At 57.2% G+C, this 57,671-nt stretch carries 15 protein-coding genes and 1 pseudogene (2 of these 16 cut by a window edge); 5 read left to right on the top strand and 11 right to left on the bottom strand.

Annotated features, from left to right (window positions below):
- From GC101_RS16035 to GC101_RS16020, 4 genes are all read left to right on the top strand, one after another.
- On the top strand, positions 1-822 hold the 3' portion of the coding sequence (locus GC101_RS16035; protein ID WP_171718039.1) for a LysR family transcriptional regulator. The gene continues 69 nt to the left of window position 1, outside the view; 822 of the gene's 891 nt are visible here — the last part of the coding sequence; its start codon lies beyond the left edge, outside the window; its stop codon occupies positions 820-822.
- A 254-nt stretch (positions 823-1,076) separates the two neighbouring features.
- Entirely contained in the window at positions 1,077-2,780 is a 1,704-nt protein-coding gene (locus tag GC101_RS16030; RefSeq protein WP_171718086.1) for a methyl-accepting chemotaxis protein, read from the top strand.
- A gap of 88 nt (positions 2,781-2,868) precedes the next feature.
- Complete coding sequence (locus tag GC101_RS16025; RefSeq protein WP_171718038.1) at positions 2,869-3,435, top strand: helix-turn-helix domain-containing protein; 567 nt, start codon at positions 2,869-2,871, stop codon at positions 3,433-3,435.
- A 224-nt stretch (positions 3,436-3,659) separates the two neighbouring features.
- On the top strand, positions 3,660-4,871 hold the full coding sequence (locus GC101_RS16020; protein ID WP_171718037.1) for a CynX/NimT family MFS transporter: 1,212 nt from the start codon (positions 3,660-3,662) through the stop codon (positions 4,869-4,871).
- Between the two features lie 150 nt (positions 4,872-5,021).
- Here the strand turns inward: GC101_RS16020 and GC101_RS16015 are convergent, their stop codons facing one another.
- On the bottom strand, positions 5,022-5,396 hold the full coding sequence (locus GC101_RS16015) for a hypothetical protein (protein ID WP_039306234.1): 375 nt from the start codon (positions 5,394-5,396) through the stop codon (positions 5,022-5,024).
- A 120-nt stretch (positions 5,397-5,516) separates the two neighbouring features.
- Here GC101_RS16015 and GC101_RS16010 point away from each other — a divergent pair, with 120 nt between their 5' ends.
- Positions 5,517-5,867 carry a hypothetical protein gene (locus GC101_RS16010; protein WP_171718036.1) on the top strand — a complete coding sequence of 117 codons (351 nt, stop codon included), beginning with the start codon at positions 5,517-5,519 and terminating at the stop codon, positions 5,865-5,867.
- Positions 5,868-5,881: 14 nt separating this feature from the next.
- Here GC101_RS16010 and GC101_RS16005 read toward each other — a convergent pair whose 3' ends face one another.
- The 10 genes and pseudogenes from GC101_RS16005 to GC101_RS15910 all read right to left on the bottom strand — a co-directional run.
- Positions 5,882-6,370, bottom strand: coding sequence for an LURP-one-related/scramblase family protein (locus GC101_RS16005; protein ID WP_171718035.1), 489 nt, complete (start codon positions 6,368-6,370; stop codon positions 5,882-5,884).
- Between the two features lie 180 nt (positions 6,371-6,550).
- Entirely contained in the window at positions 6,551-7,747 is a 1,197-nt protein-coding gene (locus GC101_RS16000) for an NADH:flavin oxidoreductase (protein ID WP_171718034.1), read from the bottom strand.
- A gap of 16 nt (positions 7,748-7,763) precedes the next feature.
- Positions 7,764-9,443: a thioesterase domain-containing protein gene (locus tag GC101_RS15995; RefSeq protein WP_171718033.1), complete on the bottom strand. Its 1,680-nt coding sequence runs from the start codon at positions 9,441-9,443 to the stop codon at positions 7,764-7,766.
- Positions 9,436-22,767 carry an SDR family NAD(P)-dependent oxidoreductase gene (locus GC101_RS35775; protein ID WP_216626626.1) on the bottom strand — a complete coding sequence of 4,444 codons (13,332 nt, stop codon included), beginning with the start codon at positions 22,765-22,767 and terminating at the stop codon, positions 9,436-9,438. The genes GC101_RS15995 and GC101_RS35775 overlap by 8 nt, the downstream gene beginning before the upstream one ends.
- Positions 22,764-41,138 (bottom strand): SDR family NAD(P)-dependent oxidoreductase, encoded by an 18,375-nt coding sequence (locus tag GC101_RS15945; protein ID WP_171718032.1) that lies wholly within the window; start codon positions 41,136-41,138, stop codon positions 22,764-22,766. Before GC101_RS15945 ends, GC101_RS35775 begins: the two co-directional genes overlap by 4 nt.
- Before the next feature lie 32 nt (positions 41,139-41,170).
- The gene (locus GC101_RS15940; RefSeq protein WP_171718031.1) at positions 41,171-47,944 is read right to left on the bottom strand and encodes a beta-ketoacyl synthase N-terminal-like domain-containing protein; all 6,774 of its coding nucleotides are present in this window, start codon (positions 47,942-47,944) and stop codon (positions 41,171-41,173) included.
- Between the two features lie 13 nt (positions 47,945-47,957).
- Positions 47,958-53,060: pseudogene (locus GC101_RS36150) on the bottom strand (type I polyketide synthase); the annotation flags it as partial.
- Positions 53,061-53,250: 190 nt separating this feature from the next.
- Complete coding sequence (locus GC101_RS15920) at positions 53,251-54,000, bottom strand: polyketide synthase (RefSeq protein WP_171718083.1); 750 nt, start codon at positions 53,998-54,000, stop codon at positions 53,251-53,253.
- 5 nt (positions 54,001-54,005) lie between these two features.
- Complete coding sequence (locus GC101_RS15915) at positions 54,006-55,268, bottom strand: hydroxymethylglutaryl-CoA synthase family protein (RefSeq protein WP_171718030.1); 1,263 nt, start codon at positions 55,266-55,268, stop codon at positions 54,006-54,008.
- 19 nt (positions 55,269-55,287) lie between these two features.
- A protein-coding gene (locus GC101_RS15910; protein ID WP_171718029.1) for an AprA-related methyltransferase crosses the window boundary here: on the bottom strand, positions 55,288-57,671 show its 3' portion. 3,040 nt of this gene lie beyond the right edge of the window; only the last 2,384 of its 5,424 coding nucleotides appear in the window; its start codon lies beyond the right edge, outside the window — the gene reads right to left on this strand; it ends in the stop codon at positions 55,288-55,290.

Below are 57,671 nucleotides of genomic sequence, written 5' to 3'. Positions count from 1 at the left end.
GCAGAGCATCTTCATATCACTCAACCGGCTGTCAGCCATACCATTAAACAGCTGGAGAACTCCCTTGGTGGACAGTTGTTCTTCCGCACTGCTAAAGGAGTCATCTTAACCAAGGAAGGCGAGGTACTGTTTCATTACCTGGAGCAGGCTTTCAATTTCGTAGATATCGGAGAAAAGGCCCTTGCAGAGATGAATAACTTGAACAGCGGAGAAATCGCAATCGGGGCAAGTGACACGTTGTGCAAATATTTCCTGTTACCGTATCTGGAGCAGTTTCATGCCCTGCACCCCCGGATCAGAATCCGGGTCACGAACCGGACGACACCAGAGACAATAACGCTGCTTAAGGAAGGAAAAATCGACTTCGGTATAGTCAGTCTGCCTGCCTCTGACAAACAGGTCGAATTCTACGAGAGCCAACCGATCCAGGACAGTCTTGTCGGGGGAAAGGACTTTCAGAATTTGGCGGCAGAAGGCCCGCTTGCCATCGAAGCCCTCCATCACTATCCTCTGCTGATCCTGGAGCCGGGAAGCAGCACAAGGCGTTATTTGGATCATTATGCCGCTTCATGTGGAGTAACGCTGGAGCCCGAATTCGAGCTGGGAAGCGTGGATCTTCTCGTGCAATTCGCTAGTAGCGGATTTGGTCTTGCTTTTGTCGTGCGGAATTACATCACAGATGAACTGAGTTCGCGTAAGCTTGTTGAAATTCCCTTGAATCCTCCAATACCTGAACGGCGGATCGGGATTGCGACACTGCGGGGAGTCCCACTGTCTTCGGCGACCCGGGCTTTCTTAGAGCTATTACCTAGAATGACCTGAGTGTGGTCAAGCAAATATGTATCCCTCGAATTCTACATGTTACACTATTTCATTCCGCTTTGCTTTTCCTATCCAAATCTTCCACTCCGTGTCTCCCTTTGTTACGCAGGAATTTACATTAATTTTGCATGATTATAATTTTCATATCTTCAATTTATGCTAAAAGCTGTCGATATACATTTGACACCTATTTTTGCGCAGCATATTGAGGAGTGGGAAACATGAAGTACACAGAGAGAAACCTATCGGGGAGAATGAAGTTGACGATTCGCATGAAATTATTGGCCGGGTTTCTGGTTGTGGCTGCACTGCTTGCCTTCGTAAGCACCTATGCCTTAAATCAGATTTATGCAATGTCTGAAACTGCCGATGAAATCGATCAAGAGTGGATGCCAAGCGTCAGCTTACTTGGCATGATGAATGGTGACGTTTCAGATGTGGAGCGGCTGGCTCTTGCCGTCATCGTTGAGACGGATCCGAATGAAATTGTGAAGATGAATGAAGCTTTGGAGCAGCTCCAGGTCAAGATTGAGGAGGAGCGCAAACAGCTGATCACACTCATTGAGGGCAGTGACGAAGCGATGACCATGTATGATACCTTCAGCAACAACTATGACGGCTATCTGGAGAAAATGCCCGCTTTTATCGAATTTGGAATAGCTAACAACTTTGGAGAAGCCAGCAGGCTGCATACAGAGGCTTACCCGTTATGGTACACAGCCAATGATACACTCGCTAAGCTAATTGCCATGGGCAGTGATTTATCAGGACAGGCTACCAAAGATTCACTGTCAGAAGCAAATCGTGCATTTACCATCATTCTGGTGGTAACAATTATATCCTTCCTGATCGCCTTATTCATCGCCTTCTTCATAGCCGGGATGATCTCGAAACCCATTAAGAAAATGAACGCTTCGGCGTTGCTTATAGCGAACGGTGATTTAACCGGAGAAACGATCACACTTAAAAACAAGGATGAGCTCGGTACACTGGCCGCCTCCTTCAATATCATGACAAGTAACTTGCGTGCGATGATTCAATCCGTCTCCATGACTTCCGAGCAGGTAGCCGCTTCATCGGAAGAATTGCTGGCGAGTGCAGAGCAGAATGCGAAAGCCTCCGAGCAAATCTCCGAAACTGTCGAGCAACTGGCTGCAGGGACTTCTGATCAGGTGAAGATGGTGGATAATTCTTCACAGGCAATGAGCGAGATGGCCGATGGTTCAGAGCAGATCGCCCTCCTGGCCCAGAGCGTATCCATATTGGCAGTAGATGCGGCGAATCAATCGGCTGAAGGCAATAAGGTTATCCGGCAGGCAGTGGACCAAATGGGCTCCGTCCGTACTTCCATATCCTCACTGACCGAGCTGGTTACCGGTCTGGGGGAACGCTCTGCTGAGATTGGCAGTATTACCGGGGTAATTAATACTATCGCAAGTCAGACCAATCTGCTCGCATTGAATGCGGCTATCGAGGCTGCGCGTGCAGGGGAACACGGCCGGGGCTTCGCTGTTGTTGCCGGAGAAGTACGTAAACTAGCCGAGGAATCCTCGAAATCCGCGCAGAAAATTACCGATCTGGTCCAGCTGATTCAGAATGATACAAACCATGCAATCCTGGCTGTGAAGGTGAACAGCAATGAAACCGAAGCCGGAATTGAGATTGTTACAGCGGCTGGAGAAGCATTCGAGCATATCTACGAAGCCGTGAACAGGGTCGCTGATGACATTCAGGGAGTATCTGCCGGTTCAGAAGAAATGTCAGCCAGCGCAGATGAAGTGGTCGGATATATAAGCCAGATCTCCAGTATTGCCGGGGAAGCATCCGGCGGGGTTCATAATGTATCTGCTGCAACCGAGGAACAGCTCGCTTCCATGGAAGAGATTGCATCCTCCGCAGAATTCCTCTCCAGGATGGCAGAAGAATTGCAGGGACAGATTAATAAATTCAAAGTCTAGGTAGTCACCCTCAAATACTGCTCGTATGGTAAAGAGTCAGAATAAACAATATACTAGCTATACAGTTATTTGTTGAGGTGAATATCCAATGGATGAAATCGATGAATCAAAACAACTTGTATTACAAATCGGCAGTGCCTTGAAAAGGTACAGAAAAGAAAAAAACATGAGTCTGGAGGATTTAGCGGAATCAACGGGCGTAAGCAAACTTACTCTGGGGAATATCGAACGCGGCGAGACCAATCCGACTCTGGCGATGATATGGAAAATTTCAAAAGGCATCTCTTTACCATTGTTGGCTTTGTTCAAATCAGAGGACCCCGTCAGCTTGTACCGGGCAGGCGAAGGGCTCCGGTTTTCGAATGACAATAAGAATTGGAGCATAGAGCCCGTCTTCAAAAATGCCAGCAACGACATTGAAATGTGCCGGGCTTACTTAAAACCTAATAGTTCGTACCATCCTGAAGGTCATCATGTAAATACAACTGAAATTGCAACAGTAATGACGGGTTCTATTGAAATTCAAGTCAATGGAGAGCGTTACACCTTGAATCAATATGATACAATCAGTTTTCGTGCAGATAGTCCTCACTCTTATACCAATAATACGAATAGCGAAACAGTACTCCATATAGCCTTGAAATATGGTTTCTAAAATTCAAAGCCCCACTACAATATGCAACTCTGTATTCCATTTATATATGGGAACGCAGCGTTGCATTTTTGTTTTTAACGAATGTAATAATTTTAAATATTCAGGAATTAAATTCCTTAAAATCGTTAATTATAAAATACTTATTGTCAATTTTAATATATTATATTATACTTTCGTTGTCCGCGCGGATATTATACTATACTGTTCTGGTAGGAGAATGAAGAATGCCGAATAAAAAAAATTCACCATCATCTATTGGGCTGCTAATACTCGGCATTATCATTATTGCAGCTAATTTACGTGCTCCCTTAACTTCAGTCGGTCCTTTAGTAAGCCTTATAAGGGATGACGTTCATATTTCCAATACTTTAGCGGGCCTCTTAACAACGGTACCTCTGCTTACCTTTGCTTTATTATCGCCTCTAGTCCCAAAACTGGGACGGAAGCATGGAGTAGAACTTTTAATCTTGATTGCCCTGATCTTTCTGACTGTTGGTATTGGAGTACGTTCTTTATCTGGCGCTGTAAATCTGTATATTGGAACAGCAATTCTCGGATTCGCCATTGCAATTTGTAATGTATTATTACCGAGTCTAATCAAACGTAATTTTCCTCACAAAATCGGTTCCATGACTGGTATTTTTGCAATTTCAATGAGTTTATCCGGAGCCGTCGCATCGGGAATCAGTGTACCGCTAGCCGCGGATGCTGGTTTCAAATGGCAGGGGTCCTTGGGAATATGGGGAATCCTAAGCTTTATATCGATTCTCTGCTGGTTACCTCAAATGAGAAATCATACGAAGCAAACAACCCTGACGGGCCAACAGCAGGCTGGCAATGATGTGAATGTCTGGCGTTCACCTCTTGCGTGGCAAGTGACGCTGTTTATGGGTACGCAGTCCATGATTTTCTATGTACTGATCGCTTGGTTGCCTGAAATTCTACAACAGCAAGGCATTGACTTAAACCAATCAGGATGGTATCTCTCAATTATGCAATTAGCGCTGCTTCCCTTTACCTTTATTGTCCCTGTTATAGCCGGGCGTATGTCAAACCAGCGTTCCCTGGTGGTCATCACAACCATTTTACTTTTGACAGGAACGCTAGGAATGCTTTATGGAAGCTCCAATATCATTTTGTTGTGGATCATAATACTCGGAATTGGCGGAGGCTTTGCCTTTAGCTTATCCATGATGTTTTTCGGGTTACGTACTCATAACGCGCATCAGGCAGCAGAACTGTCAGGCATGGCCCAATCCGTCGGATACCTTCTTGCCGCAATCGGCCCTGCCCTTATCGGTTATCTGCATGATGCCACAAATAGCTGGAACCTGCCGCTCTTCATTCTGCTTGGAGCTTCTGTCCTACTCTTCATAGTCGGTATAGGAGCAGCAAGTAACCGTTTTGTAGGCAGCAAGTCAAGTCAACGTGGTTAATACCCGCCACAAGGATTCACAGCTATAGTAATGTAGAACATTAGCTCAACAAAACAGCGGCAGTCAAGGATATTATTACATCCATGGCTACCGCTAAATATGTGACTTAAGATTATTGCAGTTTCATTAACGCTGATGATCAAAATACACTTACCAAATCGCAATACCAACCTTATCTTTTTCCGTAAGTGCTATCTTTATCATTTCCAAAGCATTTCCTGCTGCAAATTCAATAAAGTCTCTAAAATCGTCTATATGTAGTTGTATACCATCTAAATTATCCAGCAAAATCAGGAATTCACTTCTCAGTTTATCTAAATCTTCATCATATGCATATATATTTGTACTTCCTAGAGAATATAACATCTTACATCCCAGCTCATTTATAAAATCGTTTCCCCAGAGCTTTTCTCTGTATGACTCAAACCCGAATAAATTATTATGTGGTTCTGGTACCTGCGCTTCCAATAATTCAGTATCTACAATTATATCTCTTTTTTTAATTATGCTAACGATCAGACTCATATAGTCCACCCTTTCAGTGATTTCACTTCACAACGTTCGGATGTCACTGCTTCCTGATTTCCTGTTTCTGAAGTTAACGCGTAAAATATTTGGTAATCACTCTCAATAATAGACAAGTGGGTGGATGAAATTTATAAAAAAACCTTCATCTTGATTGTATTCATCATTATATTTCAAGGGTGTTCACCTAAGGATAACACTACCGAATATCCCGTACTTCCCTACCCACCAGTTATTGTATGGAATAACAAAGCCTACGTAGTTACTGATGACACAATCGAAGCAGAGCGGATAGGCAAAGAAATCGGAACTGTAAAAAGGTACATCGACCCGGACAAATCCTTGCCGGAGCAGGATGGCGATTCAACCATTGCCCCGAAGGGGAGTCCATTTTATGAAGTTGATGGCCAGGACGAGGCTTCCGTTATCGCTGTCCTGATTGAAGGAGAGTATAGAAAAGCTTTCAGATAACTGCACGGTAATAATCACTGCTGGGAAGCCGCGGCATGGTCAGCCTTCACACAATCAATGGCAACCACAATCGCGATGATGATGGCCTCCATCTCTTCCTTTAATACTTGAACACTGTAGCTATCGCCCCAGGTGAACCACTTCTTGTTGACTTCACCTATGACAGCTCCGCGCTGGATGACCTGAAAATCCATGTCCCACCAGTTCCCACGCACCTCAATGTCTGCCGAATCAATCGTATATCGTGCTTTCAAGAAAGAAAATTCCTTCTTAATCGTGAGCACCTCCCGGCCGTCCACCTCCACAAAAAACTTCGGTAAAAAGCTGAATACCTTCTTGGTAATCAGTGCGACTTCCTCATCAGCTGTATTCATAATGGAGAATGTCTTTGGAATCCGCATAAAACTGCCCTCTACATAATAGACATCCTGCTCCTGCTGATTCTTCACCGTAAACTTCTCGCTTAGACTGAACACCTTCTGCTTAATAAAAAGCTCCGTCATCCCCGTCTCCTCCTATGTCATAGAATCTGATTGCTTTCTGAATACTATAAGTATGAGGCAACTATTTAACATTAACCAGCAATGTAGTCATTGACATACGCCCATGTATACAAAAAAAGCCTGAACCCTATGAACAGGCTCAGGCATTCAGGCATTTCAGTCACCGGCCGGGCTTGATGCCTACTTGAAGGTCTCCCTCCAATTCTCTGCATTCGTCGCGAGATACAACTCCTTCAATTTACCGTATTTCTTATACGGACAGCAAAATTCCTTACGCAGTACAAGCAGGCAGGCGTTACAGGAAATACAATCCGCCCTGGTGAGTCCTTCCCCGTGCAGCCAGCGGTTAGGCAAATCCGGCTCGGAAATAAGCGGACGGCACAGCGACAGGAAATCGGCGTTTCCGTTCTGCGCGATCTCTTCCATCCGCTCGATATTACGGTGTCCGCCTACCAGGATAAGCGGAATGGAGAGACGGATATCCTTGATATAATCATAATAATACGACTGCTTGGCAAGCGCGCCAATCTTCGTTCTTGCTTCGGGAATCGGGACCGGTGTAAAGCCTAATTCGTCCTCAGTCCGGACGAGACAATCCCACATGCCCCCGCTTACCTCGATGGCGTCGACGCCGGTCGTTGCGATTTCGTCCAGCAGCTCCGGGAAGTTGTCCTTGTTAATGCCGCCTTCTACGTGATCGTCGCAGTTCAGCTTGATGAGGATTGGAAAGTCTCCAACTTCCTCTCTCGCCAGCGCAACGATGTCCCGGATAATGTTCGCCCGCTTCTGCACCGAACCGCCGTATCTGTCAGTACGCCTATTCGTATAAGGGGACAGGAAGGAGCTGAGCAAATAGCCGTGCGCCGCATGAAACTGCACACCGTCGAACCCGGCTTTTTGAACCCGGATAATCGCATTGGCGAAATATTGGATGATTTGCCCGATTTCATCCGGCTGCAGCTCCCGGGCTTTTTTGATCAGAATCGGAGACTCCACAGCCGAGGGCGCGATGCAGTCCGCCGTTACATAGTGATGCACCTGCCGGCCGGGATGGTTTAACTGCGCGATGACGATGCATTCCGGATCGGTCTCATGAACGGTGTGCGCGATTTTGGCTACCTCGGGAATGAAATCGTCATCGTAGATGCAATATTGGCCCTCCGTTCTTTTGGCCGTCGGCGTTGCCGCCATGGCGCCGGTAACGATGGTTCCGACTCCGCCCAGCGCCAGATCCTTGTACACCTGCAGAACCGATTGCGAGATTTTCCCGTCCGTCGACATTTGGCTCTCACCTGTAGCAGAGCGCACCAGCCGGTTTTTCATGACGAGATTGCCGATTCTTCCTTCGGAATATACCTTATAATGCTGCCTGCTCATGAGTAAGTCCCCCATTCTAATGATTCGCCCTCTGTATTTGATTCTCTTCAATTAACGCAGCGATCGCCTCGGCCGGCGGACCTTCCATACGGTACAGCATTCTGCAAAAGGTTCGTACCGCTTCCATCGCGCGCAGATCGGACAACATCCGGTAATGGCTGTCCGACCCGGCCGTCATAACCGACATGCGGGGCAGCCATTCTTCCCACGCCTTCCAGTAAGGGATAGCGTCAGCCGGTCCTGTCCCGTTGTCATCCAGGCAAAAATAAGGCTCCAGCTCTCCATAGAACGACCCGCCCCGGCAGCGGAAATAATAACAGGACGGTTCCTCCGGTGCATCCAGTGACTCAATAACGTACCGGTCAAGCCCGTAAGCCTCCTGAACCCGGATGCTTTGCGCCAGCCGCTCGCGCCACGCTGTCTCGGACCCGTTCAACCCCCGTGCACTGGCCATCCCGAGCAACTGCTCCAGGAACAACTCCGGATCTTCGTGCAAATAAGCACGGGCCTCGTCCTGATGGATAAGACGGCCCGCCCATGATTTGGGCTCCGGCGATAATGCGGATAAGAGTGCCGAGTTCACCGCCTGCAGCGCAATCGTTTTTCTATAGAATGTCTCGTCTTGAAGCGCTTCCCGGTAGGGGGTGTGCAAATAAGAATCGAGCATGACGATTGTCTGAACGCCCTCTCCAAGCTCTTGAAGCTGCCGGGCAACTTCGTAAGCGATACGCCCGCCAAGCGAAAAACCTCCGAGGTCATACGGACCGTGCGGCTGAACAGACATGATGATATGGACATAGTACGCCGCCATCGCTTGAATGCCGTGCAGCGGCTTGCGGCTGGACATCCAGCCCCGGGCCTGGATGCCGTACATCGGACGCTCGGCTTCTTGAGCGATCGGCTTGTAGCCGCTGACGATGGCGCTTCCTCCGTGAATCCAAAACACAGGACGGCCGGAAGTGCGGTGATTGAGCGCAATCAGCTCGGGAAACAAAGGCCTTGAGCTGGCGGCTTGGCCGGCGGGTTCAGAGCGCTCAGGCAGCTTAATTGGGGCGGCCTGAGCAGTTACATGCACTTCTTCTACAGGCTCATATATGGGCAACGTGACAGTAGGGAACTGTTCCGCAGGGACCGCTGCCGCCTCTGCGTTCACGGCGGAAGCCAGCCATACCGAAAGCTCCCGCAGGCTCGCGTTCGCATGGATATCCTCCAGGGTAACCGGGACGCCGAAGCGGTTATGAAGGTCCCGGACCCATTCGACCCCCGATATGGAGTCCAGCCCAAATTGGGTGAACGGCTCCTCCGCGTCCACATCCCCCGGCAACATGTCGAGAACGCCGGCCAAGCTTACCGCCAGCTCTTCCCTCAGCTTCTCCGCAGTTGCGGTTCCCGCTGCAGCGCGGGAATGGCCTTCATCTGCAATGCCCGGCAGCAAGGCTTCGGATAAAGGGCGAAGCGTAATGCCGCCCGGCTTCGCGGATGCCAGGGGAGACACTGCGGGCTCCGCTTCCGGTGATAACCGCTGCACCTGGTGACCAGCCACAGCGTTGTCAGAGTAAGAGCGGGCAGCGGATAGCTCCCCGTTCAGCTCTTCAAGCACATTGCCGTGAAATTGCCGCAGCAAATCAAGCGCCTCGGCCTTAGCCAGACGATGCTGTTTCATCTCATTCAACACATATTGCAGGAATTCAGCCATAGGTCCTCCTTTGACGGATCACGTCTCTTATATTCGATTGGATCTCATCGGCCGCACGGTCGATGCTGATGGAATCGTCCATGATCCGATCCAGCAGCTTGCCATAGAAGCTGCTGTCAAATACATCGCTGCTCAAGCCGCTTGCAGCTGTTGACGCCAGCATGCCGGGGGTCCCGGTTCCTGCCGTCATGAGCCCCGCGGTTGCCGGTTCTTCCTTATGCGGGACCGGGATCGCAAGCGGCCCCGCCGGCGGCTTTTCTGCCAGTGGCTGACCTTGGCTGCTTCCCCCTCCGCCCTCCGTAAACCAATACCGTTCTCTGGCGAACGGATAGGTCGGCAGGCTGATGCGCTGCGGATGCGGGCCGTCGTAGAGCTGTGACCAATCGAGCTGCAGGCCTCTCGTCCACAAGCTCAGCAGCTTGTCGAACTTGCGCTGCCGCATCCACTTGCTCAGGACCTCCTGCATTTCATCGTCGGAGCTGAGTGCGGCGATTGTGTCTTTGTTCTCCTTAACCCGTCCCCGGTATAGACCCGGCACCTCAGAAACACCGTCGCCGAGAAGCTGCAGCACTGCGCCTAACTCTTCAAGTGTTCCGGCAACGCAGGCAGCTCTTTCTTCCATCGCTTCCCGCCCTGTCTGGAGCGTATAAGCGATCCGGCTCAAGTCCGATTCGTCATACCGTCCTTCCTGAATGGCAGACGCAAGCTGCTGCGCGATCAGCTTAAGCTGATCCCCGCTTCTGGCGGACAGCACAATGAGGGACGGTCTGGATGCATCCGTCTCCTGCTGCGGCACGGCGTACGGATTCGGCATATATTCCTCCACGACAAGATGCGCGTTGGCGCCTCCCGCCCCAAACGAAGAGATGCCGGCCCGGCGCGGATATTCCCGCCGGGTGCCGTCAATGGTAAGGACAGGCCGGTTCCAATCGGCAAGCTCCTGCTGGACAATGAACGGCGTGTTACCGAACTCGATGCCCGGATTCAGCGTTGTCGCGTGCAGAGAAGGGACGAGCTGCCGGTGGCGGAGCATTAGCAGCACTTTGGTCAGTCCGGCGATGCCGGCTGCGCTCTCAGAGTGCCCGATGTTGGACTTCACCGATCCTAGGGAGCAGAATTGCTTATCTTGCGTATCCCGTTCAAACGCCCGGGTCAATCCGGTGATCTCAATCGGATCGCCAAGCGCGGTTCCAGTTCCGTGAGCCTCTATGCAGCTAATCGTTCTGGCATGGACATTGGCCCGTTTGAGCGCATCTGTAACGACCTCATACTGGGCCAGCGGGTTCGGGACCGTATAACCGTTCGTCCGGCCTCCGGCATTGAGCATGCTTCCTTTAATAACGCCATAGATGTGGTCGCCGTCCCGCACCGCTTTGTCCAGCGTCTTCAGCACAATGGCGCCTACGCCTTCCCCATCAACGAAGCCGTCCGCTCCGGCACCGAACGACCTGCATTGATCCCCGGAGGACAGCATATTCATGGCCGACAGCCTTAAATAATGGTTCGAAGACTGAATCAAATTGACACCGCCAGCGATTGCACATTCGCTTGTGCCGTTGTTCAGGCTGTCAATGGCCAGATGAATCGCCGTTAACGAGGAGGAACAGGCCGTATCGACCGCCATGCTCGGGCCACGGAAATTGAACAAATAGGAGATGCGGTTCGCGATGGACCAATAACTGGCACCCGTCGGATAATTCCCGTTCATCGCCCCGACATATACGCCTACCTTGCCGCTGGCGCATAGCGTAGCAGGCGTATAGCCCGCATCTTCTATGCTTGAATAAGCGGTTTCGAGGAATAGCCGTTCTTGAGGGTCCATCTGCTTCGCTTCTTTCGGCGAGATGCCGAAGAACAGCGGATCGAACCGGTCGTATCCTTCAATGAATCCGCCCCATTTGCTGTACATCGTCCCTCTTTTGCCGCGCTGCGCTTCATAATAATCCGCCCAGTCCCAGCGATCCTTGGAAATTTCGGTAATGCCGTGTCTTCCCGCCTTCAGCTGCGCCCAGAATTCCCGGATGTTTCCGGCACCCGGATAACGCCCCGACAGCCCAACGATAGCGATATCGGCTGACGCCGTTACGGCCGCGGATGTCCGGGCAGTATTCTGCGGAATCGAAGCAAACCGGCTGCCCGGCCGCGGATTTCCGGCTGCGCCTGCAAGGGCCGGCTCCGGCTGTGGCTCTTGGATACCGCTGCCATTAGGCCATGCCCCGCCGGCCCCGGATTCGTCCGGTCCGAGCAGCACCGCGAGCGTCTCCTGATGTGCCGTCAAGAAATATCCGGCAAGCTCTTCGACTGTCTGATATTCGAAGAACACCGTGCTGTTCACGCTGCCGAACTCTTCACTTAACGCATTCGTCAGCTGAACAACCAGAATGGAGTCGATACCGTAGTTTTCGAACCGCTCCCTCGGATCGAGCTGTCCGGTTGGCATCTTGAGCACTTCCGCTATGCGCCGGCGCAAATATGCAATTGTCTTCTCCCTCAGCGTGCCTGCGTAACGCTCTTCTGCCCCTGCCTTCACCGGCTGGACGGGCAGAACGCTAACCCGATCCTCCTTGTTCGCCGCCTCGCTTTTCTCTTGAACGGGCTTCACCTGCTGCCGTACCACGCCATCGCTTTCCGCCATAATAATCTGCTGGCCCCATGAGTGTACAGTCTCAGCAGGGAAGTGAACCGAACGGAATCCTTCGTCTTCAAGCACGTTCAGCCACGTCCCCGGCGATAAACCGGGTGAGCCCGGCATACGAAGCCGGGCGTCTTCATACCGCCACCACCCATCGAGCAGCCCGAAGGTCAGATGCGTAAACATGGATTGTCCGTGCAGCTCGTTCAGCAGCAGCAGGCCGTTCTTTTTGAGTACGGCTTTGGCGTTGCGCAGCGTGTCGCGAATGTTCTTCGTCGCGTGAAGTACGTTAGCCGCAATGGTGATATCGTATTCGGCCGGAAGAATCTGCTGGCCGGATAGCGGTGACTCGACATTGAATAGCTGATAAGTCAGGAATGAATGGTCCGGTCCATATGTCTCCTTCGCATGGATCAGGAAGGCTTGCGAGATATCGGTATAGCGATATTCCTGAATGTTGTCCGCATATGCCTTCAGCTTGCGCAGGACGCCGGCACTCGTGCCGCCGGTTCCCGCCCCGATCTCCAGAATGCGAATGCGGGCGGACGGATCTAGCTGAATCCGCTGCTTCACATAAGCGGCAACGATATCGCCGAGCACTTCATTGAAAGCGTCCGCCACCGGATTATGCTTATAGACGCCTTCTACGAGCTCCATGGATGAATTCGGAAACATAATATCCGTTGCCGGAAGCTTGCCCGATAAAATATCCGGAAGTGCACGCAGCGCCGTCTCCGCGAGCGCAATCTGTGCCGCCATTCCGCCGAAGGCGAGCCATTCCTTCTTTTTGCGGTCCCAGTCGGACCACAGCGCCTCCATCCTGGCATTGGCTGGATACAGCCCCTTGCCGGCGCTGTCTTGCTGCACACCCTTTCGCTCTCTAAGCAGCGCAATACTCGCATCAAGCCATCTTGAATACCGGCCATGTACGCCGTTTCCCTGCACGTAACCGGTATTATCCGCTGCCCGCCTGAACATGCCGGACGCAAGCAGCTGCCCTTCGAGCATCCGGCAGAGCTGCGACTCCATGTCCTGAAGCGCCGCATATCCTTCTCCGGTAAGTCCTGCCGTCGCAGCCTCCGGGTCAGGGAGGACGCGGGCAAGCTGCTCCGCCGATTGAACGCTATTGTCCGGATGCAGGAATAGCTGTTCGTCCTGCGAAATGCCCTCGATCGTAAGGCCCCCAGTGGTCTTGAGCAGAGCCAGCTGATTCAGCGGGCCGGACAGAAGTCCGCCGAGCGCCTCCATCGCCTCCTCCGGCTCAATGGAGCCTATCCCCATCTGTGCCATGCGTTCCTGATAAGCATCGGAAGCAACGACACCAACACCACCCCAGTAACCCCAGTTCATCGTTTTGACCGGGTAAGGCGAGCGGGCGGCAAGCTGATGCGCATAAGCATCCATGAATGTGCATCCGGCGGCGTAATTGCTTTGACCCGCCGATTTCATGAAGGCATTCATGGACGAGAAGAACAGAACGAAATCGGGCGTTTCCCCGGCGAGCAGCTCCGCCATATTGACGCTTGTATCGACCTTGGCCGCAAGCGCGGACCGAAAACGGGCTTCGTCCATGTTCGCAAGACTTTGGTCCGCCAGCACGATGGCGGAGTGAACAACCCCGTCAATGCGGCTGAACCGTTTCTTCGCCGCGTCGTAGGCAAGCTGCAGGGAGCTGCGGTCGGATGCGTCCCCGGAAATATAGACTGGTGCTTCACCGAAGGCACCCAGCCGGTCAAGCTTCGCCTGGATCAATTCATCCTTTTCGCGCCGTCCGATCCAGACGATACGCGCCTGCCAGGTGCGGATCATATATTCGCTCCACACCTCGCCGATGCCGCCGGCTCCGCCGATCACCACGTAGACGCCGCCTTTTCTGTACAAAATCCGTTCCGGGGTATTATTGTTACTCCGGTTGACCGGAATGAGCTTCTGGCGGAACCACTCTCCGCTTCGGTAAGCCCAGGCGTTGCCCTGCCGGTCTGCGGGCAGCGACAATAGCTCCTGAAGCGGCCACTGGCCGCCGGACTCCAGATCGATTAGCCGTACGCTCCAGTTCGGATATTCTTTGGCGAGCGAACCGATCAGCCCGTGCACGCCGGCGTGTGCCGCATCGGCCTCTTCCCTCCGGCCTACGCTCTGCGTCTGTCCGGTAATGACCGTCCAGCCGGTCTTGCTGCCTCCTCCGCCTGCAAGCAGTACGGCCTTGATCAGCTTGAACAGCTGGAAGACGCCCGCTTGCTGCGCGCGGGTCAGCGAAACACCGGGCAGCGAGCCTTCGGCAGCATCCGGCGCAATCCAAACGATATGCTCCGGCATCCCTGCGTCCGCAAGCCGCCGGGCGATCTCTTCGATCGTATCCTCCGGCTGGAACCTAAGTGATTGCGCGTGTGGAAGCAGCTGTTCCAAAGCCGAACTGTTCTTAGGACCGGCATCGCCGACAATCGTTATGCGGCTGTCAAGCTTCGGCCACTCCTGAACCCGTTCGACAGGCACGGTGTCCCATACTGGGTGTAACGTTATAAGAGCAGACGAAGTCTGTCTATCCGCTGCCGCCGTTGCCATAATACTCGGCTCCGTTCGTACAGCGGTTACGGCATCGCCATCCATCCCCCTTACCGAATAGCCCTTCAGACTTGCAATAACACCGCCCTGCTCATTGCACAGGTCAATGTCCATCTTCCGTACTTTGCCGCTGGCCGTGTCGCCCTCGCTCCAACGGACATAAGCCCATACGACGGAGGAGTAACGGCCGTAAACGGTCAACTCCTCAAGTGTAAACGGAAGCATCGGCTTCAAGCCGGCGTCCTCCTGCCCGACGCCGTCCATCAGACCGATCGCAGCTTGGAACGCCGCGTCCGTCAAGCTCGGATGCAGAATGAACCGGTCCGCCGAAGGGATGGCCGATGCAGGAAGAACCAGCTTCGCAAGCGCGCGCCCGTCACCCGCATACACGCAATCAACAGCCCTGTGGGCTGCGCCGTACTCAATCCCCATCCTTTGGAACGCCGAATAACAATCATCGGCCGTCAGGACGCGAATGCCGCACTTTGCGCGCAGGGACGCCAATTCCAGTGCAGGAGCAATTTCACTGCCGCTCCATTCCGCACGTCCTTGGCTGTAGAGGTTATCCCCGCTTGCTCCTGCATTGCCGCCGTAGATCTCGAATGCGATGTCCCCGCTCTCCTGCGGGCGCAGCCCGATATGAACGTTCGACGTCCCTTCGCTGATTGTGCATGGTCTCACCCAGACAACCTCCTTCAGCCGAAGGCCGACCGGAATGCCTTCACTCCTGCCGCTGGCTTGGGCCGCAGCATAAATGGCCATCTCCAGCTGCGCCGCGCCGGGCAGCACCTTCTGCCCCCTGACGACATGATCGGCAAAGAAAAACTCGGTTCCCGTAAAGGCCGAGCTGTAACGCTGCTCCGAGAAGTCGGATGTATTGGCGTACAGCAGCGGATGCAGCAGCTCACCGGCCGGAGCAGCGGACCCGCTCCCCTCGCCTGCGGAGCCGGTATGACCGTCTCCCGCATCCGCTCCCGGCTTCGGCGACCAGTACCGGTTCTTCGCGAACGGGTATAGAGGGAGGGCAATTCGCCGAGGCTTCCGTCCCTGATACATGCTGCTCCAATCGACCGTAAGCCCTTGCACCCACCAGTCGAGCAGCTTCGTATACTTTCTTTTGGCAAGCCATGCATCGACCGTGTGCTGCAAATCCTCATCGGCCGTTAAGACGGCCGCTGCGCCGTCATTAAGTCTTCCCCGGCCGTAGAACAGATCCCCGGTCGTACGGTCTCCTCGCAGGTAAGCGGCCAGCTTGCTCTCAACCTCGCCTATGCTGTCTGCCAGAAGTGCGAGTCGTTCCTCCATCGCCTCCCGGCCGGTCTGCAGCGTATGGGCTATACTGGCCAAGTCGGCATCGGTGAACGCTTCTTCACGAACTGCATCCAGCAGCGCCTGTGCAAGCGCGCGCAGCCGTTCCTCGTTCTTGGCGGACAGCACGATCACCGCAGGCAGCGGATAAGCCGCCGCGGGATCCGCACCCACCTCTGCGGCAGGAATATATTCCTCCACCAGCAAATGCGCATTGGAACCGCCGGCCCCGAAGGACGATATACCCGCCCTGCGCGGATATTCCCGCACCGCGCCGGACTCACGCAGGACCGGCCGCTTCCATTCCGCCAGCTCCCGCTGTACGACGAATGGCGTTGAGGAGAAATCGATGTTCGGATTGAGCACGGAGGCATGCAGGGACGGCGCCAGCTGCCCATGCTTCAGCTGCAGCAGCACCTTCGTCAAGCCGGCAATCCCGGCCGCGCTTTCGCAATGGCCGATATTGGACTTGGCCGAGCCGATGGCGCAAAATGCCTTATCATCCGTATATGCCGAGAACGCACCCGACAAGCCCGCGATTTCTATGGGATCGCCGAGCGATGTCCCGGTACCGTGAGCCTCGATGTAACTGACCGTTCTCGGGTCGAACCCCGCCCTGCTCATCGCCTGCTTGATCACTTCAGCCTGGGCATTGGGATTCGGAACCGAGTACCCGTTCGTTTTGCCGCCGTGATTGATTGCACTTGCTTTGATCACGCCGTAAATCCGGTCCCCGTCCGCAACCGCTTCGGACAACGGCTTGAGCAGCACCGCGCCGACACCCTCCCCGGGCACGTAGCCGTCGCCGCCTTCGCCGAAGCTTTCGCAGCGGCCCTTGCTCGACACGAATTTCCCCTGCGCAAGCATCAGATATTTGTTCGGATGAAGCGACAGGTTGACACCTCCGGCAACGGCTACGCCGCACTCCCCTTGCTGGATGCTTTGGCAGGCCAGATGAATGGCGGTCAGGGACGAAGAGCACATCGTATCGACGGCTATGCTGGGCCCCTGGAAGTTGTACCAATAGGACACCCGGTTCGCAATCGAAGACGGGCTGCCGGCGTAAGCGATTCTTCTGCCCGTAAGCTGCTCCTGCGCCCCGTACAGCTGGTACTCCTCATACATGACGCCGGCATAAATACCCACCGGAATCCGGCGGTTCAGCTTCCGGTTGAACGCAACCGTTTCCCTCGTATAACCGGCGTCCTCCAGTGTATGGTAGACGCATTGCAGAAACAGCCGCTCCTGGGGATCCATTACTTCTGCCTCCAGGGGCGAAATCTGGAAGAACAACGGATCGAACTGATCCATCCCGTCCAGGAAACCTCCCCATTTGCTGTAAGTGGTGCCCAGCTTGTTCTTATCTTCGTTGAAATAAAGGGAGTGATTCCATCTTTCCGGCGGGATTTCCGTAATGCAATCCCGTCCCTGCTGCAAATTATGCCAGTATTCCGCCACATCCGGCGCTCCCGGGTAACGTCCCGCTATGCCGATAACGGCAATATCGATTGGACCGCCCTGCCCGTGCTGCCTTAATGACGGGGAAGGGGTGCCTGAAGCCGCCAACGCCGGTGAAACCCGGGAACGGGGCTGCCTCCCTGTAGAAGGCCGGATAAGCCCGGTCACCGGAGGTGCTGTCTTGGCAGCAGCTCTGTTATCGTCTGCAGATGGTCTGCCGGAGCCCAGAAGCTCCTTCAGTTTGGCTTGATGCGCCCCGAGGAAATAGTCCGTTAAGTCGGCAAGGTTCTGGTATTCAAAAAACAACGTTTTGGACAAGGGGCCGAACACTTTCTCCAGTTCTCCGGTCAGATCCATCATCATAATCGAATCGATCCCGTACTTCTCCAGCGGGATATGCTCGTCGATCCGGTGGGACGGCAGCTTGATCGCAGACGAGAGCAGCTTTTTAAAATATTGGACTGCCTGCTCCCGGAAAGCGGCCGGCAAGTCGGCAGGCGGGGAGGAAACCCCCTCCGCATGTACCGCCGGAGCCTCCAGTGGTTCAGCTTCCCTTGGAGCCGGCATACGTTCCGCCAAATGCTCAGCCAGCTGGCGAATGGTCGGATATTCAAGCAGTTCGACTGGCGTTACTTTGAACCCGACGGCCTCGCCTATGCTCACTGCGGCAGTTTGCATCTGATGCGCATCGAAGCCGAATTCGTCCCAATCGGTATCGATATGAATCTCGCTGCCGGGAACGGTGAGCAACCCGGATACGGCACGGACTGCGGCAGCGAGAATCTTTTGCTTCGTTCCGCCATCCGTATTCCGCTTCACAGGAGCTGGCGCCGGGGACGGGGTTGCCCCAACCTTTGAGCTAGCCGCCAGCTTGTGCAAGGCGCTCCGCAATTGTGCCGGCTTGCCTTGGACGACCATGACCTGGCTTCGCTCTGAAGCAAAGGCGCGATAAAAGGCGGAGAAGCCGCTGTCCGTCTGAAGCGGCACGAAGCCGAACGTATCCTGGAGCCTCTTCACCGCGCTTACGCTCACGCTCATCCCGCCGTTCTTCCAAAGCGGCCAATTGATAGACAGCGTGCGGCCCTGGCGCTGCCCGGCTGCCGCCAGCTCGCTGCGGTATGCAGCGAATGCATCCATATAGGCATTGGCTGCTGCATAATCGGCTTGACCGGCGTTCCCCATGCTGCCCGCAGTGGACGAAAACAGCACAAAAAAGTCTAGCTCGAGATGGCGGGTCGCCTCATCCAGATAGGCTAAACCGGTTACTTTAGGAGCCAGTACGTCCGCAAGCTCCTGTATACCCTTCTTCACGATCAAGCTGTCACGCACGATTCCCGCGCTGTGGATAATACCGTGCAATTTGCCAAAGCGTTCTCCGATATCCCGTATAAGGCCGAACATGGCCTGCCTGTCGTTCATATCGGCCTGCCGGTATTCTGCCCGGACGCCTGCGGCGCGAAGCTGCCGGAGCTGCTCCTCCTTATCCGCATCGAGTGGAGACCGTCCGGTCAGAACAAGCGTTGCCTGCTTGGCCTGCCGGCCTGCCTCTCTGGCGAATAGCCGGCCGAGTCCGCCTGTGCCGCCTGTAATTAAGTACACTCCATTCTCTCTCCACGGCTCAGCCGCAAGCCCGCCGGATGCTTCAAGCTCATCCCAGCGTAATACATAGCGGATGCCGTTCTGATAGCGGATTCTCGTGTCCTGCGGGCTTCCGCCGTCGTTCTGCAGTTGAATGGCGAAGTCCGGAGCACTTCTTCCTGCTCCGGCTTCCGCTTCGATCAGCTGAACGGCAAGCTTCGGATGCTCCAGGGCGGCTGTCTGCAGCATTCCTGCCAATCCAGCCAGCAGCCGCTCTTCGCCCTTGCCGGAGATGATGAGCTGCACCAGAGCCGAGCCGATGGAAGAATCGTTCGCAACGCCTTGCAGCTCGTTCAGTGCCAGCGCTGCGTACCGGCCGAAACGCAGACAGGTTTCTTCCTCCGCAGCAACCAGATTGCAAATGCGCCAGCGGCGGCTAAGCGGCCTGCCGTTCCAGCAAGTATCCAGGCTGTCTGCCAGCTCTTGCTGCCCGCACAGCATGACGAGATGAAGATCGAACGGTGCCGTTCTGCTGCCCTGATCGGATTGGCCCGCTGTTTGTTCTTCCCAGACTGGCTCAAGCAGCAGCGTTTCCGTTGAATCTTCTTCCGCCGGGTGATCCAAAGCACGAACGGAGAAACCTCTGATCTTCACGCATACGGCTCCTTGTTCATCGCATAGGTCGGCATCAAGCTTCCGAACGCCGCCGTACACCTCTCCTTCGCCTGAGCGGATGTACACCCACATCGACGAAAGACAGGGACGGATTACCTCCACGTTCTCCACGGCAAAAGGAAGAAGCGGGCGAAGGGGCGCCGGACTTTCTTCCCCGAGCAGCAGCCCGAGCGACGCCTGTAAAGCGGAATCCAGCATGCCCGGATGCAGAACGAAGGTATCGCCTGTTCCCCATGCCGGTTCGGGAAGCTTCAGCCTGGCGAGCACCTGTCCCTTGCCGATATACATCTCTTCCAATCCCCGGTGGGCCGGGCCATACCGGATTCCCATCGCTTCGAACCGCTCATAGCTTTCGGAGGCAGTTATCCGCGCTGTACCACATTGCGAGCGGATCGCATGCAAATCGATCACGCTCCGCGCTTCGGATGAAGCCTCCAGCATCAGCCGGCCTTGGCTGTGAACGGCCGCACTGTCCCCGGATTCGGCTGAGGAGCCGGTGATCTCGAAGGATACGCTGCCGTCCTCTTCCGGATACAGCGCGATATGAACGTGAACAGGCTCTTCCCCTGCGGCGAGAGGACGGGACCACGAGACATGCTGAAGCCGGATTCCTGCCGTTCCGGCCCGAAGCGATTGCTGTGCGGCAGCGTCTGCCGACTTCTCCAATGCGGCCCGGGCCATTTCGAGATAGGCCGATCCCGGCAGGAGCCGCTGGCCGTTGACGACATGATCCCTGAAGAAAAACTCGTCCCCCGTGAACACGGAGGTGAATTTCTGCCCGGCAAGATCGGACGTATTGTGCTGCAGCAAAGGATGACCCGGCGCTGCCGGACCAAGCCTGTCCGCCAAGCTTGTGCTCAATACGGGCTTGATGTCAGGAATAGCAAACCTTTCCCGGGCAAAAGGATGTGTCGGCAATCCCGCCAGCCGCTTGGCGTCCGTTTGGCGGTACTGGAGGACAGCCTGTCCCACATCGGTTCCGCCAATCCACAGCTCCGCCAATTTTTTGTATTTCCCGCCCTTCAGCAATTGCTGCAGGAATTGTCTGCCTTCCGCCGTGTCGGCGAGATCGGTGCCTTCCTTCTTGCCGGCCGCTCCGGCATAACGGCCCAGTGCCGGTGCCGGAGCAAGCCGGTGCTCCCCGGCCAGTTCCTCCAATTGCTGCGTAAGCTGGGCTACGCTGCCGGTTACGGCCGCAAGCCGGTATTCCATCGGGGTTCTGGCGGCTTGATACGTATACAGGAAGCTCCCGGTGTCCACGTCAGGGTGTGAACGTAAATACGCATGCACAGACCGGGCGTACTCCCGCAAGCTTGCCTCGCTGGCCGCAGAGAGCATGAACAAGCCTTGTTCCACGGCAGCCGGCCTGTCATCCGCCAACGGCACGGCTGCTTCATGCGCCTCAACGACGAGATGCGCGTTCGTGCCGCTGAAGCCGAACGAGCTTACCGCAGCGAGCCGCGACGATTTCGCGTTTAGCGGCCATTCCTGCAGACAGGTGTTCACGTAGAAAGGGCTGCCTGCGAAATCGATATGCTCATTCTCTTTGCGGAAGTGGATCGAAGGCGGCATCTGCATATGCTTGAAGCTAAGCAGCACTTTTATTAAGCTAAGCACGCCTGCGGCGGCGGTCGTATGCCCGATATTGCCTTTCAGCGAGCCGATGGCACAATACTGTTTGTTAGATGTAAATTTGCCGAACGCATGGCTCAGCGCATGAATTTCAACCGGGTCGCCCAGCTTCGTGGCCGTTCCGTGCGCTTCCGTATATTGAATATCCTCCACGTTGATTCCATACCGCTCATACACCGATTGCTGCAGCTTGCTCTGGGAGAGGAAGCTCGGCGCCGTAATGCCTGAAGTTTGACCGTCCTGATTGGTGCCGCTCCCGCGAATAATTCCATAGATCGAATCGTTGTCGCGCAGAGCGTCCTCAAGCCTTTTTAGAATGACGATGCCTGCGCCGTCACCGACGACGATACCGTCCGCATCGTTATCGAAGGGGCGGCACATTCCCGTAGGAGACAGCATGCCGGCATTGTTCATGAACAGAAAAGCACCGGGATGGGTATAGATCGTTATTCCGCCGGCAATGGCCAGATCGATAGCACCATTCCGCAGCTTCTCGCAAGCAAGGTCGATGGCGACCAGGGAAGAAGAGCATGCCGTGTTGACCGCAAGCGCCGGACCTTTGAGATCCAGGCAATACGCAATGCGGGCCGCCATAATACTCGTGTCGGTACCCAGCATAGTATGGCGGGAGTAATCCTGCGCGGAGGGATACCCCATCGAGCCTATGAACGTGCCGACCTGTCCGCCCTGGCGGGCATATCCGGCATCTTCCAGCGCCCGGTAGCATTCCTGCAGAACGATGCGCTGCGCCGCATCCATCGCTTCCGCTTCTTTGGGCGATATATTGAAAAACAGCGGATCAAAGTGCTCGATCCCATCCATAGCGCCATACCGGAGGGGCACAGGCGAGGAGGAATGCGCTTGGATGTAAGCGATCCACTCCGGATTGTCCATCATCCGGGTGCAGTCCTTTCCTTGCGAAACGATCTCCCAGAACTCGTCTTGATTAGCAGCCCCGGCGGTCCGGCACGACAGCCCGATGACGGCGATCCCGCCGGAGACGGACCCTGCAGGGTTCGCCTCCGGCGGCCGGGATACACTCCCCTGTTGCTGCGATTGCTGCACCTTCTCCTCGCGGGAAGGTGCACCGGCAGACATTCCGGCCGGTCCGGGAACCGGAATGAAGTCCACCTCGGGACCCGTTATTTTTGCCGCGTATTCTGATGGCACCTTCGTTACCGGCCCGGCGGACGGCAGAGCACCGCTTGCGTGCAGCTGCCCGGCGACATAAACGGCCAACGCTTCGAAATGATGGCATTCGACGAGAATGCTGGTCGGGAGTGACAAATCGAAGCGGACGTTGATTGCTTCCAGCAATTCGACCAAATTAACGGACGAGATGCCAAGCTCCTTCAGCGATTCCGCCTCCAGCAATTCTTCCCGGTCCAAACCAAGGACCTGCCCGAATACGAGCACCAAGCTTTCTCTAACAACATCCAGCCTTTCTTCAAGTGAATCCGGCCTATTCCCAGAAATCATAAGATAGCTCCCTTCAACGGTCTCTCCTGCTGCGTTATAGACGCCGGCGGATAGGTCTTCTGCCCGAGATGCTTCATTTCGTTCAGCGCTTCCGCGTACGGGGTTTTGTGCGCGATTCTGATTTCGTTGAACGATTTCAGCTCCGCTTCGGTCATCGCCGTCTCCTTACAGAGCTTGAACAGGCAGTAGCTGGTCCAGCCCCGCTCGAGCGAGATGGCGTTATTGGCATAGCTGCGCAGCGAATCACGCGCGACCGGAACTAATCCCTCCGTGTTCCGCTCGCAATCCGGATCGTACAAATAATTGGCGACCCGGGACGAAACGTCGATAATCTCCTCGATAGCCAGGCCGCAGCGCGCCAGCACGCCGGCCCATTCCGCCGCAGTCGCAATCGCAATGCCAATGTCCGCATCAACGATCGGCCCGCGCAGATTCGCGATGAAATCCATCAGCAGCACTTGGCCGTCTTCCGCCAAGGAAGCGGCAATATTCGCGAACAAGGCGGTTTTGTCCGGGATGTGGCAGCACACCTCAATCCCGATGACGAGATCGTAGCAGTCAGGGAAGCGGTCAACCGCGCTGTCCCGGTGATAAATTGCTGCACGGGAGCTTAGATTCAGCCCTTCAATCCGTTTGTTGCCCAGCTCCGCCTGTCCCTTCGAAATGGTATACCCGTGCGCCTGGATATCTGGATACAGCGAAGCGATTTGAATGACATCGGTACCATGGCCGCAGCCGATATCCAGTACGGAGCGGACACGGCGGAAATCCGCTTTATAGAACAATACCTGCCGCAGTTCGATCTGTTTATCCTTGACAAGGGCTGCTTCATCCGGATACCGCTCCGGATTCAGCAGCACCCTGCTCATCGAGAAGCCGGAAATCCGCGATTCGAACGGGCAAAACGTTAAATATTCTTCCTGAAATTCCGCCGAGCGGTCGACGGTGTTGAACGAGTACAGCTCCGCCGCCTTATTGCCGCCGTCCGGCCCCGAAGGAGGCAGGCTGACAGCCGTATGCTGAACGGATACGTTACGGTTCTCTTGCGGCCAGCATTTTCTTCTTCTGAAAGGATACCCCGGAGCTGAAACGATTCTGGCGCTTCCGGCTTCGTACAGTTCTGCCCACGGCACCTGCATCCCCCCGGCCCAAAGCGAGGCGAGCTGGAGATGGTCGCGCTCCCTCACCGCCTTACCGGCTGTCCCGGCAGTGGCGGATGCAGGCGTCTGATGTCCGTGAGTTCCCGAACTTCCGCCATAGATGGCAAGCCCGCCGGGAAGATTTGCGGCCGTTCCTTCGATATAAGCGCTTAAGCCTTGCACCAACGCTTCTTTCGATGGTGTCACAATCGCAAGACGACATTTCATCGCCTCTCTGCCCACGCTCAGCGTATAAGCCAGGTCGCGCAAAGCGACGTCAGCCGAACGGCCGCAGTCCATATAATCTGCTAATTGCCGGGCCACCGCCTGCAGGCGTTCCTCGTTCTGTGCGGACAAAATAACGGCATAAGCCGCCGGTGAAGGGCACTCCCCCTGCGGCTCCGCTAATGAAGGAATATATTCTTCTATCACGGCATGCGCGTTCGTCCCGCTAATTCCGGTCGTGGATACCGCTCCAAGTCTGGCCTGGCCTGGCCGGGATGTCCATTCCCGCACTTCCTGTGCAATATAAAACGGGCTTTCCTTGAATGAAATCAGCTCGCTCAGCGATTCAAAGCCGGACACCGGCACAATCGTCTTCCGGTGTATTGCCGTCACCATGGCGATTAGACTGACAACCCCCGAAGCGGCGAAGGTATGGCCGATCAGCGGCTTGACGGAACCGACAGCGCAGTGGCCTTTTACATCGCTAAGCTTCCGGAATGCAGACGAAAGAGCCTCCATTTCGATCGAGTCTCCGATCTTCGCGCCAACGCTGTGTGCCATCAGAAAACCGATTTGTTCGGGACGTATGCCGCTGCGTTCATAAATCTGCTTAATCAGCTGTTCCTGGCTTAACGGGTTCGGAGCGGAAATGCCATTCGTCTGGCCGTCATAATTGACACCGCTTGCTTTGATCGTGCCGTAGATGCGGTCGTTATCCGCGATTGCCTTCGACAGCGGCTTGAGCACGACAACTGCCGCCGCCTCGCCCGGAACGAGTCCGTTGGCCCTGCCGTCAAATACGCTGCATGTACCGTCCGGCGACAGCATGTTCGCTTTGCCGAGTCCGGCATACATACGGGGCGATACGGTTAGGCTGACGCCTCCCGCCACCGCCATGTCGCAGTCCCCGCTCCGCAGCGCCAGGCAGGCTTGATGCACTGCTACCAGTCCCGAGGAGCAAGAAGCCGTCAACGTGAAATTCGGCCCTTTCAAATCCAGCTTGTATGCGATCCGTGCCGACAAGGTTGCATTCTGATTGGAGCTGATCTGCCCTTCCCCTCCGGTGACATCAGCATATTGGCTCTCTTCCGCTCCCACATACACACCGCAGAGCTTGCCTCTGATCCGTTCGCCCATGTAGCCCGCATCCTCCAGAGCATGCCAGGCTTCTTCGAGGAACAGCCGCTGCTGAGGGTCCATCAGCTCCGCCTCTTTGGGCGAGATCTCGAAGAACAAAGGATCGAACCGGTCAATATCCGGAACGAACCCGCCCCATCGGGACACGCTGGTTCCCGGCTCCTTGCGGGGATCGCCGCTATATTTCCTCCAATCCCACCGTTCGGGCGGTATTTCCGAAATGGCGCTTGTTTCCGTCACAAGATTGCTCCAAAAGGTGTCAATGTCGGATGCTCCGGGGAACCTCCCGCTCATGCCGATGATCGCAACCGGCTCCGGAATACCGGCCGTTGAAGCGCCCTTCAGCACCTGCGCCGCCGGCTGCGGCGAACCGGACGATTCGGATACCAGGGCAGATTTCTGTTCACCGGAAACCTCACCGGAAACCTCACCGGACACCTCGTTGACAACAGGTTCCAGACTTGCCTGCACATCCGCTTGTTCAGCGCGCAGGTAATAGGAGCGGACAGCATTCTCATGGTCCTTAAGTAAATATTCTTTTAGCTTCTCAATCGTCGGATAGGCGTAAAATAATGAAGGCCCGAAGTCGATTTCATACTGCTTGGCCAGCAGCCTGGCGAACTGCGTGAGCGAGATGGAATCGAAGCCATAGTCTACGAGATTCTCCCCGGAATCCAGCTTGTCCAGCGGAATGCTGAGCAGGCTGCCGATATGATTCTTCAGATCGCGCTCCATGTACTCCTCCAGTCGGAGAGGACCCTGCGCATACTCCGCTGAGCTCTCTGAGCGGACGAAAGATGCAGGCACGAAGTCCGCTGAAGAGGTACCGATGCCCAGAAAGCGCCCGATTCTTCTGCTGTCCCCGGCAAGCACCAGATAGCGCCCGCCGGCCCTTGAGATGAGATCACTGAATACAGCAAGCCCTTCTTCCACTTCAAGATACCGCTGTCCGCTCGCTTTCAGATACATGCCGCTCTGCTCTTCCTCCGAGAAGCCCATACCCCCGTCTCTCCATAGAGGCCAGCCAACGGCAGCCGTATGGCCGCGCCGCAGCCCCTGCTTCCGCAGGGCGTTCCGGTAATCCGCATAAGCCATCTGGAACCGGTTGGCGGCGGCATAGTCACAGGAACCGAAGTCACCCAGTACGGCAGAGGTCGAAGAGAACAGACAGAAGAAGTCAAGCGGCTCCTCCAGCAGCAGCTCGTCCAGGGCAGCCGTGCCCTCCGTCTTCGGACGAAGCACCTGCCGGAATTCCTCCGCACTCTTCTCCATAACGCTGCGGTTCACCTGGATACCCGCAGCGTGAATAACTCCGTTAATCGGGCCGAACCGTGCTTTGGCCCGGGCGATTCCCTCCTGCATACGCGGAAGATTGCATAAGTCCGCCTGCACGTATTCGACACTGCTGCCCAGTGCCTCCAGTGCCCCGAGCTTCTTCTTAATTGTGTCATCCACAGCCGAACGGCCGGTTAGAATAAGCTGAACCCCGTGCGTCCTGGCAGCGTGCTCGGCGAACAGATAACCAAGTCCCCCACAGCCGCCTGTAATTAAATAGGTGCCCCCCTTCTTCCATACCGGCTGAACACAGACATGATCTGTTGCCCTGCGTACTGTGCAGACGTTACGCTTACCTTCAACATACAGCACATTCCGTACGCCGGAAGAGCGCAGCTCTGCGCCTATTTGCTCCAGCCAATCCTTCATGCCCGCGTCCTGCCCGTGTAATCCGGCCTCCGCCAGCCATATCCCCATAGACGTATCAGGAAGCACGTCTCCAAGCGAGCGCTGTATCCCGATCCACGATTCGGCATAGCAGCGCTCAAGCCCGTTCGCAAAGGCAGCCGCAGCTATTAATTTCCGGACCTCGAACTTCGTAGAGGCAAGTGCCTGAATGGTATGAACAAGTGCAGTCGGATCTTGAATATGCTGCGGATTTTCGAGCGGCCACATGTAGAGCACCGCATCGGCGTTACCATACTTGACGGCTATGTCACGGAAAGCTTCTGCCAAGGAGGCGCTATCATCTCCCCGGACCCTGTACGTATCCTCAAGCCGCTCGCCGCCGTCTGGTTCTTCGCTGACGAAGACGAAGCGTGCATGAGGTGAGCTAAGCCTCACCGCATTGGATAGAATCTGCTGACTCCGGCGGTCCGACAGGAAGCACACAACCGTTTCAAGCTGAACTTGCCCGGCAGCAGGCATTTCTGCCCCGGTCTCTTCCTCCCAGATTTCCTCGAAGATCATGGGTTCGTCTTGCTCCTGCGGCGCCGGGTGACGATTTGGCCGTTCGGCCTGACTGTTCTTCGGGAGTACCAGCTGCGCACCGGCTGTGTCCATGGCAAATGCCGACGGGAAGGGACTTCCCTCCATCCAATACCGCTCTCTGGCAAAAGGATAGGTCGGCAGCGATATGCGCCGCGGCTTAGCCGGCAGACCATCATAAAGCCTGCTCCAATCCAGACGAAAGCCCTTGACCCATAGGTCGAGGAGCTTGGCGAATTTGCCGTGCCGAATCCATTTGTCCACGGTTTCCTGCATATCCTCATCCGCCGTCAGCGCCGCCAGCACTTCCTGGTTCGCTTTCACATGACCGTGGTGCAGCTCTGGCTGATAGTCTTCTCCGCGCAGATATTCGTGAAGCCGCAGGTGCAGGTCGGCCATTGATACCGCTGTGAACGCTAACCGTTCCTCCATCTCCTCGCGTCCGACCTGCAGCGTATAGGCGATGTCCGCAAGATTGGCATCGGAATAGCCATTCGTTTCGGCCGCCGCAAGCAGACGCTGGACTCTCTCCTTCAGGCGGTCCCCGTTTCTCGCTGACAGCACAATCAGGAACGGACGGCCTGCCGCAGCCGCTGCGGGTCTTTCGCTCCGCACCTCCGGAACAAATTCCTCAACGATCAGATGGGCATTCGCTCCGCCTGCTCCGAAGGAGGAAATGCCCGCACGGCGCGGAAATTCCCTGCGGATGCCGCCGAGCTCCACAGTCGGCCTTTGCCATTCCGCAAGCTCCTGCTGAACGAAGAACGGAGTCTCGCCGAATGTAATATCCGGATTCGTCTCCTGTGCATGCAGAGTAGGTGCAATCTTGCGGTGCTTCAGTTGAAGCAGCACCTTAGCCAGCCCCGCCATGCCCGAAGCGCTTTCTGTATGGCCGATATTGGACTTCACCGAGCCTATGGCGCAAAACTGCTTGTCGGACGTTTCTCGTTCGTACGCTTTGGTAAGACCGGAAATTTCGATCGGATCGCCGAGCGCCGTCCCCGTGCCATGCGCCTCCACATACGTAACCGTTCGGGCCGGAACGCCTGAGCGCCGCAACGCTTCTGCGACCGCCCCGCGCTGAGCATCCGGGCTGGGAACCGTGTAGCCGTTCGTTCGTCCGCCTGCGTTCAAGGCGCTTCCCTTCAGAACGCCATAGATATGATCGCCGTCTGCGAGGGCGGCCTCCAGCGGTTTAAGCACGACTGTGCACACGGTCTCGCCATCGACGAAGCCGTCCGCTCCCGCACCGAACGCCCTGCAGGTATCGCCAGGGGAGAGCATGGTTGCCGCCGACAGCTTCAGATAATGGACCGGGTCCACGATCAGGTTAACACCGCCGACGACGGCGCATTCGCTCATCCCGCTGTAGAGGCTCTCCAGCGCCAGATGCACAGCCGTCAAGGAAGACGAACAGGCTGTATCGACCGCCATGCTTGGCCCCTGAAAGTTCAGCAGGTATGAGACCCGGTTGGCAATCGACCAGTAGCTGGCCCCTGTCGGATAATTGCCATTCATCACCCCGGCGAATACGCCGACCTTCCGGCTGGTGCTAAGACTCGCAGGCGTATAGCCCGCATCCTCTACGGAAGCGTAAGCAGATTCAAGAAACAGCCGCTCCTGAGGATCCATCTGGGCGGCTTCCTTCGGTGATATGCGGAAAAACATCGGATCAAAGGCGTCGATATCCTCAAGAAAGCCTCCCCACCGGGTATACATCGATCCGCTCTTGCCCTTCTCTTCGTTATAATAACTTCGCCAATCCCACCGCTGCGGCGGAATCTCAGAGATACAGCTTCTTCCCTGCTTCACGTTCTCCCAGAATTCGTTCACCCCGCCAGCCATCGGGAACCGGCCGGATAAACCGATGACCGCGATGTCCCGCACGTACGTTGGCTTGGATTCCGAATTTGATACCGGCCCCGGCATCGATTCAGGCTCCGTTGCCGTCCTGGAAACAAACCGGCGCTTGGTCATCAAGGATGCCGTAAGTGGACGAAGCGGCGCGGAATGCACAGAAGGCGCGGAACCGGCTCCCGGACCGGCCGCAGAAGCTCCGGGTAATCCGGCTGCCACCGCAATGCCGTTCTCCATGCCGACCAGCTTCCGCAATCCGTCCTCCTGCGTCAGAATGAAATGCTCGACCAGCGAATCAATCGTCCTGTGCTCAAAAAACAAGGTTGAGCTGACCGAAGGTAACACTCCGCGCAGCGAATCCGTCAGCTGAACGACCAGAATCGAGTCGATGCCGTAGCTTTCGAACGGTTCTGAGGCGTCGATCCGGTGATCCGGCAGCTTAAGCACGTCCCCGATCAGCCGTTTGAAATAGCTGCGGCTTCGCGCGCGCAGCTCCTCCTCCGGCACACGGGTATCCGCAGCCTCCGCAGCAGCCGCAGGTTGGTTCCTTTGGAAGCTAACGGCTTCAACTTTTGCTGCCGCATGACCCGCCTTTACTTCCTTATGAACCTTTGAACTGCCGTCCGGCTGGGCCTGGAGACGTTGCCTTGCGATTCCGTCACTGTGCGCCGCAATAATCTGCTGCCCCTTGTCATGGGCGGCACCGGCCGGGAAGATGATCTCCCCGAACCCTTCCCCGGCGAGAACAGCCTGCCACGTATCTGGAGCAAGCCCCGGACATCCCGGCGCGCGCAGCGCAGCATCTTCATACGCCCACCAGCCTTCCAGCAGACCGAAGGTGATATGGGTGAACAAATCGCTGCGTGTGATTTCGTTCAGCAGCAGAATGCCCCCGCTCCGCAGCAGCGCCTTCGCATTGCGCAGCGCCGTGCGGATATCTCTTGTCGCATGCAGAGCATTCGCCGCGATGACGACATCGTAGACGCCGGCCGCATACCCCTGCTCCTGAATGCCATTCTCGGCATTAAAGATGCCGTAAGCCAAATAAGGATAACGCGGGCCGTATTCCTTCTCTGCATGCTGAAGAAACGCCCGTGAGAGATCCGTATAGGCGTACTCCTGGATCCGGTCCCGGTAAGGCTCCAGCTTGCTCAGCACCCCGCTGCTCGTTCCTCCGGTCCCTGCGCCGATCTCCAGAATGCGGATCTTTGCGGACGGATTGTGCCTGATACGCTGCTCCACATAGGCGACAGTCGTGCCGGCCAATACGCCGTTGAAGTAATCGGCATGGGGATTGTTCTTATATATTCCTTCGACCAGATGCATGGAGGAATTCGGGAACATGACATCTGTGGCCGGCCGCTGCCCGGTTAGAATATCAGGCAGCGCGCGCAGCATCGTTTCCGCCAGGATAACCTGTGCTTCTAACCCTTCGGCGTCCAGCCATTCCTGCCTGCGGCCGCTCCACTCCTGCCAGAGTGCAGCCGTCTCCTCCTCAGGCAATTCATTCAGCGGATCGGACACTCCAGCGTGCTCCGCAAGCAGTTGTACACTCGCCTCCAGCCACTTACCGAACATCGCCTGCCGCTCCAGCCTGCCGTTAGCAAAGGGAGCAGCGGTTGTACGAAGCTGCTTGAGCAGCAGCCGCGCTATCAGCTGTTCCAGCTCTCGGGCCGCCGGGCTGCTCAGCGCTTTGGCCTGCCGGGTCTGCCCTTCCTGGATATCATCCGCCATGTGATGGAATATGCCGGCGCCCGGTGAAGCATCAACTTGTGCGGAATAGACCGAGGCTGCCTGCCGGACATCGATCATTTCCATAGCTCCGGGGTTCGCCGTCCGGACCAGTGCCATCTGATTCACCGGACCGGCCAGCAGCGACTCCAGCGCAGCCATTGCCTCCGGCGGCTCGATGGAGCCGATTCCCCTGTTAGCCATGCGCTCGCTGTATTCCCGGGATGCGACAGCTCCGACGCTTCCCCAATATCCCCAGTTCATCACCTTGACGGCACACGGCCACACTCCTGCTAAATAGCTGGCATATGCATCCTTAAAAGCGCAGCCTGCACTATAATTGCTTTGTCCTGCGGATCTTGCAAACGCATTGATGGAGGAGAAGAACAGCACGAAATCGAGCGGCTCGTCCCGGAATACTTGGCCGATCCTCACAGATACATCGACCTTGGCGGCAAGGGCCGCGTGGAAACGTTCTTCGTCCATGTTCGCAAGTAACTGATCCCGCAGCACAAGTGCCGCATGCACAATGCCGTTAATGCGGGAATAGCGCTGCTTGATCTCAAGATAAGCGCGCTGAAAAGACTGCAGGTCGGCCGCATCTGCCGCGATATATTCGGGCGCCGGACCCAGAGCCGCAAGCCGGTCGATGCCGGCTTGAATGCCGGAATCCTTCTCCCGCCTTCCAATCCATATCACATTGGCCTGGTGGGTCCGGATCATATATTCGCTCCACGCTTGGCCGATGCCGCCTGCACCTCCAATTACTACATACACGCCGCCCTCCTGGAAGAGCGTCGGTTCGGAAGCGGCTTCCTGGATCGGGACGAGCTTCTGCTTGTGCCATTCGCCCGTACGGTAGACCCAGGAATTTCCTTGCGGTTCCGCCGGCAGCCTGAACATATCATCAACAGGGAACTCCCGGCCCGCTTCCAGATCGACAGCGCGTACCTGCCAGCCCGGATATTCTTTGGCCATTGACCCTGCCAGTCCGTGAACCCCGGCATGTGCCGTCTTCAGCGGGTCACAGGAATGGATAGGCTGCGACTGCACCGTCACCAGCGTCCATTCCAGCGGCTGGCTGCCATATTTTAATTGAAGAAACGCTTTGATCAGGCGGAATACTTGCAGCACCCCGCGCTCCTGCTCCCCAATCCATGCTTCATCAGTCGGGGATTCGATCGTCGTATTCTGCGGCGCAATCCACACCACATGGCGGACCGGACCCTGCGCCTGAAGCCGCTGGGCAATCGTATCCGCCGTTTCTCCCCCCATAAGCTCCATCAGGGAAGCGCCGGCAAAGTGCTGCATCACTCGGTCACGTATCACCCCGGGTGTTCCGATCACTAATAATCCTTCCCCATCCCGTGTATTGTCCTGCCTCATTGCAGGTTTAACGGCATCCCAGACCGGCATCAGGCTTAATGTCTGCATCTGCGGCTTCGACTCGCTTGCTGCCGCTCCTTCTTCCAGCTGGCGCAGCGCTTCCGGACCGGTTTTACGAACCGTGAACCCTTTTAACCGGGCACAGACCTTCCCGTTCCGGTCGCATAAATCAATATCGAATTTGTCGGTGCTCCCGTCTGCCGGGCTTCCATCGCTGTAACGGACATGGGCAACCATCCGGGAAGCGCACGCTCCCGTCACCTCCAGCTCCTCCAAAGCAAAAGGCAGATAGAGCCCCTGGGCGTCCGCTGCCTTTCCTGCGTCAGCGTCAGCCTCAGCGAGGCGCAGTCCTGCCGACGCTTGAAGCGCCGAGTCGAGCAAGCTCGGATGCAGCATATAGGTATCCTCAGTCCCCGCCAGGAAGTCAGGCAGCGTAAGCTCGGCCAGCACTTGTCCTCGGCCGGTGTGCAGCCTCTCGATCCCCCGGTGGCCGGGCCCGTACCCGATCCCCCTCAAGCGGAAGCTTTCATACACGGTACCGGCATCGAACTGCTGCCCGCTGCAGGCCGCATAAAGGGCGTCCAGGTCTAGATGCGGTGCATCTTCTACCGCATACAGCTCTGCACGGCCGCTGCTGTAGACCGGCGCACTGCCATCTTCCCCGTTCCCGTATATGTCGAACATAATTTCATCCCGCTCACCGGGATGGAGTCCGATATGCACTTGAACGGGCTGTGTTCCCGCGATAAGCGGGCGGGGCCACGTTACGCCGGACAGCCGGATGGCTGTCGGCTCACCCGTCAAGCCTGCAGCCGCGTCTTCTACGGCAGCACGTGCCATCTCCAGGAATGCGGCGGCAGGCAGCATGGATTGCCCGTTCACCACATGATCCTCCAGATAAAATTCCGCCCCCGTAAACAAAGAAGTATACCGTTGCTCTGCCAGATCAGATGTATTTACATGCAGCAGAGGATGAAGATAAGCTTGCCCGGCACTGCCGCCGGATACATCGGCATGTTCTTGTCCGCCGGCAACCCAATACCGTTCTCTGGCGAAAGGATAGGAAGGCAGCCGCAACCGCCGCGGCAAGAAGCCAGAACCGGTGTAAAGCCGGGACCAATCCACTGCCCCGCCCCTCACCCAGAGCCCGAGGAGCTTGTTCCATTTGCCTTTTGCCATCCAATGATCCACTGCAGCAGCCATATCTTCATCTTGGGCGAGCAATGCCATCATTTCTTTATTGCGTTTGATCCCGTCCCGGTATATGTCCAGGGAGGCTGCCGCAGGGTTCTCTGCGTAAGCCGTCAGCTTCTGCACCGCATCCGCCATCGTCACCGCCGCAAGCGCCAGCCGTTCCTCCATGGCTTCGCGGCCGACTTGAAGTGTATATGCCAAATGCGGCAAATCCGTATCTGACAGTCCTTTACAGCGTATCGCCTCGACAAGCCGCTTCGCCTGCTCCCGGAGCCTCTCCTCATCTCTTGCGGATAACAGAATAAGAGCAGGATGCACCGGTGTACCCGCAGACTCCCCGTACATTGCCTCCGTCCCGGCCGGTACGTATTCCTGAATAATGATGTGGGCATTCGAGCCGCCCGCGCCGAACGATGACAGGCCCGCTGTCCGCCGGTGCTCCTTCGCCGTTCCGTCCAGGTTAAGCAGTGGTCTTGGCCATTCTGCCAGCTCCCGTTGAACGGTAAAAGGCGTATTCGTAAAATCGATATTAGGATTCAGCACTTCCGAGTGGAGCGATGGCACGAGCTGTTTATGCTGCAGCTGCAGCAGCACCTTGGTGAGTCCGGCAATGCCGGCCGCGCTTTCGGAATGGCCGATATTCGACTTGACCGACCCGATCGCACAAAATTGTTTATCCTGCGTATAGGTCCCGAAGCATTTGGCTAACCCCGCGATTTCAATCGGATCGCCCAGTGAAGTGCCCGTTCCATGCGCTTCGATATACGTGAGTTCCCGGGCATCAAGTCCCGCTTCCCTAAGCGCTTTGCCGATGACCTCCGCTTGGGCGTTCGGATTCGGGACGGTGTAGCCGTTCACCTTGCCGCCGTGATTGACGGCCGTTCCTTTAATCACGCCGTAGATCGGGTCGCCGTCGGCAATTGCCTGATCGAGCGGCTTAAGCAGCACGGCACCGACTCCCTCGCCGGGCACATAGCCGTCTCCCCCGATACCGAAGCTTTCACATCGGCCTTTGCTCGACACGAACTGGTTTTGCTCAAGCAATATATATTTGTTCGGATGAACCGATACGTTGACACCGCCGGCTACGGCCATCCTGCACTCGCCCAGCCGCAAGCTTTGGCATGCCAGATGAATCGCCGTCAGAGAGGACGAGCACATGGTGGCAACCGCCATACTCGGTCCTTGAAAATTGCAATAATACGACACCCGGTTGGCGATGGATGCCGAATTACCCGAAAGTGCCACCGCTTTTCCCTGTATCTGCTCGCGAACGCCATACAGCTGATATTCCTCGTACATGACCCCGACGTATACGCCCACACTTCCCGCATGATACGGGGCGGAGGCTCCGCCTGTCAGGCGCACATAGCCCGCATCCTCCATCGCTTCATAGACGCGCTCCAGAAAGAGCCGCTCCTGCGGATCCATCGTCTCCGCTTCGCGCGGAGAGATGTTGAAGAATAGCGGATCAAATTCGTCGACGCCATCGATAAAACCGCCCCAACGTTCAGCGTTCCGGCCTTCGCTCCCTTTGCGGTGGCGGCTGTTATCCCAGCGCGCAGCCGGAATTCCGGTAATACAATCCCTGCCGTCCTTCAGTACCTGCCAGAACTCCTCCAAGTCCCATGCTCCCGGGTAACGTCCCGACAAGCCGATAATGGCGATATCTTTTGCGGCAGCCGGCAGACCCGCAGCTTCGGCAGCGGTATCCTCGCTATTACCGCGGTGCAGTCTGCCGGATGGCCGGGAGCGGGGCGTGAGCCTCTTCACCGTGCCGTCTTTTGCAGTCTCAGCCGGAACCTTGGCGGCTGCTGTCTCCTTCAGCCCGGCCGGTTCGCCTGACAATGCGGATATCCTGCCCGGGTAAGCTTTGGTCAGATATGCCGCCAATTCCTGCAAATTCCGGTATTCGAAGAACAGAGTCTTCGGCAGTGTCCCGAATCCTTTCTCCATTTCAGCAGTCAGCTGCATCGCTACGATCGAATCCATGCCGTACTCCTCCAAGGAGGTGACGTCATCAATCCGGCTGACCGGCAGCTTGGTCACTTCGGCCAACAGCTTGGTGAGGTACCGTACTGCAAAGCCGTAAAGCACATCTATTTCGGCCAAAGTCCCGTCCGCACCGGCGTCGGTCTGTTGTTCCCATGTGGCGGACTGCTGCTTATCGATGTCCAGCATACGGGCAGCGTCTCCCTCAAGTACCAGTACATGATCCTTCTGTGCAGCCCATGCCCGGTACAATGCCCGGATGCCGGAGGCCGTCCGCAGAGGAATCAGGCCTTTGCTTCCAAGCAGTGCTGTCTCCGCTTGTGCCTCCAGCCTCATTCCGCCTTCCGCCCACAGCGGCCAGCCAACAGACAGCATCCGGCCGTTCCGCTTGCCGGACTGGTAGAGCGTATTGCGGAACCCGGCATAAGCATCCATGAAAGCGTTGGCCGCCGCATAATCCGCTTGACCGGAATTGCCAAGACTACCGGCTGCCGATGAGAAGGCGATAACAAAGTCGAGCGGAAAGCCGGTGCTGGCCTCATCCAGATGAACAAGCCCGTCCACCTTCGGTGCCAGCACCTCCTGCAGCTCCGCAGCTGTTTTGTGCATGAGCATACGGTCACGAACCAGGCCCGCGCTATGTACGATGCCGTTCAGCGTGCCATATTCGGAGCGTATGCTGTTCATTAGACTGCAAACTGCCGTAAAGTCGCTGACATCTGTCTTCACGTAACAGACGCGGGTACCGCTTCTGCGCAGCTCGTCAAGCTCCGCCTCCTTTGCCTTGTCCAGCTCGGAGCGTCCAGCCAGTATAATTGACGGAGCGTCAACAGAACGTGCAATTTCCCTGGAAATAATCAGGCCAAGCCCGCCCGCTCCGCCGGTGATTAGATAGACGCCTCCATCTTTCCAAGGCAGCGAATGAGGGGCATCTCCGCCGGAAATGTCAACCGCCTGGCGAATGGCAACATGCCGCTTCCCATGCTCGTAACGGATATGTTCGCACTCCAAATCTGTGCTGTCCTGCTTCAATTTGTACGCGAGGGAACCGGCATTGTCCCCAGGCTCCAGCTCAATCAGCTGCACGGCCAGACCGGTGTTCTCCAGCTGCATCGTTTTCAGCATCCCGAAAAGTCCGGCATACAACCGGAGCTCGCCCTGGTTCGGGACCGCGAGTTGAATAAGCAGCCTCCCCGCCGGAGAGCTTGGGCGGACGCGCTGAAGAAGCTCGAGCAGAGCGGCCGCAGCCCTGCGGTAACGGGCGGCGGTCCCCTCCCCTTCATGAGGGAATTGGACGCATTCTGCACCACCCAGATTGGCACGAAGCGCGGCTAAATCGAACGCCTCCTGTCCGCTAAGGACAACAAGATGCTTGACGTCCGGGCCGGATAAACTATGCGTGAAGGCAGCCGGCCGTTCTTCCCATTCTTTATGCAGCAGCAGAGTAGAAGCCGGTTCTGTCTTCGTCCCCGTAAGCGTTTCAAGCTCCAGCGGACGAACGGATAAGCCTTTTAGCTGAACGAGCATACTGCCCTGATCATCACAGAGGTCCAAATCATATTTGAGCAGCGGAGAGCCTGTCCCGCTTCCCGGGCTATAGCGGGTCCAGACCCACATCTGTTCCGTGCAGGCACCGTGAATAACCAGCTCTTCCAACGCGAATGGAACCAAAGGCTTGCCTGCCGCGCCCGCCGCCGGAGCAAGTCCGATGCAGGCTTGCAGCGCCGCATCCATAGAGCTCGGATGCAGGACATAGGCCTCTGTCCCTGAAGCGGCCGCTTCCGCAGGCAGCGTCAGCCGTGCAAGCACTTGGCCCTCGCCTAGCTGAAGCCTGTCCACCCCGCGGTGGGCTGGGCCGTATTCAATTCCCATCGACCGGAACAGCCCGTATAGTGCTGGCGCATCCAGACTATCCTCCGCACATTCCGAGCGAACCCGGTCCAGATCCATCCGGGCGGCTTCTACGGTGCCGGAAGCAATTACCGCAGTTCCCTGGCAGTACACAACCGGCTCCTCTCCCGGCGCATGACTAAAGATATCGAATGTAATTTCATCGTCCGTCTCAGGAAAAAGCGCGATATCGACACTTGCCGTTCCTTCGCCTGCGATGAAGGGGTTAGACCAGACAATATGCTTCAACCGGATACTGAGCGGCCCGTCCGGCATTTCGCCGGCAGACATCGCCACAGCGGCCCGGACCATTTCCAGGTATGCTGTGGCGGGAAGCATACGTTGTCCGTTCACAATATGATTTGCCAGAAAAAACTCGCTGCCGGTAAAGACCGTACGGAAGCGCTGCTCCCGGAAGTCAGAGACGTTCTCGTGGAGCAGCGGATGCAGCAAGGACGAAGCGGACAGCCTGGCACCCGCTGGATGGCCGGATACCGGTACCCAATACCGTTCTTTGGCAAAAGGGTACGATGGCAGGCTCAGGCGAAGAGGTACGGATTCACCGTACATCCTCTTCCAGTCGACTTCCCGTCCGTGGACCCATGCGGCGGCAGCGGAAGCCAAGCTTTCAGCAGCCGCCTCCGGAACGAGCCGGTCCTCAGCCGCGTCAATTTCCGACCGGCCAAGCCATACGGAGCCGGTGCTCTCTTCTCCCGCTGCCAGCAGGCGCAGCCCGGCGACAAGCTCCGGTACATCCCTCACCAGGAAGGCAGCGCGTTCTTCCATCGCCTCACGGCCGACTTGAAGCGTGTAGGCCAGCGCATGCAGATCAACGGCGCGGTAATCCGAATCCGGCTGTAAATGGCCGGCCAGCTTGCCGGCATATGCGTGAAGACGTTCCTTGTTTTTGGCGGAGAGCAGTACAAGCGCGGGACACTGGCCGTTCTCACCAAGTGGCGGATTGACCGGGACCGTGCCTGCCGCGTGAGCCGCAGGGTCGTATTCTTCAAGCAGGAGATGGGCGTTGGAGCCGGTGGCTCCAAACGAGCTGATGCCCGCCCGCAGCGGCACGCTTATCTCCTTGCCCTTATCCGTCACAATTGGCCGCTCCCATGCCGCGAGCTTCCGCTGTACATAGAAAGGAGACCGTTCAAAATCGATATATGGATTAAGCTCCTCCGCATGCAGCGAAGGCACCAGCATCCGGTGGTAAAGCTGCAAAATGACTTTGTGAAGCCCGCAAATGCCGGCAGCCGACTCTGCATGGCCGATATTCGATTTTACGGAGCCGACCGAACAGAACTGGGTATCGTTCGTATGGGAGCGGAAAGCTTTGACGAGTCCCTCCATCTCTATCGGGTCGCCCAGCGGCGTACCGGTCCCGTGAGCCTCGATATACGAAACCGACCGCGCGCCGATACCGGCCTTCTGGAGACATTCACCGATCAAATCGGCATGGGCCACAGGGTTAGGCACGGTAATGCCGCTCGCCGAGCCGCCGTGATTGATCATGCTTCCTTTCAGAACAGCATAAATATGATCACCGTCCGCAATCGCCTTGCTGAGCGGCTTGAGCAGAACGGCGCCGACTCCTTCTCCCGACACGTAGCCGTCTCCGCCGCTGCCGAACGTGCGGCAGCGCCCGTCGCTGGCCTGCATGTCCATCATGCCGTAAGTGGCATATTTGGCCGGATGGAGCGACAGATTGACGCCGCCTGCCAATGCGGCTTCGCAGTCTCCGCTCCGAATGCTCTCCATGGCCAGATGAACCGCAGTCAGCGAGGAGGAGCATACCGTATCGACGGCCATGCTGGGTCCATGAAAATTGCAAACATACGACACGCGGTTCGCTATGGGGGCATAGTTCAGCGAAAGCGGAAACGGATGCCCCTGCGCCGCCGCTTCCGCTCCGAGCAGCGCGTAATCCTTATGCATCACGCCGACAAATACCCCGACGCGGCGGCGTTGATGCGGTCCGGCCGGTACTGTCAATGAATCCGGCGTATAGCCCGCGTCCTCGATGGTCTCCCAGCAGGTTTCCAGAAACAGCCGCTCCTGAGGGTCGAGCGTCTCTGCTTCTCTCGGCGTAATTCTAAAAAATTGCGGATCGAAGCAATCCGGATCATCGATGAATCCGCCCCAGCGGGACATCGGCTTCCCCGAGGCGGAACGAAGGCCCGCCAGCCGCTCTGACTTCCAGCGGGAAGACGGAACCTCGCGGATACAATCTTTGCCGGCCGTCAGATTCGACCAGAACTGTTCCAGGTTCGCAGCGGACGGATATCGCCCGGCCATGCCGATGACCGCGATGTCATCACCTCGAGCAGACGCGTGCGCTGCCGGTTCAGCCGTACCGGAATTCACAGGCCATACGCCGCCGTCTGCAGCCGGCAGATTCGTGCTCAGCTCCGGCTCTTCCGGACGAAGCTGCTCCGGATAGGCAGCTCCCAAATACTGCGCTAAGCGTTCAACCGTCGGGTACTCGAATAGAAGCGTCGGGGAGATGTCCTTCCCGAGACTGTTCTCCACAGCCTTGGCCAGTGTAAGCATGGAGGCCGAATCAAGCCCCATTTCAAAATAGCCCGCCCGCACATCAATCTGTTTCTCGTCCCGGTTCATCCGCTCCGCAATCAGGCTGACGAGAAAACGGCGTGCGGCGGCTTCCGCGCTCTGAGCCGCTTCCGTTACGTCCGGTAAGGCTTCGTGCGGCTGCCGGGGAAGGAGCTGACCAGGGCTCTCTGCCTCCCCGCCGCGGACCAGCTTGTTCGTGAAATTCTTCAGCTCGCCGATTTGCCGGCCATCCCGGTTAAAAAACGCCAGCGTAAACGACAATAGTCCATCCCGTTGAATTATCGATGAATGCTTGACTACGGCCATACAGTTCGCTTGAATCAGCTCCGCAGCACGAAATGATTCGATGTAGACAGGCAGAAACAGCCGCCGGTCCTCCGCCAATTGCGTGAAGTGCGCCCCGGCCCCGACGCAGCTGCCGTCGAGCAGTGCCGGGTGGAACATGAAGCTATCTGCTTCCCCGAGGCTATCCTGCGGGAGATCAAGGTCCAGCAAGAGCGAATCGGCCTCGTCAAACAGTCTTCCTTCCACCTTCATGAATCCGGAATGTACAAGTCCGAGAGCCCGGCACTGCTCATAGAGCAGCGCCATATCTGTCCTGCTGCCGGCCGAAGAACGGATACGGTCCGCATCGATCGAATGTTCGAACCGCACCGGCGGGCAGCGGTGCATCTCGGCGGTCATGAAAGGCCCGGCGGACTCTTCCTCCGTCCCGATAATTTCGCCTTCCACCCGGATTTGCCATCGCCCCTTCTGCGCTTCAACACATTGAAGCCGCAGCCGGATCTCCTCGTTCTCCCGAACGGTTACGGGGCGAAAGAGGGTAACCTGGCGCAGCTCCAGCTCTGCGCAATCATATCCCTGCTCCCTGAACCATTGGTAACAGATATCAATGTAAGCCAATCCCGGCAGGATGCCGCTGCCCATCACCTGATGATGGGCCAAGATCGGATGATCGCTTTGAAACCGGAATTCTGTTGTTGTCATCCCGCTTAACCCTCCAGTCTTAATCTCTCTGCTCATCCTCGAATCTCATCAGCCGCTTTGGTCTGCTTCAGCCACCAGTTCGGCTTAACCGCGCCTGTGCCGGCAGGCTGTTCAATGGCCTCCTCCGGCAATGGAAGCGGACGGCGGACAGCATTCGGCGCGCGCAGCTCCTCCCAGCTCTCCATGATGACATGCGCGTTCGTGCCTCCGTCTGCAAAACTGTTCAGCGCAGCGGTTCTGCGGCCCGGCCATTCGGCGCAATCCCTGCTGAAATAGAAAGGTGACGCTTCGATATCAAAGTGCTTCATCGGCCTTTGGCCGGACAAATACGGAACTTGCTCTCCATGATTCAGCATCAGCACCACCTTGATCAATCCGGCGATCCCTTCTGCACATAAAGGATGACCGATATTCGGCTTGACCGACCCGATGCCAAGCGGCACTCCGCCGTCCTTGCGGTACACGGCCTGAATTGCCTTCAGCTCCAGCAGATCGGTCACTACTGATCCGGAGCCGTTCGCCTCAATGTAACCGATCTCCTCCGGCCGTTTACCGCTTCTGGCCAGCGCCTGGCGCATCACTTCCTTCTGTGCCTGCAGGTTCGGCACGGCAGGACCTGCCGTCCTCCCGTCATTGTTCACGGCAGTTCCTTTAATGACTGCGTAGATCCGGTCCCCGTCCTTAACCGCCTGCTCTACAGGCTTGAGCAGCACGACTCCCACTCCTTCCGACAACACCACGCCCTGCGCGCGGCTGTCAAACACGTGAAAGTTCGGCTCCGGGCTTAAGATGCCCCGCTGCTGAAACAGCCGGTGTATCTTACTGGAGGTCAGCAGGCTGACTCCGCCGACAAGCGCACATTCGATTTCTCCGCTGCGCAAGGCCTGGACCGCCAGATTGAGGCCGACAAGCGCCGAAGAGCAGGCGGTATCCAGGACGAGACTCGGGCCGTGGAGATCGAAATACTGCGAAATGTTGGCGGCCAAATAATTCGACCCGACCGCCAGAATCGGATTCCGGGCTTGAAGCAGACTTGCTTCATCAGGATCATGCTTGCTGCGCGCACCGATGTATACGCCTACTGAACGCTCTTTGATCTCCTCCGGCGTATAGCCTGCATGATGCCATGCCTTGAGGCTTTCTTCGAGCAGCAGCAGTGCCTGCGGGTCCATCGCTTGCGCATCTTCATTCGATAAACGGAATACAGAAGCCGGCATCGCCTGCGGCCGGCCGAGCAGACCGGCATAATATAGCTCCGGCCCCGGCCAGCGCCCCGCCGGAACAAGGCGGATGGCGGAGCTTCCCTCTGACAGCAGGCGCCAGTAGTCGTCCAGCGTCTCCGCTCCGGGAAAGCGGCAGGACAAGCCGATGACCGCGATATTCGGCGCATCCGTGCCCGAATCTATCACTCGGCCTGTGGCAGCAGTCTGCGGCAGCGGTCCTGATAACGGTACCGGCGGCTGCTTCAAAGCGGCAGCCGGTTGAAACAGGCGGCTGTCCCCTTGGCCCGGCAGCTCCATCGCTTCCCTGCTGTGAGCAGCGAACGAATCACCGTGATTGTCTGCAAGCCACGCCGATAAGGAACGGATGCTCGGGTGTTCATACAGGATTGACGGGTCCAGCTCAGTGCCGACCCCCTGCTTAATGATTCGCAGCACCTGCGCCAGCATAATGGAATCCACGCCATATTCGGCAAAAGGCAGGTCGGGATCAAGCCGCAGCGGGTCAAGCTTCAGCTCTTTCGCGAACACGCCCGTTACGAATGACCGTACCGCCGGCAGCACATTCTCTGCGTCCCGCTCTTCTTGCGGCGCAGGCTTCCTTGCCTCAATCCGGGCATCCCCCAGCTCACGCAGGCTGCGCAGCAGCAGCCTCGCCGGCTTCCAGCGCCGGGGATCGACCACGGCCGGCAGCACAACCGGTCCCTGGCCGCCGGACAAAATACGGTCCAGCATCAGTAAGCCCTCGGCATCCGTATGCGCAAGCATTCCCGTCTGTTCATAAGCACGGCTCTTAACCTCGCCAAGGCCCGTCTCCTTCCAGCTCGGCCACTGGATGCTGATCACCGGGCATTCCCCGCTCCATGCCTGTGCGGCGTAATCCATATACGCATTAGCCATCGCATAATCGCTCTGCCCCGCTGCCAGTGTCGGCATGATCGCTGACACCGACGAGAACAGCACAAAAAACTGCAGGGGCTCCTCTCTCATGCAGCGGTATAAGACATTAAGGCCCTTCACTTTCGGTGCCCACACCTCTTCCATCCTGCCGCCTGATTTGCGGATAAATGCCGGTGTGTCCAAATTACCCAGCCCAGCGCAATGAAGCACGCCGCCGATCCCGCCCCACGCCGCCTTCACCTCGCTTAAGCAGCGGCGTACGGCCGCCTCGTCGGTCAAATCAAGGGCCAGTACCTTCACCTGAGCCCCGAGCAACTCCAGTTCGCGGACCATCCGTATTTTCTGCCCGGTCGGGCTGGCCTCGTCCGCCGTATAGTCATCCCACTGTTCGCGGGGCGGAATGGCTTCGCGTCCCGTCAGCACCAGCCTGCGTACACCCCGGCTTCTGACAAAATGCTTCGCGCATAAGGCCCCAATGCCGCGGGTGCCTCCTGTAATCCATAGCGTTTGCCCCTCCGGAAACGGGCCGGGCGCCTCTTCTCCGCTGTCCATAGGCAGCTCCGCCAGACAGGCGCGGTACCGCATCCCTTCTAGATAGCGCACCTCGGCATCTTCGCTGTCTGTCAGCAGCTCAGCCGCAATCGTCTCCGCCATAACGTGCCCGCCGCAATCCGGCGCGAAGTCGACGTGGCGCGAACGCAGGTGGCTGTATTCACTTTGCAGCATCCGGTATAAGCCGGCCTGCATAGCCCCGGCCAGATTGACCGGGCCCTGCTTCTGCCCCTGCGTTGCTTCCAGCCCCGTGGTCACGCCCAGAAGCATCATGCCGTCACGCGTCCCTCGCTCTATCAGCCGCTGAAGCCAGGGAATCCAGCCATCCGGCTCGTTGGTCCGTTCTTCCCCACAGCCGGTCAAGTCGACGACGTATGAGTAGACATGCTCATCCAGCTCGGAGCGAAGCTCTTCGGAGCCCAGTATCCGGGCAGCTGGCAACTGCCGGGCAAGCCGGAGAGCAAGCGGTCTTGTCTCCTCCGTCGTGAGAATAGCCACAGCTCCGGACAGGCTGCAGATAGATGCCGGCGGCGGACACGGCTCCCACTGCTTTTGCAGCAACCTCATGCTCCGCTCGACCGGTATAGCCCCGCCATCACGGCGGGCAGACATAGGAGGCCATCCCTGTTGTCCAACTGCATGATCGTCTGGAGCAGCCATTGAAGGCAGCCAGTACCGTTCCTTCGCGAACGGATAAGACGGCAAGCTGAGCCGTTTCGGAGCATTGCTCCCATACAACTGTTTCCAGTCAATACCGACGCCGTTTACCCATAGCTGCGCGATTTTTTCCAGCTGTCCTTTGCTCAGCCACCGCTGCAGCAGCTCGCCGAAATCTTCATCCGCCCGGAATACGGAAGCCAGCTCGCCGCTTGGCTTGACCGTCCCCCGGAACACCGACGTGATATTCTCTTTCCCCTGCGCAATTTGTTCGAGCTGAAGGATCAGCTCCCGGCTGCTGCGGGCAACGCAAATCACGCGATCGTTCATCGGTTCGCGTCCCACTTGCAGTGTATAGGCTATAGCTTCAAGGTTCTCTGCATCCAGCCGGCCTGAACCTCCGGACTTTTCAACGGCGGGTGAAGCATCTTCCTCTTCTATACCCGCCGTCCCTTCGGCAATCCGTTTCGCCACGGCGGCAGCCGAACGAAGCGCCAGGATCGTCTCGCTGCCGAGTTCTATGCCGAAGGCAGTCTTTAATTTATCGTGAAGCTGGATGAAATGTACCGGCTCCAGTCCGTATTCGGACCAGTCCTGCTCCGCATCGATGATTCCGTCCTTCATCTGAATGATGTCCGAGACGATGCTGCATATCCGGTGCTCAGCCGTTTCCAGAATAGCGGCGCCATGCCGCTTCCCGACTGCTGCCGCCTTCTGTTCAGTCAAGGAGGCTTGCAGAAAAGCAGCCAGCTTGGCGGCGTAAGCTTGCAGACGCTCCTTATTTTTGGCTGACAACGGTATCAGGTATAGCCGTTCTCCCGGTTCAAGGCCTGCTGCGTTTAGAGGCTTCACCATGTCCGGTTCCGGCATGTATTCTTCAAGGATGATATGGGCATTCGATCCGGTTGCCCCGAACGAGCTGATACCAGCACGCCGCGGGAAGACCGTCTCCTTGCCGCCGATAACGGCCTTCGGCCGCTCCCAATGCTTCAATGTCCGCTGAATATAAAAAGGTGAGCCGGCAAAATCAATGTACGGATTCGGCTCCTCCGCATGGAGTGAGGGCACCAGCTTCTCGTGGTACAGCTGTAAAATCACTTTGTGCAGCCCGCCGATGCCGGCTGCCGATTCCGCATGTCCGATATTGGATTTGACCGAACCGATTGAGCAAAACCCGGTGTCGGATGTGTAATCCCTGAACGCCTTGACAAGCCCTTGCATTTCAATCGGATCGCCTAGTGACGTCCCCGTTCCATGCGCCTCGATATAAGAGATAGTCCGCGCGTCGATGCCCGTTTTGTCCAGGCATTCGCTGATCAATTCAGCCTGGCCGACCGGACTGGGCACCGTAATTCCGCTGACCGTACCTACGTGATTGATAACGGTTCCTTTAATAACAGCATAAATAGAGTCGCCATCCCGGACCGCCTTCCGAAGAGGCTTGAGCAGCACGGCGCCGACGCCTTCACTGGACACGTAGCCGTCCCCGCCCTCGCCGAATGTACGGCACCGGCCGTCGCTGGCATGCATATCCATCAGGCCGTAGGAGACGTATTTGTTCGGATGCAGGGACAGATTCACGCCCCCTGCCAATGCAACCTCGCATTCGCCGTGCCGGATGCTCTCGGCCGCCAGATGAACCGCCGTCAGTGAAGAGGAGCATACTGTATCGATGGTCATGCTGGGACCGTGGAAATTGCAAAAATAAGAGACCCGGTTAGCAATCGGCGCATAATTGAGCGACAAAGGAAACCGATTGCCCTTCGCCGCCTCTTCCGCTCCAAGCATCGCATAGTCCTTATGCATCACGCCGGCAAATACACCGACCGGCTGCCGCTTATGGCGGCCCCGTGGTTGAACGAGCGTACCCGGTGTATACCCCGCATCCTCAATCGTTTCCCAACAGACCGTTAAAAACAACCGTTCCTGAGGGTCCATCGTCTCCGCTTCCCTTGGGGAGATCCGGAAAAATTGCGGGTCAAAGCAATCCGGATCGTCGATGAAGCCGCCCCAGCGGGACACCGGCTTGCCCGAAGGCGAAACAATATCCTTATAGCTTTCCCATTGCCAGCGGGTGGACGGAACCTGGCGGATACTATCCTTGCCCGACTTCAAATTGTCCCAAAAGGCGGCTAGCCCGTCCGCGTCAGGATACCTTCCGGCCATCCCGATAATTGCAATGTCGCCGTCTGCACCGGCATCTGGCGACGGCAGGGCGTTCGCTGCCGCTTGTTCCCGGCCTTGCGGCTCGCCGGCGGACCTGAAGGACGGGATGTTCCCATACGAATCCTTCACGTACGTTTCCTTCTCGTACGCCTCCTTCCCGTACGTATCCTTCCTGCCAAAACGTCCGGAATAGGCCGATGCCAAATAGTCGGCCAGCTGCACGGCCGTCGTATGCTCGAACAGCAGCGTTGGCGGCACAGCGTCTCCGATCTCATTTTCGATGGCATTCGCAATGGCAAGCAGGCCTGCCGAATCCAGACCCAGCTCGTAATAGCCGGCGTGGGGATTCAGCTCCTCTTCCGTCTTCTGCAGCTGTTCCGCCAGAAGCTTCCGCACGAGCTTCAGCGCTGCCGCAGCCCCCGCCGCATGGCTCTGCTGCTGTTGTCCGTCCGGGCGAGAATCCCCGATAATAATGTCCGCTCCTGTATTGTCTTGGCGGATCAGCTTCATTGTGAAGTTCGTCAGCTCAGCTACTTTACTCCCTTGCTTATCGTAATAACTGATCGTCATCGACAGCAGCTCTCCCCTTTGTTGGACGGACGAGGAGAGTACCTTGGCGGAACAGCCGGTCTGCAGCAGTCCTGAAGCGCGGAACGATTCGTAAAATAACGGCAGCAGCAGACCTTTCCCGGTCTGTAATCCACCCGAGAACAAGCCTCCGAGAATCCCGGCCCCGCTTCCGTCCAGGAGTACGGGATGGAACATAAATTTGTCCGCCGTCAGGAGCGCCTCCTCGCTGACAGCAGTTTCCATGATATAGGCTTCGTCTGTTGCCCATAACGTTCCCGCAGCTTTCATGAAACCGGTATGCAAGACGCCGCGCTGCGTCCACTCCTCGTACATCCTGCCCAGATCCCGGGAACGTGCCGGGGCCGACTTGTATTCGTCCGGATAGAGCTGTTCATCGAACAGTACCGGTCCGATCCGGTGCATTTCTGCCACTGCATATAAGATTTCTTCACCGGAGTATATTCCGCTGAGCCTGCTCCGGCCCCCGAAGCGTACCGCCCAGCGGCCTTCTGCGGTTTCCGTCACCTGGATGGTGAGCACAATATCCTCTTCGGGCCTGGCGGTCAATGGCTGATGGATGGACAGATTCCGCAGTTCAAGCTCGTTGAACCGGTATTTGTACTTCCGGAAGATTTGATACAGTATATCGATATAGGCCTGGCCTGGCAGAAGCGATTGTCCGCAGACCTGATGATGCCGAATCATCGGATTATTTTGATTAAAGACCAGCTGCTGCTTCATTCATGATCCTCCTTTAGGCGTACGATTCCCAGATGATCGGTTCGCTCTCCGCTTCACCCGGCTGCGAATCGTCAGTCCCCTCAAGCCCGGTGATACCGCCCGGCCCTCCATCCGGCTCCATAGCCGGCAGCGGCAGCGGACGGCGGAGCGCATCCAGCCCGCGAAGCTCCTCCCAGCCTTCGAGGATGATATGCGCGTTCGTGCCTCCGTCCGCAAAACAGTTCAGCGCTGCGGCACGGGGACCCGCCCACTCCTGATGCTCCCTGCTGAAATAAAAAGGCGAAGCGCCGATATCGAAATGCTTCATCGGCGTATGGCCGGACAGGAACGGAACATACCCCCGGCGGTCCAGCATCAAGACAAGCTTAATCAAGCCGGCGATGCCTTCTGCACACAGCGGATGTCCAATATTGGGCTTGGCAGACCCGATGCAAAGAGGCGGTCCGCCTGCCTTGCGGTACACGGCTTGGGTCGCCTTCAGCTCCAGCAGATCGTTCACCTCCGATCCTGATCCGTTCGCTTCAATGTAGCCGATCTCCTCCGGCTGCTTGCCGCTCCGGACCAGTGCCTGGCGCATCACTTCTGTCTGCGCCGTATAATTCGGCGCAGCCGGTCCCGCTGTCCGTCCGTCATTGTTCACGGCAACTCCCTTAATGACCGCATAAATCCGGTCTCCGTCTATCAGCGCTTGCGCTACAGGCTTAAGCAGTACGATTCCTGCTCCTTCCGACAGCACCACGCCACTCGCTTTCCCGTCGAAGATATGGAATTGCGGCTCAGGACTCAGGATGCCGCGCTGCCGGAACAGCCGGTGCGATTTATCGGATACGAGCAGACTGACACCGCCGACAAGCGCGCATTCGATCTCGCCGGCAAGCAGTGCCTGTACCGCCACGTTCAAGCCGACGAGCGCCGACGAGCAGGCCGTATCCAAGACCACACTCGGACCCCGAAGGTCAAAATATTGCGAAATGTTAGCCGCCAAATAGTTCGTTCCGACCGCCAGAATCGGATTCCGGGCCTGCAGCAGGCTGGCTTCGTCCGGCTCATGACGGCTCCGCGCGCCGATATAGACTCCGATGCTGCGTTCCTTGATCTCCTCCGGCACATAGCCTGCATGATGCCATGCCTTCAGGCTCTCCTCAAGCAGCAGCAGCGCTTGAGGGTCCATCGCGTTCGCGTCTTCCTCCGACAGGCGGAAATGTGAGGCAGGCATCGTGCGCGAACAGTCAAGCAGCCCTGCATAATCAGCTGCTCCACCCGTCCAGTTATCCCGGGTTACCGTTCGGATCGCCGACCTTCCCTCTGACAATAGCCGCCAGTAGCCGTCCGGTGTCTCCGCTCCCGGGAACCGGCAGGACAGGCCGATGACCGCGATATCGGCCGGCCCCGTTCCTGTCCTCACTGCCGTGGCAGGAACGGGGGCTGATTTTGGTTCGGGAGTCGGTTGAACCGGCTGTTTCTCCCGGCCGTTTTGCGTCGCTCCGAGAATACCCTTGTCCTTATCCGAAGCTTCTTCTTCCGGATTCGTTGCGGCCCCCAGGGAGAACGATGCGCCGTGTTTATCCGCCAGCCACTCCGACAGCAGGCGGATAGTCGGATATTCATATAGTACCGACGGGTCCAGATCAATGCCGGCCGACTGCCGTACGGTTCGCAGCACCTGGGCAAGCATAATGGAATCGACGCCGTATTCGGTGAACGGCGTATCGGGATCAAGCCGCGACTGTGCAAGCTTCAGTTCCTTCGCAAAGATGCCGGTCAAGAGTGCCGACACGGAATACAGAAGGCCTTCTCTCCCGTCTTGTCCGTTATTATGGGCCGTCCCCTGCCGCACAGGCTGAGACTGCGATTCCCCCTGCCCGCTCCCCAGGCTGCGCAGCAGCAGCTGTTCCGGCTTCCAGCGCTGCGGATCGATGACGGCCGGCAGCACGACCGGTCCAAGGCCCCGGGCTAGAATACGATCCAGCAGCCTTAAGCCTTCGTCATTCGTATGCGACAGCAGACCACTTTGCTGATAAATCCGGCTCTTCACTTCGCCTATGCCCGTTTCCTTCCAATTGGGCCACTGGACGCTGACAACCGGGATTTCCCCGCGCCATGCCTGTGCCGCGTAATCCATATAAGCATTCGCCATTGCATAATCACTCTGTCCGGATGCAAGCGCCGGCACAATGGACGACACGGACGAGAACAGCATGAAGAACTGCAGCGGCTCGCTTTTCATGCAGCGGAGCAATACATCCAGCCCTGCTGTTTTTGGAGCCAGCACCTCCCGGATGCCGCTGCCTGATTTCCGGATAAACGCCGGCGTCTCCTGATCGACGATCCCGGCGCAATGAAGCACGCCGCCGATCCGGCCCCAGGTGGCTCTGACTTCATCGAAGCAGCGGCGCACCGCCTCTTCATCGGTCAGATCAAGGGACAGCACCTTCACCTCGGCCCCCAGTGCCTCGAGCTCTCTTACGGCCCGGATTTTCCGCCCGATCGCGCTGTCTGCATCCGCCTCGTATGCCTCCCACTGCGCCCGGGGCGGAAATGCTTCCCGCCCCGTCAGCACCAGCCGCCTAACGCCCCGGCGGTTGACGAAGTGCTTCGCGCAGAGCGCCCCTATGCCGCGGGTACCCCCGGTAATCCACAGCGTTTGCCCTTCCGGAAACGAGTCGGGCGTCACTTCTCCGCTATCCATAGTCAGCTCACCCAAGCAGGCGCGGTACCGCGTCCCGCTTAGGTAGCGCACCTCGGCCTCCTCACTATCCGCCAGCAGCTCGGCGGCAATCGTCTCCGCCATAATAGGCTCACCGCAATCCGGTCCGAAGTCAACATGCCGTGAACGAAGATGACTGTATTCGCTCTGCAGCATCCGGTACAAGCCGGCCCGCACAGCACCCGGCAGATTGGCCGGGCCACTCTCCGCCTCCAACCCCCGGGTTACGCCGATCAGCGTCAGACCGTCCCGGCTCCCGAATTCGACCAGCCGCTGAAGCCAGGTTATCCAGTCTTCCGCCTCACCGCTCCGCTGCTTCCCGCAGCCGATTAAATCAATGAGACCCGAATAGACCGCTTGCTCCGGTGCGGGCTTGTCCAGCTCGCCGCGCAGCTGCTCGGGGCCGATGATCCGGGCCGGAGCAAGCTTATGCGACAGCAGCAGCGCTAACGGCTTCGTCTCCTCCGACGCCAGAATGGCGACCGTTCCGCGGTTGCTGCCCGGCTCTGCACGGAGAGGGCGAGGCTCCCATTCCTTCCGCAGTATCCGCAGGCTGCGCCCGGCATGCGCGTCTTCGCCATTACGCTGCGCCTCCTGCCGGTGCTGTTCCGCCGCCGCGATGCCCCCGGCACCTTGTACAGGCGGCAGCCAATACCGTTCCTTCAGGAACGGATACGTCGGCAGGCTGATCCGCCGGGGCTTGCGGTCCCCATACCATGCGTCCCAGTCCGCCGCCGCCCCTTGCACCCACAGCTCAAGCGCCGGCTTCGCCTTCTTTTGCCAGATACAGCGGTTCATCAGGGGAGTCAGCTCCTGCTCCAGCAGGCGCCGGTCGGTGAGTGCGCGGCCTGTAATCACACCGTCTCCCCCGCCAGCAGACAGGTAACTGTTCAATGCATCAATAACCGCTTTTCTGGAATCCGCCTGAAAAGCAAGCCGTACGTCCATTGCATCACGGCCAGTCTGCAGCGTATAGGCAACATCGGCCAAATCGATCTGCTCCCGGGTAGCGATCACAATTGCCAGGCTTCGGGCGTAGTCCGCCAGCTGCTCACCGCTTTTGGCCGACAGCACGAACAACGGCTGAACGCCCGTCCCGGCGGAAGGTCTCTTGTCGGTATATTCCTCAAGGACAAGATGGGCATTGGTTCCGCTGAAGCCAAACGAACTGACCGCAGTGCGGCGCGGCGCTCCTTCGCGGCTCTCCCAGTCCTTCGTCTCCGTATTCACATAGAACGGCGAATCTTCGCAGGAATAATGCTCATTCGGTACCCGGTAGTGCAGCGTCGGGACGAGCTTCTTATGACGCATAAGCAGCACGGCCTTCTGGATGCCGGCGATGCCGGCTGCCCCGGATGTATGGCCAATATTGCTTTTCACGGAGCCGATAGCGCAATAGCCTTTACGGTTCGTTCGTTCCTTAAATACGGCCGATATTGCCTCAAGCTCGATCGGATCGCCCAGCTTGGTGCCGGTTCCGTGCATCTCCACATAACCGATGCTCTCCGGATCAATGCCGTATTTCTCATAGATATCCCGCACAAGCTCCATCTGGCTGCTCAAGCTCGGCGCGGTGATGCCGTTCGTTCTCCCGTCCTGGTTGATGCCCGATCCGAGAATGACACCATGAATGGAGTCACCGTCCGCCTCTGCGTCTCCCAGCCGTTTCAGGACGATGGCGCCGACTCCTTCGCCGGGTACGAACCCGTTGGCACTGTTATCGAAGGCTTTGCACTGCCCGTCAGGTGAGAGCATGCCCGCATCGCACATCGAAACGTACGTTTCCGGGGTCAAATATAAGCTCACGCCGCCGGCCAGTGCCATATCGGTTTCCCGGTTCAATAACGCCTGGCAGGCCAAATGAACAGCAACAAGCGAGGAGGAGCAGGCCGTATCAATCGGGATTGCCGGCCCCTTCAGATTCAGGTAATAGGCCAAGCGGGCGGCCGCTATGGCGTGGCTGCTTCCCGTCGTATGGGCAAAGCCAAAGCCGGAAGACATGTCCGCCTTTCCTCTCTCTCTGCATAGCGCCCCGTATTCGCTGCTCATGATGCCGAGATATAGACCGCACTTCATGCCGTCCAGCCGCTGCGGGCTATATCCGGCGTCTTCAAACGCCTTGTACCCTTCCTGCAAAAACAACCGGTGCTGCGGATCCATCCATTCCGCTTCCGTCGGCGATATATGAAAAAAGAGCGGATCGAAATCCGCAAAGTCTTCGAGCATTCCCAGCCATTTGGCATATATTTTTCCTTTTTGAGGATGCGGATTGTAGTAGTTGCCGGTATTCCAGCGTGACGGGGGAATCTCCTTGACGGAATTCCTTCCCGCCGACAAATTGTCCCAATACTGCGGCAAATCGTCAGCCTCCGGATATTTGCCGGACATTCCGACAATCGCGATGGCTTCCCGGCCGGCAACCGTCCGGTCCGCAGGCTTATTCCGCCGCCCGTCTATGTTCGTATACGATTCGGCTGCGGCTGTCTGTCCTTTGCCGGATGCCAGAAGCGCCTTGGCTTCATCCGGCCGGATTTCCTTTCGCATCAGCGCCTGCAATATCTGTTCCGCATTCATCGGCATTCCCTCTTTTGCCATAAATTCAATTCCCGAACAAATTCATAATCCGGTCCCGCACTTCATCCTGAAAGAATGTCTTGGTGTGCATGTCAAGCTCCTGCTGCACAACTTCCGGAAGCTCCCTGCGCAGAGACGCGGTCAAATGGTCTTTGAGCGTTATTAAGGATATTCTTGGTTTCTCCGCTAACTGTCTGGCTACGCCGTACGCATGCTCCAGCACTTCATTCCTTGGCAGTACAGGGAACGGAACACCTCTTTTCTGCAGCTCCGCGCCCCGATAGCTGCCTGCGCTGAGGAGCATTTCCTGCGCCAGGCTCATGCCCAGCTTACGGGGTACGATCAGCGTGGAGCCGAAGCCGGGCGTAAAGCCGTATTTCATAAAATTCGTATTGTATACGCTTTCCAAACTAAGAATGACTATATCTGAAAATAACCCGAGCACGAATCCGCCGCCAATTCCGTGACCCTGCATGGCGGATATCACCGGGATTTTGCAATTTAAGGCCAGGCTGTACACATCGAGATCGGTGAACCGGGCGCGGCCTTCATGAAGGCTTAGCAGTGACTCACGGGTACCGCCGGAGGCGAAGTAGCTATCGTATCCGGTCAGAATGACCGCTTTGCCGTCCGGATTGGCATCGATCTCCGCAAAGGCCGACCGCAGCCCGGCGATCAGCTCTCCGGAGAACATATTCCGGTTAGCACGGTCCTCCATCGTAATTTGGAAAATGCCTGCTTCCGCTTCATCCAGCCGAACGACCGAAGAGAACATTGCCATCAGCCCCCCCAGCTGTATTCACGGTGATAATCCCGGACCTGCACAAGCTCCAGCCGGCCTTTACCCCGCAATGCCTGCCAAGCCTCCGGGATCAGCTGTGAATGGGGCTTCGCATTACGGGTTCCGAATTTGATCGCCTGCGTATCCCGCAAGAGCTCATCGTATTCCGCCATTGACAGCGGGTAACGTTCGCCCAGCGCCCGTTCGATGCCGAAACGCCGCTGCCGCCTCTGGCCTTCCGCCGTCACGACACCGCTATAAAACTCGGAGCAGCATCCCGAGCCGTAAGAGAAACAGCCGATTCGCCCCGGCGTCTCGAAGCTGCCCTGGTCGATGGTGCCGGCGAGAGACAGAAACAGGGTCGCACCCATAATATTGCCTACCCGCTGGCAATAACTGATTCCCGGCATAACACGCCGGAAGAAATCCTCCTCGATTTCAGCTTGCCCCGCCTTTGCTTCCTTTCGCATCATGGTGCGGTGGGCACCCTTGACCATTCCGCCGAATGGCGTATGGCTGGCCAGATACTGGAACGTACTCCGGTAATCCGCGCCGATTACCCGCTTTTTGTATTCCTGGAACGTTTGCTGGCAGCAATCCAGGTAGGAGAGCAAGGATAGATCCACATCGCCCGCCTCCGTATCCGGAACAGGGCGGCAGGTATCCATCACTTCATATCCGTAATAACCGTTCGCTCCGATATCGGCTTCGAATACAGCCGGATTCTCGCCGACCAGCACCGCTGCTGCACCCGAGCCACCGCTCGGTTCAGCGAACGACCAGTCCGCCCCTTCAGCCTCGGCGGCGTCAGCTGCCGAGAACCGGGAGATGTCTGTCGCGATCACCAGCGCCTTGGCTCCGGGCGAGGTTTGCGACAATACGAAATTGACGGCCATCTGGAATCCTGCTGTACCGGAATAACAGGCCTGTTTGATTTCGAATAGCCGGCAGTTCCGGCTTAAACCCAGATAATGATGGATGTAGGTGCTGAGCGATTTGCCGAAATCGATGCCCGATTCCGTGCAAGTCACAAGCAGTTCTATCCGCCCGATCTCCTCCGGTGTCATATCATCGAGGAGCGGTTTGGCGGCGTTGACGCCGAACGTAACGGCATCCTCATAGGGCATCGCCACCGTTTTTTCCTTCACCAGCAAATTCTCGAACCGGGAGGTGTCCAGGCTGCGGAATTTGGCCAGCTCGAGAACATCCAGGCTGGCCGACCCGCCGTACACATTCATCGCTTCGATTCCAACCGAGACCATCGTATCGCACTCCCATCGTTTATTTTGAAGCTTCCGTATAGCGAAGCTGCTGCAAGTAATGACCGGCTTGGCCGCTGTCCAGCGTCCCCGCGTATACCTTTTCCAATATCTCGTCGACCGACAGCTCGGCCTCAGCCATGCCCGCGTTAGGCGGACCTTCCTTTTCTGCCTGCGTTTCCTGTACGTATTCCGCAAAATCATGCAGCGTCGGATAGGCGTAGATTTGGGTTGCCGTTATTGCTGTACCGAACAGGCGGTTAACTGTCTGAATCCATTCCACGCCGATGACCGAATCCAGCCCCAAATCAACAAATTTCCGGGAAGGATCAATCTCTTCAGGCTTCATATACAAAGCTTCCGCCAAGCTTACAGCCAGCTGCTTCCGCAGATCCGACCGCCCTGCGGATAGAACGGACACCGGCGGGTGAAGGACCGCTTCCTCCTTCGGCAGATCAGCAATACGCCCCTCGGATGACGGGGATATCAGCTGGACCAAATACCCGGAAAAATCCCGTAATGTCGGATACTCATACACTTTCGTTGCCGGAATTTTCGTGCCATACCGTTTGTTAAGGGTCTGAATCCATTCAACCCCGATAATGGAATCCAGCCCGAAATCAACGAACTTCCCGCCCGGGTCGATCTCGCTGCGCTTCATGTAGAGCGCCTCAGCCAAGCTAAGTGCCAGTTCTTCCTGTAACGCGTGCTCGTTACCGGCTTCGCGCAGGTCCCGCCTGCGCTGCGGCTCCCTGCCGCTGGACGCTCCGGCGGTAGGGGGCAGCAATTCGGAGGAAGGCTTGAGCGAGATGAACGGTCTGGAACGGTCTGCCGCTTGTACGGTGCTCTTGGACCCGTATTCGGTTACGGGCCGCAACGCTGTTATCCCCCGCAGCTCCGAAACTTCCTGCGTGCGGGCTTCAGCCGGTGTAGCCGTCTGCGGCTCTACATGCGGCTTTGTCGCGGCCGGAGCGGAGACCACCGGGTATGAACCGGACTCGTACCCAACCGGCGCAGTGTCCGGCGCTTTCGGCTTCTGATCCGAGGCCACTTTGCCCCTTCTGTCACCAATCCAATACCGCTCCCGCTGGAACGGGTAGGTCGGCAGTCCAATCCGGGGAACAGGAACGCCGGTGTACATCGCCTGCCAATCGAGATCGTAGCCTGCGGCGTACAGCTCCGCCAACGCATGAAGGCCGTTCTCCAGGGCCGCGCCCCGTACCGATTCTATTTCCCTGATAATGCCTTGTCCCAGCTCTTCGAAGAGCGGTTGACGGCGGAATTTCCCATTCACGCCAAGGTGCCCGGCACTGAAATACCCGCCCGAATCGCGTCCTTCAAGCAGCACCTCGAGCTTATCCTTCATATCCTCCCGGCTTTGAACGACGAAGGCGGCCCGTGCCCCTGCGAAATGCTCCCTGCCGTTCAGCAATGCGGCGCATACTTCGGCAATCCGGTACGCTTCTCCATTCCGTTCGAGCCATAGCAGTAAATCTCTCGCCCGGTTCTGTAACGCTTGCTCCGATTTAGCGGATATGCACAGCAGTTCGTGTGAACGGTCCAGCGGGGACAGAATCTTCCGCTCCGGCGCTTCTTCTACCAGCACATGGGCATTCGTACCTCCGGACCCGAAGCTGCTGACGCCTCCCCTGCGCAGCGGATGACCTTCCGGCAAAGGCCAGGACTGCTGCTCCGAGGCAACGAAGAAGGGGGACTGGTCCAGCGAGCAATGCGGATTCAGCTCATGAAAATGCAGTGAAGCCGGAATACTCCGGTTCCGCATGCTAACCACAAGCTTAAGCAGCCCGGCGATCCCCGCAGCTCCCTCTAGATGTCCGATATTCGTCTTAATCGAGCCTAAACCGCAGTAAGGCTGCGGGAAATCCTCCGTTTTACCGCCGGACAGCCTGGTGAACGCCTCCTTCAAGCCGCCGATCTCCACCGGATCACCGAGCGAAGTGCCCGTTCCGTGCGCTTCGATATAGCCGACCGTTTCGGGAGCAAAGCCAGCCTTAAGAAGAGCGGCGGCTACCAGATCGGCCTGCTTGGCCGGATTCGGAACCGTAAGTCCGCCGGCCTGGCCCCCATGGTTAACAGCCGTGCCTTTGATAACGGCAAGGATGGTATCCTGATCCCGCAGCGCTTGATCAAGCGGCTTCAGCAGCACCATGCCGGCTCCTTCCCCGCGCACGTATCCGTTCGCTTCGGCATCGAACGTGCGGCAGGCGCCGTCCTTCGACAGCATCCCCGCCTGGTAATAGGTGATGCTGTTGGCCGGGTGGCACATCAGATGGATGCCGCCCACAAGCGCCTGCCCGCATTCTCCATCAGTCATGGAACGTACGGCCTCATGTATGGCTACAAGCGAGCTGGAGCAGGCCGTATCGATCAACAGACTCGGACCAT

This window comes from Paenibacillus phytohabitans, from assembly GCF_013141775.1.
GTDB classification, from domain to species: Bacteria; Bacillota; Bacilli; order Paenibacillales; family Paenibacillaceae; genus Paenibacillus_AQ; species Paenibacillus_AQ phytohabitans.
The sequence above is the reverse complement of the archived record's forward strand: the minus strand, read 5'-3'. Positions and strand labels throughout refer to the sequence as shown.

Excerpts from the sequence above, each read along its gene's own strand:
- GC101_RS16030 (WP_171718086.1), top strand. The coding sequence starts at position 1,077 with ATGAAGTTGACGATTCGCATGAAATTATTGGCCGGGTTTCTGGTTGTG.
- GC101_RS16025 (WP_171718038.1), top strand. The coding sequence starts at position 2,869 with ATGGATGAAATCGATGAATCAAAACAACTTGTATTACAAATCGGCAGT.
- GC101_RS16020 (WP_171718037.1), top strand. The coding sequence starts at position 3,660 with ATGCCGAATAAAAAAAATTCACCATCATCTATTGGGCTGCTAATACTC.
- GC101_RS16015 (WP_039306234.1), bottom strand. The coding sequence starts at position 5,396 with ATGAGTCTGATCGTTAGCATAATTAAAAAAAGAGATATAATTGTAGAT.
- GC101_RS16005 (WP_171718035.1), bottom strand. The coding sequence starts at position 6,370 with ATGACGGAGCTTTTTATTAAGCAGAAGGTGTTCAGTCTAAGCGAGAAG.
- GC101_RS16000 (WP_171718034.1), bottom strand. The coding sequence starts at position 7,747 with ATGAGCAGGCAGCATTATAAGGTATATTCCGAAGGAAGAATCGGCAAT.
- GC101_RS15995 (WP_171718033.1), bottom strand. The coding sequence starts at position 9,443 with ATGGCTGAATTCCTGCAATATGTGTTGAATGAGATGAAACAGCATCGT.
- GC101_RS35775 (WP_216626626.1), bottom strand. The coding sequence starts at position 22,767 with ATGATTTCTGGGAATAGGCCGGATTCACTTGAAGAAAGGCTGGATGTT.
- GC101_RS15945 (WP_171718032.1), bottom strand. The coding sequence starts at position 41,138 with ATGACAACAACAGAATTCCGGTTTCAAAGCGATCATCCGATCTTGGCC.
- GC101_RS15940 (WP_171718031.1), bottom strand. The coding sequence starts at position 47,944 with ATGAAGCAGCAGCTGGTCTTTAATCAAAATAATCCGATGATTCGGCAT.
- GC101_RS15920 (WP_171718083.1), bottom strand. The coding sequence starts at position 54,000 with ATGTTCTCTTCGGTCGTTCGGCTGGATGAAGCGGAAGCAGGCATTTTC.
- GC101_RS15915 (WP_171718030.1), bottom strand. The coding sequence starts at position 55,268 with ATGGTCTCGGTTGGAATCGAAGCGATGAATGTGTACGGCGGGTCGGCC.